Origin of the sequence: Pseudomonas sp. BAY1663, from assembly GCF_000582595.1 — a bacterium.
Classification (GTDB): Bacteria; Pseudomonadota; Gammaproteobacteria; order Pseudomonadales; family Pseudomonadaceae; genus Stutzerimonas; species Stutzerimonas stutzeri_AF.
Map to the genome: position 1 here is coordinate 1 of NZ_AZSV01000009.1, position 54,673 is coordinate 54,673.

Consider the following 54,673-nt stretch of genomic DNA (forward strand, 5'->3'; position numbering starts at 1 on the left):
ATCGTTTGCGTAGGGGGGTTGAGCGGCATGGACGCCGCGAGAGACGCGAAGGGACAGGGACATCCCTTCGCGGCGTGCCCCTGGAGCGGCGATGGAGAGAACGAACCCCGGCGCAGCCGGGGCCGGATGCAGGGGCAAGACTTGTTCCTTTTGGGGCGACTGCCAAAAGGAACTCGCCCAGCAGGGCGAAACCAAGCTTCCAAGCAACTCGCCAAACGCCATGAAAGCAAAACTTTCATTCAGCACACCCAAACTTGCCAATCCGATCTCAAGCTTTGCTTCCCCGAGAAAGCGCGATGCACGTGAAAAAAGGCCGATCGGCCTCGCTTCGATCCTAATCCCTGACCACCGGCTCGGCACCCGCCTTGCCCAGCAGCGCTTCGACATCCTCGATCACCTGCAGCGCCGCCTGCGGCCCGCCGAGCGAGGTCCACAGCGAGCCGTCCACCGCGCCGAAACGCTTGGCCCGGATCGCCGACAACTGACGGAACGCCGGGGTCTGCTCGGCCTGCTGCATGGCCTCGACCGCCTCGCCACTGGTGGCCAGGGTGCCGATCACCAGCCAGTCGGCATCGAGCAGTTCCAGCGACTCCAGGCTCAGGGCCATCGAGTGGGTATGACCGGGGTCCTGCTGATGCGCTGGACGGACCAGGCCGATGTCCTCGACCACCGAGCTGGAGAAGGCGTCGAGGAACATGTACGACGGGCCCTTGGGGTTCCAGCGCACGATGCTCAGCGTCTCGCCCTGATGGCCCGCGAGGCGCTTGCGTGCCTCTTCGATGCGCGCCCAGTAGCGTTCCAGCACGGCCTTGGCCTCGGCCTCGCGGTTCAGCGCCTGGGCGGTGCGCTGCATGCTTTCCTGCCAGGGCCGCGCCCAGCTGAAGGTGATCACCGTGGGCGCGATCTCGTTGAGGATCGCCAGCTGCTCGGGTTTCACCGGGCCGGTGAGGATCAGGTCGGGCTCCAGTTCCAGCAGGGTTTCCAGGTTGGGATTGTCGATGTCGCCGACCACCTCGATCCCGGCCGGCAGCTTGCCGTCCAGGTAACGTGGCGGCGCTGCCTGGCCACGGCCGTTGATGGTGCCGACCGGGGTGACGCCGAGCGCCAGCGCGGTATCCAGGTCGATCTCGCTGAGGGTGATGACGCGCTTGGGCGCGGCGGGGACGCTTACCGTATTGCCGAAGGCATCCTGCACCTGGCGGGTTTCGGCCATGGCAGGCAGGGCGAGCAGGCCGGCCAGTAAGGTGGCGGCGAGGCGCCGGTAGATCGTGGGCATCATGGCGTAGCTTCCTTTTCGGTATGTTCGAGCAGTGCCTCGGCATGCGCAGCCAGGGCCCGGCGGCGACGCGGCACGATGACCGGGGCGCCGTCGCCGGGGGCGTGGAGGATGTCGACGTCGGTGTCGTAGAGGCGGTCCACCAGCGCCTTGGTCATCACCTCGCGGGCGGGGCCCAGGGCCTGGATGCGGCCGTCGGCCAGGGCGATCAGCTCGTCGCAGTAGCGCGCGGCGATGCCTAGGTCGTGGATCACGATGAGCACCGTGCGCCCGGCGGCGGCGATGCCGTGCACGGCTTCCATCACCTCGGCCTGGTGGCCGATGTCCAGCGCGCTGGTGGGTTCGTCGAGCAGGATCAGGTCGGTGTCCTGCGCCAGGATCATGCCCAGCCAGGCCCGCTGCGCCTGGCCGCCGGAGAGCGAGGCGGCATTGCGTTGCCAGATGGCGTCGAGCTGCATCGCTTCGCGGGCGCGCGCCACCTGGCGGGCGTCTTCGGCGCTCCACTGGTTGAACCAGCCCTGGTGCGGATGGCGGCCGTACTGCACCAGTTGCTCGACGCGGATGCCCTCGGCGAGCACCGGGCGCTGCGGCAGGAAGGCCAGCTCGCGCGCCAGCGCCTTGAGCGAATAGTGGCCCAGCGGCTTGCCGTGGATCTCCACCGTGCCGCGCTGCAGCGGCAGCTGGCGGGCGAGCAGCTTGAGCAGGGTGGACTTGCCGCTGCCGTTGGGGCCGACGATGCCGATCAGCTTGCCGCGGGGCAGGCTGAAGGACAGGTCGTCGAGCACCACCTTGTCCTGGTAGGCGAAATGCAGGTTTTCTGCACGCAGGGCAGTCATCAGTCGGCTCCTCGTCTGTCCTTGATCAAGAGGCCGAGCAGCAGGATGCCGCCGAGCAGGCGCGTCATGATTCCGGTGGGGATTTCTTCGGGCTGGGCGAGTACGCGTACCAGTGTGTCGCTGCCGAGCAGCAGCACCGCGCCGCATAGCGCCGACAGCCAGATCGGCGCGAGGTTGTCACGTGCCAGCCAGGACGCCAGGATCGGCGCGGCCATGGCGATGAATACTACCGGCCCGCCGATCGCCGTGCCCAGCGCCGCCACCAGGATCGCCAGGGCGAGCACGCCGAGCTGGATCGCCGGTACGCGGATGCCGAGGTTCTGCGCGGTGGCGTCGCCGAAGCGCAGCAGCGCCAGCGGGCGGTTGAGCAGCGCCATCAGCGGGCAGAGTAGTACCAGCAGCAGCGCGATGGGGCTGACCGTCTGGTAGCTGACCCCGGCGAAGTGGCCCATGGTCCACAGGTAGATGCTGCCCAGGTGCACCAGCGGCTGGGTCGACATGGCGAAGTCGCCGATGGCGCCGAGCAGTTCGGACAGCGCGATACCGATGACGATGAACAGGTAGCCCTGCTCGCCGGGGCGCCGGCACAGGGCGAACAGCGCGGCGGCGGCCAGCACGGCGCCAAGCGGCGACGCCCACCAGGGCCAGTTGCCGAGGGTGAGGTAGAGGGCGAAGGCGACCACCGCCAGCGAGGCGCCCTCGTTGACGCCGATCATGTCCGGCGTGGCCAGGCGGTTGCGCACCAGGGTCTGGATCAGGCAGCCGGCCATGCCCATCGCCAGCCCGGCGACGATCGCGGCGGCGACGCGCGGCAGGCGGATCTTGAACACCATGATCTCCTGCAGCTTGCCGCCCTGGCCGGCCAGGGTCGCGAGCACGTCGCGCAGGCCCAGGTTGCCGCTGCCTAGGCTGATGGCCAGCACCGCCAGGGTGGCGAGCAACGCCAGCAGCGCCAGCGAGACCAGCCAGGTGCGGCGATGCAGCAGCAGGCTCAGGCCGCCGATGCGCAGCGCCCAGACGCCGGAGGGGGAGGGTAGGGTCGTCATCGGGCTACCTCACCGTCAGCAGGGCACGGAAGCCACCGCGCAATACGATGGCGATCAGCGTCGGCGCTCCGAGTGCCGCCAGCAGGGTGCCGACCGGCAATTCGAAGGGCTGGATCAGCCAGCGTGCGAGCACGTCGGCGGCGAGCAGGAAGAGCATGCCGAACAGCGTCGAGAACAACAGCTGGCGCAGCAGCGCCACCGGCTCGACGAGCCGCGCGCAGTAGGCGGCGAGGAAGCCGAGAAAGCCCACCGGGCCGGCCAGGGAAATGGCGCAGGCGGTCAGCAGGGTCGAGGCCGCCAGCACGCCGAGGCGCACCCAGGTGGTGTGGATGCCCAGTGCACGGGCCTGGCTGTCGCCCATCTGCATCAGGGTCAGCTGGCGGCAGAGGAACGCCGCCAGCAGCAGGCCGAGCACGGCGAGCGGGCTGACCGTGGCGACGGCATCCAGGCGCGAGGCCGACAGCGAACCCAGGTTCCAGAAACGGAACTGCTCCAGCGCCACGCGAGTGGACAGCAGCATGAAGTTGGCCAGCCCGCCGAAGATGGCGCCCAGCGCCACGCCGGCGAGGATCAGCTTGAGCGGCTGGCCTGGCCGAGCATCAGGCCGACGCCCAGCACGATCAGGTTGCCCAGCAGGGCGCCGAGGCCGGACCAGAGCAGATAGCCCTGGGTGGATTCGACGCCGAAATGGATCAGGCCGATCACCAGCCGAGCACCGCGCCGGCGTTCACTCCGAGCAGGCCGGGTTCGGCCAGGGGATTGCGCGTGGCGCTCTGCAGCAGCGAGGCGGCGATCGCCAGGCTGCCGCCGACCACCAGCGCCGCGAGGGTGCGCGGCAGGCGCAGGGTGTCGACGACCATGGCGAGCTTGTCGTCGGCCAGGCGCTCCGGCTGCCCGAGCAGGTAGCCGAATACCGCGTCGGCGCCATAGACGCCGGCGCCGGTGGCCAGCGACAGCGCCAGCAGCGACAGCAACAGGCCGCCCGCGCCGGCGAGGACGGCCTTCTGCAGGGCCGGCATGGCGTGTTCAGTGCGTGGCATGGTTCATGTGCAGCGCTCCGGTTGCGCCCGGCGGCTCGTGCCGCCGAGCATGGGCGGATCAGATGTCGTAGCTGAAGCCGACGAACAGCGTGCGACCCATGAGGATGTTGTCGATCGACTGGGCGACGTCGTCGCGTTTTTCGTTGGTCAGGTTGTTGAGGCCGCCGTTGAGCGTCAGCTCCCGGGTGGCCTTGTAACGGGCACCGAGGCTGACGGTGTGGAAGGCACCGGTCTCGACTTCCGGTTGGGCGGCCGAGACGTAGACGTACTGGCTGCCGGTGTACTGGTAGTCCAGGTTCAGGGCGAGATTGTCCAGGGCTTGCCAGTCGAGGCCGATGTTGGCCATGTGCTGCGGCGTGTTGCGCAGGGGCTCGTCGGTCTCGCGGTTCTCGGCGTCCGCATAGGTGTAGTTGGCGCGCAGGCCGACGGCATCGTTGAAGGCGTAGCGGCCCTGCAGCTCGTAGCCCCTGACCCGCGCCTTGTCGACGTTGGTGTAGGTCATCACGGCCGGCATGTGGCCCGCGCGCCAGCTGTCGGTGTAGATCATGTCTTCGATTTCGTTATCGAAGAACATGATGCCGGCCTCTATGCGCTCGTCCTGATAGAGCGTGCCGAGCTCGTAGCTGGTGGCGGTTTCCGGTTTCAGGTCGGGGTTGCCGACCAGGGTGCACATGCCGCGGCAGGCCAGCACGCCGTAGGTCTCGTCGAACTGGTAGATGCTCGGCGCCTTGAAGGATTTGCCGGCGCCGCCCTTGATGACCCAGTTGTCGGTCAGGTTGTAGACGCCGTAGGCGCGCGGGCTGAACTCGCCGCCGAAGCTGTCGTGGTCGTCCCAGCGGCCGCCCAGGGTCACGTCGAGCCGGCCGATGGAGAATTCGTCCTGCAGGTAGACGGCCTTCTGGTCGACTTCGGTATCCGAACCCAGGTTCTGGTTGTGCGACAGTTCGATGCGGCGGAACTCGCTGCCCAGGGTGAGCAGGTGGTTGCCGAGAAAGGCGCTGACCTGGCCGTCGACGGTGTGGTTCTTCTGCTGCACGTCGCCCTTCACGCCCCGCAGGTTGGTCATGATCTCGGAGTCGTCCATCAGCTCGACGTCTTCGTAGTAGTAGCGCAGGCGGGTGTTGAAGCCGTCCCAGTTGCCGTTGTGCGCCAGGCCCAGGGTCCAGCGGTCCATTTCCTGGATGTTGGTGGGGAAGGACACGCCGGAGTTGTTCCAGATCGCTTTGCGGTCGTCGCTGCGGTAGCTCATGTCCAGGTCGATGCTCTGGCGCTCATCCAGCAGCCAGCTGAGGGTGCCGAAGGCGCTGCCGTTCTGGCGTTTCTCGACCGCATCGGTGTTGGCGAAGACGGTCTGCTCGGAGCCCCAGGCCGCCTGGTCGGTGGTTTCGACGATCAGGTTGCCGCGCAGCTTGTTGTCGATCAGCGCGCCGCTGAGGTAGCCGCTGGCCTTGTGGCTGTCGCCGGAGTCGCCTTCGGTCGGGTGTTCGTAGCCATAGGCGATGCCGGCTTCGGTCTTGTCCGTCGGCTGGCGCAGGATCACGTTGACCACACCGCCCAGGGCATCGGCGCCGTACAGCGAGGACATCGGCCCGCGGATCACCTCGATACGCTCGATGGCGGCCATGGGGATCGACGACAGGTCGAAGTCGTTGGCGTAGTTGGAGGTCAGCGCCTCGCGGGAATTCACCCGGCGGCCGTTGACCAGCAGCAGGGTGTAGTCCGAATCCATCCCGCGCAGCTTGATTTCCTTGCGACCGTAGGTGGAGGACGGGCTGATATGCACGCCGGGCAGGTATTTCACCGCGTCGGCGAGGTTGTAGACGGGGTACCTGTCCAGCTCGTCGCGGGTCACCACCGACACGCTGGCTGGTGCGCTGAGTTCGCTGTGGGCGGTCTGGGTGGCGGTGATGACCTGGGTTTCCAGGGTGGTAGCCGGGGTGTCGGCCAGCGCCGCGAACGGCAGCAGGCTGCCGAGCAGGGTCAGGGACAGGTGCCGCGGACGGCCGATTGTTCGTACAGGTTGCATTGCAGACTCCATTGCCGATTGGTTGCAGAACTGATCACGATTCCCCGGCAGGTTGCGTCCCGCCTTGTGTTTTTGCGTCGCGCTGCCCGAGGCCGCGCAGCAGGCACAACACGCCGATACCGGCGGCTGTTCCGGCGCCGGCATACAGCCAGGCCAGATCGTTGAAACCGATCAGGCGGCCACCGGCGCCCGCGCCCAGGTAGGCCGCCGAGAACAGGCTGCCGAGGCCGCAGGCGACGTTCGAAACGGTGCCCTGCAGGGCCATGAAGGCCGCACGCTGCTGGGGCTGCGGAATGCCGGCGGCGATGGTGAGGGTGCTGCTGGTGCGCACCGCCCCCAGCGCCATGAACAGCGTGAACACCAGGAACAGCGAAAGCCCCGGCACTAGCACGAAACCGAGCAGGGTGATGGCCGCCAGCAGGCCGCTGCTGAGCAGGACGACCGCCACCGCGTTGCCGCGGTCGATCAGCACGCCGCCCAGGTGCATCGCCGCCAGGCTGGCGAGGCCGCCACAGAGGTAGAGCAGGCCGATGTGCTCGCGCGCAAAGGCGAGGTTGAACTGGAAGTAGTTGGAGAAATGCGGCACCAGCAGGAAGTGGCCGAACATCTGCAGCGCGACGATGGCCAGGGCGCCCAGGCACAGTGGCGAGCGCAGCAGCGGCCGGATGCTGCCGGCCGCGCGTATATGTGGCGGCGGTGCGGGAAAGGACAGCTGGCAAAGCATGGCGAGCAGCACTCCGGCTGCGCCGAACAATACGAAGGGGACTTGCCAGCCGCCGCGCGCGGCCAGTTCCAGCGCCGCCGGCGTCACCACGATGGCCGCCAGCGAATAGCCCATGGCGACGTAGGCGAGCCGGCGCCCGCGCTCGGCCGGCGGGATCAGGTCGAGCATGGCCGCCATCAGCACCGCCCCCATCGGTCCCGCTACCAGGCCGGAGAGCACGAACAGGCCGATCAGCTGTGCGGGGTCGCTGGCCAGCGCGCAGCTCAGCAGCAGGGCGAAGCGCAGCGCCAATAGGGTGACCAGGGTCCGCTTGCGGTCCAGGCGGTCGAGCCAGGCGGCAGCCAGTGCCGCGCTGAGGGCCGATGCCAGGGTGGCGCCGCCGGCGATATAGCCGACGTGGCTGGCCTGCATGCCCAGCGTGCGAACGAAATCCGGACCGAGCGGCATCACCATCATCAGGCTGCCGATCGACAGCATGTTGATGAGCATGGCCAGGTGCACGGCGGCTTTCGATTGTCGAGCGGCATCCATATGCATCGCGCGCTTGGGTGGCTGAAGGCGGCTGCATCTTATGCAATGGCAAATGCTATTTCAAATACTAATCGTTCACATTAGTGTGTTGTGATTGAAGATTTGCAGCTCATCCGTCCGCCGGACGAGGCGCTCATGTCCGCCGCCGATGGCCGTTGTGACCCGGGTAGCGCCAGCCAGCGCTGCCGTGCCGGCGGATCGTTTGCTTCCCCGCGTGTGCAGCGAGCCGCGACGCTTTGCCGCAATCGCTCGCTTTGCCGCAACGGTCGGCCGGCGCTGCTAGAATGCCGCGCCCACGCCTGACCGAATATGCCCATGCACGCCGACGCGCTTGCCATCCTGCAACAGCACCTGCTCCGCGGCCTCGACCCGGCCCCCAGCGAAACCCGCCGGTTGTTCCATGGCCGTGGTCGCTGCTGGCAGGGGCTCGAACAGATCACCGTCGACTGGCTGCAGGGCGTGCTGCTGGTCGCGCTGTTTCGTGACCCCGGCGCGGCGGAACTGGAGGCGCTGAAGCGGATGCTGCGAGCGCTGGCCGAATCCCCGGCATGGCGGCAGCTCCAAGTTCAGCACCTTCTACTGCAGCATCGCTACCTGCCGGAGGCGACGACCGAGGCGTTGCTGGGCGATGTGCCCGCCGAGTGGCAGATCGACGAGAACGGCTTGCGCTACACGCTGGACCTGGGCCGCAAGCAGAACAACGGCCTGTTCCTCGACATGCGCCATGGGCGTGCCTGGGTGCAGGAAAACGCGCAAGGCAAACGCGTGCTCAACCTGTTCGCCTATACCTGCGGCTTTTCGGTCGCGGCGCTTGCCGGCGGCGCCGAGCATGTAGTGAATCTGGACATGGCCAGCGCGGCGCTGAGCCGCGGGCGCGAGAACCACCGCCTGAACGGCCATGAGCTCAGCCGGGTCAGCTTTCTCGCCCACGAGCTGTTCAAGTCCTGGGGCAAGGTGAGGAAGCTCGGTCCCTACGACCTGATCGTCATCGACCCACCATCGTTCCAGAAGGGCAGCTTCGCGCTGAGCCGCGATTACCGGAAGATCCTGCGCCGCTTGCCGGAACTGCTGAATCCGGGTGGCCAGGTGCTGGCCTGCGTCAACGATCCGGATGTCGCTCCAGCCTTCCTGGTCGAGGGCATGGCCGCCGAGGCCCCGCAGTTGCGCTTCGAGCGGCGCCTGGACAACCCCCCGGAATTCCCCGACGTGAACCCGGACAGCGGCCTGAAGGCGCTGGTGTTCGTCCGCTGAACTCCGGTGCGCGTGCGTTGGGCTTCGCTTCGCTCAACCCAACCTGCCCGGCTTGCACGTAGGTTGGGTTGAGCCGCGAAGCGGCGAAGCCCAACACCCGGCCGAAGCTACGGCTGATATTGCACTCGTTGGGCGCCGCGCCACTTACGTTCCCGTGGCTTCCTGCGCCTCACGCGCGGCGATTTCCTCACCCAGGCGCGGACGAAGGCGTCCACTGCCACTGGCAGGTAGCGCGAGCTGCGCACGTAGACGCCGAGATCGCTGAACACCGCGCCGCCGTCGTTCAGGGGTACGTGCACCAGCGTGCCGCTGGCCAGTTCCGCCTCGATGCCGATGCGCGTCTGGAAGGCGACGCCGGCGCCGCGCTTGGCCATCTGCAGTGCCAGTTCCACCGAGCCGGTTTCCAGCGCGGCCTTGTGCCGCAATCCGGTGCGCGCCAGTAGCGGGCCGAGCAGGTGGTGGATGGACAGTTCGCTCTTGGCCAGGATCAACGGGTGCTCGGCGCAGGTGGCGAAACTCACCTCGCGGCGCCCGGCCAGCGGATGTTCGGGGGCGACGATGGCGCCGAGGCGGAAGTGGCCGACGCTCAGTTGCTGCAGCTCGGCGGTGCGCGGCAGGGCGAAGGCCAGGCCGATGTCCGCCTGGCCACGGGTGACCGCCTCGGGAATCGCCTGCGAGCCCAGGCTGGTGACGCCCACGGTGATGCGCGGATAGCGCTCGCGCAGGCGCTGCAGCACGCAGGGCAGCAGGTCGGAGGTGACGCTCGAGATCGTGGCGATTTCCACGTGGCCGGTGCGCAGGCCCTGCAGCGCGTCCAGCTCGGAGCGCACCCGCTCGGTGTCCTGCAGCACGACGATGACGTGACGGGCGAAGATCTCGCCGGCGGCGGTCAGCCGCAGCCCGCCGGGCAGGCGCTCGAACAGCGGCGTGCCGACCTCGTCCTCGAGCTTGAGGATCTGCCGGTTCACCGCCGAGGAGGCGACGTTGAGCCGCCGCGAGGCCTCGCGGATGGACTGGCAGCGGCGCACCATGTCGAAGTAATGGATCGCCGGCGAATGGATGCGCAACCGGGACGGCACGGGTGCCTCAGCGGAGGCTGTCGGCCGGCAGGGCGAGCCCGCAGCCCTTGAGGATGATCTGGATCAGGTTGTCGCTGGCCCGGGCGTAGTCGGCCTTGGTCATGCGTCTGTTGGTGATCCGCCGGATCTGGTCGGAGAAGTCCGCGTAGTGCTGGGTCGCGCTCCAGATCAGGAAGATCAGGTGCATGGGGTCGACCGGGTCCATCTTGCCGGCTTCGATCCAGGCATCGAACACCGCCGCACGGCCGCGGAACCAGTTGCGGTAGTCCTGGTTGAAGTGCTCGGACAGGCATTCGCAGCCGCTGATGACCTCCATGGCGAAGATCTTCGAGGCCTGCGGATGGCGGCGGGAGAACTCCATCTTGAGGCGGATGTAGTCGGCCAGCGCGCTGGCCGGGTCGTCATCGACGGTAAGGTCGTCGAAGGCGGTGTCCCAGAGTTCGAGGATGTGCCGCATCACCTCGACGTACAGCCCCAGCTTGCTGTTGAAGTAGTAGTGCACGTTGGCCTTGGGCAGCCCGGCGCGGGTGGCGATGGCGTTCATGCTGGTGCCCTTGAAGCCGTAGCGGGCGAACTCCTCCGCCGCTGCGTTGAGGATGGTCTCCTCGTTCTTCTGGCGGATGCGGCCGGCGGGCTTGCCCGTGGCGGTGTAGAGCGGCTGGGGTGCTTCGTTCTTGTTCATAGTCCCTTATCCGAAGAGCGCGGTGACGTGCGCCACCACAGTGGGCTCAGGCCTGGTGCGCGTGGGCGGCGATGCTGGGCTCGGGCCGTGCGCGCGGCGGCAGGTCCGGCAGGATGGCCGTGCAGGCCGCCGCAGTGATGGCCGAGCCGGACAGATTCTGCACGAGTTTCGGCATTCGATGCAGCAGTTCCGCTTGCGCTGCAATACCCAGGCCCATCCTCCAGCGAATTGGCAACGGTCGGCAGGGCGCGCCGGTTCGCAGGGCCCGTGAAGGCGGCAGCCGACGGCGGGCCGTAGCTCGGGTCGGCGGAGGGATGGTCGTGCATGGTCGCTCCTCGGGCCCGGTGCCCGTCTCGAATGCCCGGAGCCAGTGCAAGAACCTGACCCGTTGATTAGCTTTGCGCGTGTTCTGGCGCCAGCGGCCAGGCGACGTGCGACTTCGGCCGGGCAGCGGCGTGGCGCGCGGGAGATGCTTGCACCAAAGGCGAACAGGTTTGAGCACGGCGTTTGCCGCTGGTGCGTGGGGGGAGGACCGCCCGGCGAGGCCGGGCGGCAGGTGCGTCAGAAATGCGCCTTGACGATGAAGTTGGTGACGTTGTTGTCGGTGTTGAAGGCGCTGCTGTCCTCAATGCCGTACTTGTTGGTCCAGTAGTCGTATTCGATACCGACGTAGAGCTTGCCCGGCGTGTAGTCCAGCGCCTTGCCGAGGTCGTACTTGACCTGCGGGTTGAAGTGGAAGTTCTTGGCGAGGTAGTTGCCCTTGGACTTGGAGCCGGCGTCGTTGACGACCCAGTCGATGTAGCCGTCGAAGAGGATGTCGGACTTGCCTACCGGATGGTGATCGCCCAGGTGGGGGTGAGCTGCCACTGGCCGCCCGGCTTGCCGGTGATGCCGTCGGGCTCGCGGTAGTAGGTGTTGAGGGCGAAGCGATCGAAACCGGGAATGGCCAGGTCGACGGCCGGGCCAAGCAGGTAGTTGCGGTTGCGCCCCTCGCCGCGTTCGTAGGTCGCGGAGATCAGCACGTCCTTGACCGGCCCGAAGGACAGGTCGGCGCCGCTGATCTTGCCCAGCGACAGGCGCGGGCTGAACTCGCCGTAGTAGGTGTGGCCATCGCTGCCGGAGATGCCGTTGTACCACTTGTTGTCGACGAACAGGAACATGTCCCCCCAGGTCCAGCCGCTGGCATGTTCGAAGGTGATGGTCTGCTGGATCTCGCCGGCGTCGACGGCGAAGTTCTTGCCGTAGAGGTAGGTGAGGCTGTTGTTCTGCCAGAGCATCGGGCTGGCCATGGCTTCGCCACTGAGGATCAACCCGGCCGCGAGGGCTGCGGAGGTGAGGCTGCGTTTCATGTGTGTACTCCTTGCTGCAGATGAGAGTGCTTGTATTAGTTGTCCAAGCGGTCAGGCTTCGCTCTCATAGCAAGGCGCGCGCCAACCCCGTAGGTTGACTGTGGTTATTATTCAAGTAATTGATTTTAAAGAGTATGTTTTTTGATGATCGGCATGTTGCGGGCGCTTTTGGCGCGCCGCCGCACGAATTGCGTATCGGTGCTAGCTGACCGATTCGTCAGGTTGCTCCGGTTTGGGGCGTGGCCGATGGCTATCTGCTCCATGTTGCAACGGAAATGCCGCGGGCGGGGTCGTAGCCAGGGAGCGTTCAAATCGACGAGGCAGGCCATGAACCTGAGTGAAAAACAGAAGATGCTCACCGGGCAGCTTTACCTGGCAAGCGATGCCGAACTCATGGCCGAGCGGGAGAGGGCCGGGGCATGGTTGGCGCGCTACAGCGGCGCGACAGGCGCGGAGCGGGATGTCCTGCTGGCCGAAGGGCTGGGGACGGTGGGGCGTGGCGTGGAGGTCCGGGCGCCGTTTCACTGCGACTACGGCTACAACATCCACCTGGAAGATGGCGTGTTCCTCAATTTCGGCTGCGTGATCCTGGATGTCTGTAGCGTGCATATCGGCGCGGGCTGCCAGATCGGCCCCGCCGTGCAGATCTATACCGCGGACCATCCACGCGATCCGCGGCAGCGCAGGGCGGGCCTGGAATACGGCAAGCCGGTGGTGATCGGCAAGAATGTCTGGATCGGCGGCGGCGCGATCATCCTGCCGGGCGTGGTGGTGGGCGATGACGCCATCATCGGGGCCGGCAGTGTGCTGACCGCGATGTGCCGGTGGGGGCCACGGTGCTGGGCAACCCCGCGCGTCCCCGCTGAGGGGCGCGCCGTGCCGCCTGGGTTCAGGTTCCGGTGCGTTTCACGGCGTCGCCTCGCCGATGTGGGCGAGTACCAGGGAGGCCCCCTGGGCCCGGTTGCTGGCGCCCAGCTTGCGCAGGGCGTTGTGCACATGGCTCTTGATGGTGTGGGTGCTCAGGTGCAGTTTTTGCGCGATGGCCGAGTTCGAGAGGCCATGTCCGGCCAGGGCGAGGATCTGCTTCTCACGCAGGGTCAGCTCGTCGATGACCTGACTGGAGTGGGTCAGTTGCCGGTAGCGGCACAGGAGCTTTTCCATCAGCGCTCGCGGCAGCCAGTCGCCGCCGGCGAGCATGGCCTGCACGCCGCGGATGAAATTGCTGCGCGGGGTCGAACGGTAGAACACGCCGCGAATCCAGGGGTGCATCTCGATCAGCAGGCGCGCCTGATCGGGCTGGGCGTTGATCAATGCGACCGGCATGTCGCCGAACTGGCGCAGCAACTGCAGGCACTGGTCGTGGGAATAGCTGCCGAGGTCCAGGAGCGCCAGGGCGAACCGTGCATGTTCCGGGCGCAGCGTCCCGGCGCGATGCAGGACGCAAGCGGGGCAACCTTCGAGGTATTGGTGCAGCGCGCTGTCGAGGAATTCGCTATGGGAAAGCAATAGCAGGCGCGACGGGGCCGGCGTAATAGCCGATACGGCATCATCTTTCATTCGCATGTCCTTTGCTGAATGGCGGATCTGGGAGAGGGATGGGCCCGTCTCCGATCCATGGAAGTCCGGCGTTCTGTACGCCGAACCGAAACGGTAGCCCAGCTTTGCGACAAAAAAAAGTCGATGCAATAGAAATATGTCAGTTTGTCGACGACGTGTCTTCCGGGCGTTTCCCTGGCGAAGACCAGGTTGCCCATCTACAGTGTCGTCCTCGGCTCTATCTTCAATCCCATGAGTGGCTCTGGCGGAAAAGGCGATGGGTGATCCTCTGTTCTGGTTGGTGTTCTTCTCGGCGGCGCTGGCGCTGAATCTTTCGCCCGGCCCGGACCTGCTCTACGTGTTGTCGCGAACCTTCTCCGGTGGGCGGCGCATCGGGGTGATTGCCGCTTGCGGCGTGTGCAGCGGGGCGCTGGTGCACGTGCTATTCGCCGCGCTGGGGATTTCGGCGATTCTCGCCACCTCGGCGCTGGCTTTCACGCTGGTCAAGTACGTCGGTGCGGCCTATCTGCTCTACCTGGGCATCCAGGCGCTGCGTTCGGCCGGCAGCGGCGCCGCGCTGGAGTTCAAGGCCGGGCCGCGTACCACGGCGTGGCGGGCGTATCGCCAGGGCGTGCTGGTGGATTTACTCAACCCCAAGGCGGCGATCTTCTTCATGGCCTTCCTGCCGCAGTTCGTGCGGCCCGAGCATGGCGCGGTGCCGCTGCAACTGCTGCTGCTCGGCGTTCTGGTGGTGCTGGTGGCGATCATCGTCGAGTGTGGCCTGGTGCTGCTGGCGGCGCGTGCCCGTACGGCGCTGCGCAACAATCGGACCCTGAGCCAGTGGCTCGACCGGGTACTGGGTTCGATCCTCATCGGCCTGGGGATTCGCCTGGGGCTCAGCGAACGTGTCTGACGGGGAATTGATCGGCTCGGCGCCGCTCTCAATACCGAGGGCCTGCCACCCGGCGGCCCGCTGATCGGAGCTGTCCATGCCTCAGCAAAGCAAGAACACCACCGCCACCCTGATCCCCTGCCTGCACTATCGCGACGTGGCGGCGGCCATCGACTGGCTGTGCCGCGCCTTCGGCTTCGAGCGGCAGCGCGTCTACCGGGACGAGCTGGTCGGCATCATCCACGCGCAGCTCGGTTTCGGCAGCGGCATGCTGATGGTCGGGCCGGTGGTCGATTCGGCGTACGGCCGCCAGTTGCGCCAGCCGGACGAACTCGGCGGCGTTTCGACCCAGGGCATCTATGTCATCGTCAATAGCGCCGATGCGCTGTATACCCAGGCCAAGGCCGCCGGTGCGCAGATCGTCGTCGAATTGAAGGACGAGGACTACGGCGGCCGCGGCTTCAGTTGTCGCGACCTGGAAGGCCACCTGTGGAGCTTCGGCACCTACGACCCCTGGGCGGACGCAGCCGCCGGCTCCGTGGAGCAGGCCTGATGCGCGCTTTCAGCATGATCGATGGCGGTTGCGTCCCACCGATCGGCCAGGGCACCTGGCACATGGGCGAAGACCCGGCCGCGCGCCCGCGCGAGGTGGCGGCGCTGCGCCTGGGCATCGAACTGGGCATGACGCTGATCGACACCGCCGAGATGTACGGCGAGGGTGGCGCCGAGGCGGTGGTGGGCGAAGCGATCCGCAGCCGCCGCGAGCGGGTCTTCCTGGTCAGCAAGGTCTATCCGCACAACGCCAGCCGCAAGGGTATTCCCGCGGCCTGCGAGCGCAGCCTGCGACGGCTGGGGACCGACTTCATCGACCTCTACCTGTTGCACTGGCGCGGGCAGTATCCGCTGGCGGAAACCGTCGAGGCCTTCGAGCGGCTGCAGGCGGCCGGCAAGATCCGCCACTGGGGCGTTTCCAACCTCGATCTCGACGATATGCGGGAACTGCCGCAGGTGCAGGATTGTGCCACCAACCAGGTGCTGTACAACCCGGCCGAGCGCGGCATCGAATTCGATCTGCTGCCCCGGTGCCAGGCCCAAGGCATGCCGGTCATGGCCTATTGCCCGCTGGGGCAGGGCGGCGGGCTGTTGCGCAGTCCCGCCCTGCTCGAAGTGGCGCGCCGCCACGGTGCGCAGCCGGCGCAGGTCGCGCTGGCCTAGGCGCTGCGCCAGCCGGGCGTATGGGCGATTCCCAAGGCCAGCGACCCCATGCACCTGCGTGCCAATGCCGCGGCCGTCGACGTGCAGCTGGGCGCCGAGGACCTGGCGATCATCGACCAGGCTTTTCCGCCCCCTTCGCGCCGACAGCCACTGCAGATGGTGTGAACCCCGACTGCCGGCGGGAATGAATGCCGTGCCATCGCTGTCAGCTGAGCAATGACGGTGAATCCGGAGGATCGGGCATGGGCAAGGCGACTCTCGATGGCGCGGTGGTGGTGATCACCGGCGCATCCAGCGGCATCGGCCGCGCGGCGGCACAGGCTTTCGCCCGTCGCGGCGCACGCCTGGTGCTGGCGGCACGGGACGCCGAGGCCCTGCGCGAAGCCGCCGACGAATGCCGCAGTTTCGGCAGCGAGGCCATTGCCGTGCCGACCGATGTGACCCAGGGCGACGAGGTGGAAAACCTCGCCAGCGCTGCGGCGGCGCTCGGCCAGGGACGCATCGACGTGTGGATCAACAATGCCGGGATCGGTGCGGTCGGCGCCTTCGACGAAACCCCGCTGGATGCCCATGAGCAGGTGGTGCAGACCGACCTGCTTGGCTACCTGCGCGGCGCCCATGCGGTGTTGCCGTATTTCAAGCAACAGCGGAGCGGGGTGCTGATCAATACGCTGTCGATGGGCAGTTGGCTGGCGCAGCCTTATGCGGTGGCCTATTCGGCGAGCAAGTTCGGCCTGCGCGGCTTCTCCCAGGCGCTGCGTGGCGAGCTGGGAGCGTGGCCGGGGATTCATGTCTGCGACGTCTACCCCTCGGTGGTGGATACGCCGGGCTTTCGCGACGGCGGCAACTATGCCGGGCGTTCGCTGCAGCCACCGCCGCCGCTGTACGACCCGCGCCGGGTGGCCGATGCCATGGTCAGCCTGGCGCTGCATCCGCGCCATACCACCTCGGTCGGCGCGGTGGCGACGCTGCTGCGCCTGGCGCATTTCCTCACACCCGGCTTCGACCGCCTGAACGGCCTGCTCACCGGCACGGCGTTGCAGCGTGCGCGACGGGTACCGACCTCCTCGGGCAACCTGTTCCATCCGTCACTGGGACAGCGGCGCATCGATGGTGGCTGGCGCGGCGAGGCGCACGACACGGGCAGATGGCTGCTGGTTGGCGGCCTGGCGGTGGGGCTGATCGGGCTGTGCCTGTGCCGCCATCGCCGTTAGGCCGGCGGTGTGGGTTGGGTTGAGCGAAGCCCAGCCAGCGGAACGCCAGCCGGCGCGGGTCACGACTTCGGCGAACCGTTGGGTGGGCCAGCTCGCTGGGTGTCAGCGCGGCTTGGCCGCGGCGCTGACGCCTTCCAGTGTGGCGAAGGAGGTGTCCTTGGCGGTGAGCAGGAAGTCGCGCATGAACGGCGAATCCAGCATATCGGCGCGGATGCCGGCGAACAGCGTGGCGAACAGGCCTTTCTCGCCGAGCCGCTTGGCGGTCACGTAGCCGCGCGCGCTGTATTCGTGCAGCGCCCAGTTCGGCAGGCAGCAGACGCCACGCCCCGACGCCACCAGCTGCATCATCATCACCGTCAGCTCCGAGGTGCGCACCTGCGCCGGCTCGACGTCGGCGGGCTCGAGAAAGCGGGTGAACACATCGAGACGGTCGCGCTCCACCGGGTAGGTGATCAGGGTCTCGCTGGCCAGGTCCTCGGGGCGGATGTACGGCCGTGCCGCCAGCGGGTGCTGGTTGGCCACCGCCAGCAGCGCCTCGTAGGTGAACAGCGGCACATAGGTGATGCCCGGCAGTTCCAGCGGGTCGGAGGTGACCACCAGGTCGAGATCGCCGCGCGCCAAGGCCGGCAGCGGGGCGAAGGAAAAGCCCGAGGCGAGGTCCAGCTCGACTTCCGGCCAGGCATCGCGGAACTGATCGATGGTGGGCATCAGCACTGGAAGCAGCTGTGGCATTCGATGGCCATGTGCAGGCGCCCCGCGGTGCCGCCGGCCAGGCGGGCCAGGTCGCGTTCGGCGCTGCGCAGCTGCGGCAGCACCGCGTCGGCCAGCTGCAGCAGGCGCAAACCGGCGCTGGTGAAACGCACCGGCCGGGTCTTGCGCACGAACAGCTGCAGGCCGAGGCGCTCTTCCAGCTCCTTGAACTGATGGGATAGCGCCGACTGGGTGAGGTGCAGGCGCTCGGCGGCTTCGACCAGACTGTCCGTCTCGCGCAGTGCATGAAGTGTCTTCAGGTGTCGAATTTCCAGCATGCCGGGCTCCCAGCAATCGTGAGCGGTCGAGCCTGCATGAAAGAGGCAGTCGATCGGAAGAAAAGCATGCTACATGAGCTTTGCTCATCGAATGAACGAAGTGTGTCGCACCGGGACGAAGCTGTCGAGGGGCTGGAAAGGGGCGGCGCTGCCGGCTCTCACAACCAGAGGCGGGCGGTCATGTAGGCCAGGCCGAAGAAGAACAGCAGCGCCACCACGACCATCGCGCCGTCACGCGCCATCATGCCCAGCCCGAGCACGCTCAGCCCCGCCCCGGCGATGGAATTGGCGAAGGGGATCAGCTCCAGCGGCGGCATGGTGGCGGCGATCAACAGGCAGAGCAGGGCATTGAGGCGGATCGCCAGGCCACGGGTGAGAAAGGTCAGCCGCCGGCGCAGCAGGTGGTCGATGAACCCGGAAAGGCGCTGCAGGAAGGCGATCGCCTTGTCGTACTTGCTGCGCGAAGTGCTGCGCCTGAGCAGCCACTGCGGCAGCCAGAACCGCGTGCGCCCGATCAGCAGCTGTATCGCGATCAGCGCCACCATCACCGCCACCACGCTGGGCAATCCGGGAATGCCGGACAGCGGCGACAGCACCAGCAGCCCCGGTATCAGCAGCAGGGCGCCGAAGCTGCGCTCGTCGGTTACTTGCAGCATGGATTCGATGGTCACCGGCTGGTCGGCCTCGCCCACCTGCTCCAGGCGCTGCAACAGGTCCTCGAGGTTCTGCGGCGGTTCGTCGGGGGTCATGGCTACGCCTTTGCATGGGGGCTCAGCTTAGAGCGCCGGTCCTGGCAAAAGCTCCAACATGAATATTTCTGCATATCAAATGAAATTACATGAGTTTGTTTCATTGTATACCGGCACGCAGAATCGTCGCATTCATGCAGAACGACATTCGGAGTGAAAAATGGCTGTAGCGCATAACCTCGGGTTCCCCCGTATCGGTGCCGACCGCGAATTGAAAAAAGCGCTGGAGGCGTTCTGGAGGGGCGAGCTGGACGAAGCGGGATTGCGCCAGGTCGGGCGCGCGCTGCGTGCGGAACATTGGCGGGTGCAGGCCGAGGCCGGCATCGAGCTGCTGCCGGTGGGCGATTTCGCCTGGTACGACCAGGTGCTGACCCACTCGCTGATGTTCGGCGTGATCCCGCCGCGCTTCCGGCCTGCCGACGGCCAGCCGACCCTGGACACCCTGTTCGCCATGGCGCGGGGCGTGGCGAAAAGCTGCTGCGGCGGCGCACAGGCGCAGGAAATGACCAAGTGGTTCGATACCAACTATCACTACCTGGTCCCGGAATTCACTGCCGACCAGCAGTTCCGGCTGTCCTGGACCCAGCTGTTCGAGGAAGTCGAGGAAGCGCAGGCGCTGGGATACGCCATCAAGCCGGTGCTGATCGGCCCGCTGACCTATCTCTGGCTGGGCAAGCTCAAGGGCGAGGTCGATTTCGACAAGCTGGAGCTGCTCGAGCGCCTGCTGCCGGTGTACGGCGAAATCCTCGAGCGGCTCGCGACGCAGGGCGTCGAGTGGGTGCAGCTCGACGAGCCGATCCTCGCGCTGGACCTGCCGCAGGACTGGAAGAACGCCTTCGAACGGGCCTACAACCTGCTGCAGCGCGCGCCACTGAAGAAACTGGTCGCCACCTATTTCGGCAGCCTGGAGGACAACCTCGGCCTGGCCGCGACGCTGCCGGTGGACGGTCTGCATATCGACCTGGTGCGCGCACCGGAGCAGTACCCGGTGATTCTCGACCGGTTGCCGGCCTACAAGGTGCTGTCGCTGGGGCTGGTCAATGGTCGCAACGTCTGGCGCTGCGACCTGGACAAGGCGCTGGAGGTGGTGCGGCATGCCGCCGAGCGCCTCGGCGAGCGCCTGTGGCTGGCGCCGTCCTGCTCGCTGCTGCACAGCCCGGTGGACCTGCAGCGCGAGGATCGGCTCGACGACGAGCTGAAGAGCTGGCTGGCCTTCGCCGTGCAGAAGTGCGCCGAGGTCGCCACACTCGCCCGCGCCGTCGATGCGCCGCAGGATGCCGGCGTCCAGGCGGCGCTGGCGCAAAGCTGCGCGGTGCAGGCGGCGCGGGCGCAGTCGCCGCGTATCCACAAGCCCGCGGTGCAGGCACGCCTGGCCGCCATCGAGCCGCGAGACAGCCAGCGGGCTTCCGCCTTCGCGGTGCGGATCGAACAGCAGCGGGCGCGCCTCGACCTGCCGCCATTCCCCACCACCACCATCGGTTCGTTCCCACAGACGCCGGCGATCCGCCTGGCGCGCCAGGCCTACAAGCAGGGCAAGCTGTCGCTGGGCGACTACAGCGAGGCGATGCAGGCGGAAATCCGACATGCCGTGGCGGTGCAGGAGCAGATCGGCCTGGACGTGCTGGTGCATGGCGAGGCGGAGCGCAACGACATGGTCGAGTATTTCGCCGAGCAGCTCGACGGCTATGCCTTCACCCGCTTCGGCTGGGTGCAGAGCTACGGCTCGCGCTGCGTCAAGCCGGCGGTGATCTACGGCGACCTGAGCCGGCCGCAGCCGATGACGGTGGCGTGGATCCGCTACGCCCAGCAGCAGACCGACAAGGTGATGAAGGGCATGGTCACCGGCCCGGTGACCATGCTGATGTGGTCGTTCGCCCGCGAGGACGTGCCGCGCGAAGTGCAGGCCCGGCAGCTGGCGCTGGCGATCCGCGACGAGGTCTGCGACCTGGAGGCCGCCGGCATCCGCATCATCCAGATCGACGAGGCGGCGTTCCGCGAAGGCTTGCCGCTGCGCAAGGCCGACTGGCAGCACTATCTGGACTGGGCCGTGGAGACGTTCCGCCTGTGCGCCAGCGGGGTGCGCGACGAAACCCAGATCCATACCCACATGTGCTACAGCGAGTTCAACGACGTGATCGAGTCGATCGCCGCGATGGATGCCGACGTCATCACCATCGAGACCTCGCGCTCGCAGATGGAGCTGCTGGAAGCCTTCCGCGCCTTCGACTATCCCAATGACATCGGCCCGGGCGTCTACGACATCCACTCGCCGCGGGTGCCGGATACCGCGGAGATGGTGCAGTTGCTGGAGAAGGCCGCCGAGCGCATCCCGGCCGAGCGCCTGTGGGTCAACCCCGATTGCGGGCTGAAGACCCGCGGCTGGGCGGAGACCGAAGCGGCGCTGGTGAACATGGTGGCGGCGGCGCGGCGGTTGCGGGGCTAGGCCGAGAGCGCATTAGCGTAGTGGTGCGCTGCACCTGTAGGCGCGAGCTTGCTCGCGATCAGCGGGCAGGATCGCCAGCAAGCCGGCTCCTACGGGTAATGCCTTTCAGCCCTGGGCGACCCGTTCGAATGTCGTCAGGCGGTCAGCGGAACGCCCGTCCAGGTAGCGCTGCAGGCGTTCGCACTCGTCGGGCTGCATGAACAGCCCGAGCTTGCTGCGGCGCCAGAGGATGTCGTCCAGGCTCAAGGCCCACTCCTCGACGATCAGGTAGTCCACTTCGCGGGCGTACAGGCCGGCGCCGAAGCACTCGCCGAGGTCTTCCAGCCTTGCGTGCCCTTGAGCAACAGCCAGCTGCGGCTGCCGTAGCTGCGCGCCCAGCGCCGGGCGATCGGCCCCGGCAGCCAGGGATAGCTGGTGCACAGGGCATCGGCGAGGCTGGCGGGATCGCTGAGGTTTTCCCCGCCGGGCAATGGCGCATCCCGCGTCCAGGCCGGCTGCATTTCCGGGAACAGCGGTGCCAGCTCCGCCAGCGCGGCTTCGGCGAGCTTGCGGTAGGTGGTCAGCTTGCCGCCGAACACCGAAAGCAGCGGCGCTTCGCCCGGCTGCATGCTCAGCGCCAGGGTGTAGTCGCGGGTGATGGCCGAAGGCTGGTCGGACTCGTCGTCGCACAACGGCCTGACGCCGGCATAGCTGTGGCGGATGTCGGCGCGTGTCAACGGATGCCGGAAGTGGGCGTTGACGATGGCCAGCAGGTAGTCGATCTCGTCGTCGGTGATCTTCACCCGGGCCGGGTCACCGCGGTACTCGTGATCGGTGGTGCCGATCAGGCTGAACTGGCCGAGATAGGGGATCACGAAGACGATGCGCCGGTCCTCGTTCTGCAGGATATAGGCGTGTTCTCCCTCGTAGAGCTTCGGGACCACCAGGTGGCTGCCCTGGATCAGGCGGATGCCGTGAGGTGGGGCCTGCCTGAGTTCGTCCCGGATGAATTGTGCGACCCAGGGGCCGGCGGCGTTCACCAGCGCGCGGGCACGGATGGAGAGGCGGCTGCCGTCCATCCGCTCCAGATGCAGATGCCAGAGGCCCTTGCTGCTGCGCGCGCTGACACAACGGGTGCGGGTGTGGATGTGCGCACCGTGCTCGCGGGCGGCCATGGCATTGAGTACCACCAGCCGGGCGTCGTCGACCCAGCAATCGGAATACTCGAAGCCTTGGCTGATCTCGGCCTTGAGCGGGCTGTCGGCGGCGAAACGCAGGCTGCGCGAGCCGTCCAGCCTTTCCCGCTTGCCGAGGTTGTCGTAGAGAAACAGGCCGGTGCGGATCATCCACGACGGGCGCAGGTGCGGGCGGTAGGGCAGCACGAAGCGCAGCGGAGTGACGATGTGCGGAGCCTTGGCCAGCAGCACTTCGCGCTCGGCCAACGCTTCGCGCACCAGCCGCAGGTGGTAGTGCTCCAGGTAGCGCAGGCCGCCATGCAGCAGCTTGCTGCTGGCCGAGGAGGTATGCCCGGCCAGGTCGCCCTGCTCGCAGAGAAACACCGAGAGGCCACGGCCGGCGGCATCCGCGGCGATTCCGGCGCCATTGATGCCGCCGCCGACCACGGCCAGGTCGTAGACTTCCGCGAGCGGAGCGAGAGGAGGATGATTCATGAGTGCTGCTAACCACCGATTCGTTGGCCTGCCAGGGTCCGTTCCCGTCTCGTTCGCGGCTTGCGACGAAACGGGAACAGCCCCTAAGGTACAGGCATTCATCACCACTCGTACTACAAAGCAATGACACCCGCCATCGACCTGCTGAAGAAAGCCCGTGCCGAACACCGCGTGCACGCTTACGAACATGATCCCAAGTCCGCCTCCTACGGTCTGGAGGCGGCGGAAAAGCTCGGCCTGGAGCCGGCCCGGGTCTTCAAGACGCTGCTGGCCTGCAGCGAGAAGAACGAGTTGCTGGTGGCCGTGGTGCCCGTGGCCGGAACGCTCGATCTCAAGGCCTGGCGCAGGCGGCGGGAGTGAAGAAGGCGGAGATGGCCGATCCGCTGGTGGCCCAGCGTGCCACCGGCTACCTGGTCGGCGGCATCAGCCGCTGGGGCAGAAGAAACGCCTGCGAACCTTCATCGACAGTTCCGCACAGGCGCAACCGACCATCCATGTGAGCGCCGGCCGCCGGGGGCTCGAGGTGGAACTGGCGCCGGCGCTGCTGGCCGAGCATACCCGGGCGGTTTTTGCCGATATCGGGCGTGGTTGACGCCGGGGCGGCGAGCCAACCTGTCGGTATCGCCCACAATGATGGCGCCGAGCTATATTGAAGGCCATTCCGGTCCTGAAGAGCGGGTGCGCTCGTGAACCCTTCTGCCGTACTCCCCAAGCCTGGGGCGTCCTTCGCCCGGCGTGCGTTCTATCCGCGTGCCATCGGCCTGGCGGTGGGATTCTTCTGCGTCGCCGCGGTGTTCTGGTCGCGCGAAACGCCCCTGTGGCTGTGGGGGCTGCTGATCGCCTTCTGCTACCTGTGGCCGTCGGTGGCGCTCTATCTTTCCCGGCGATCGCCTTCGACGTCGCATCTCGAAAAGCGTTTCGTGCTGTTCGACTCGCTGATGGGCGGCTTCTGGATCGCCACCATGCAATTCAATGTGCTGCCCTCGGCGGTTCTGCTGTCGATGCTGGCGATGAACAATACCGCGACCGGCGGTGCGCGCTTCGTCCTGCAGGGGCTGGTGGTGCAATTGCTGGGCATGCTGGTCTCGGTGCTGCTGCTGGGCTTCGGTTTCTCCCCGCAAACCAGCCAGGCGCAGCTGTATGCCTGCCTGCCGATGCTCATCGTCCATCCGCTGACCATCGGCATGGTGCTCTATCGCCTGGCCTATCAGTTGGGCGAGAACAAGCGGGCGCTGCGTAGCCTGAGCCGCACCGACAGCCTGACCGGGCTGTTCAATCGTGGCTACTGGAACGAACTGCTGCAGCTGGAGTTCTCCCACTGCAAGGGGGCCGGAGGCGTCGCCAGCCTGGCGCTGATCGACCTGGACAATTTCAAGCACGTCAACGACCGCTATGGCCATGTCCTCGGCGATGAGTTGCTGCGTCAGGTCGGCCAGTGTATCCGCCGCAACCTGCGTGCCGAGGATATGCCCGGCCGTTACGGTGGCGACGAGTTCTGTGCCGTACTGCCGGGGGCGCGCGCCGGGATGCCTGGGAGGTGCTGGAGCGCCTGCGCGATGAGATCGCCGAACTGGACTTGCCCCTGGCACCCAAGCTGAGCGCCAGCCTGAGCATCGGTATCGCGGAGTTCGATCCAGGCATGGACGATACGCTCGGCTGGCTCAAGGCGGCCGACCAGGCGCTTTACGAGGCCAAGCGCCAGGGGCGCAACCGGATCGCCATCGCCGAGTGGCAACGGCCGCCCGAATTGACGCTGGTCGCCGACTGATCGCCCGTGCCCGGCACCGGAAACTGCGCTAGCCGACGATGCGCCGCAGCTGCGCCTGGGTATCCAGTGCGCCCATCATGGTTGCCGCGGCCAGTGGCGTGGCGCCGCCGGCGTCCGTGGCGCGCGGATCGGCGCCCCGGGCGATGAGGTATGCGACGATTTCCGTGCGGTTGAACATGGCGGCCATCATCAATGCGGTCTTGCCGTCTTCGCAGCGGCCCTCGACGTCGGCGCCGTGCTCCAGCAGCAGCTCGATCATCGCCAGGTCGCCCTTGAAGGCCGCGCCGGCCAGTGGCGTGTGGCCGCGGTGGTTGCGCAACTGCGGGTCGGCGCCGTACCCCAGCAAGGTGCGGGCGGCCTCCCGATGACCGTGGTAGCTGGCGAGCATCAGCAGGCTGTCGCCGGCATGATTGCGCAGGTTGGCCGGCATGCCTTGTGCCAGCAGCTCGCCGAGGCGGGCGCTGTCACCGCTGCGCGCGCTGTCGAAGACCTGCTCGGCGAAGGCCAGTGTGGCGTCATCCAGTTCCGGGGTGTGCTTGGGGGCTTGCGACATCGCGGCTTCTCCGTTGGCAAGGTGGCGAATGCTTTCGCCGTGTCGGTCGCCATTGTCTTTCCGGCTACCGGGGCGTGCCAGCGAAGCCTTTCTATGCGCGGCATAGGCGGGCTTTATCCGGCGCCCTGAGCGGACGCCGGATATCGCGTTCAAAGGGTGCGCAGGAAGGCGACCAGGTCGGCCTTCTCCTGCTGGTTCAGGTTGCGGTGCAGGACCAGATTGAAGAATTCCACGGTGTCTTCCAGGGTCAGCAGGCGACCGTCATGCAGGTACGGCGGCGACTCCTTGATGCCGCGCAGGGGGAAGTTCTTGATCGGGCCGTCGCCAACCGCCATGGCGCCGTTGTATTCCTGCGGCTCGTAGAAACGCTCGGTCTTCAGGTTGTGCATCAGGTTGTCGGTGTAGTAGGGCGGTACATGGCAGCCGGCGCAGGCACCCTTGCCATGGAAGATTTTTTCGCCGCGCAGCTCCTGCTCGCTGGCCTTGGCCGGATCGAGGCGACCGTCGACGTTGAGCTTGGGCGCCGGCGGAAAGTCGAGCAGTGCCTGGAACTCGGCCATGAAGTGCACCTGGCTGCCGCGTTCGAGAATGTTCACCCCCTTCTTCGTCGCCAGCACCGGATCGCCATCGAAGTAGGCGGCGCGCTGCTCGAACTCGGTGAAGTCCTCGACCGATTTCAGCGCCCGCTGGGAGCCGAAGATCTGCTGGATGTTCACGCCGCGCAGGGTCGGGGTGTCGATGCGGTGGCGGAATTTCTGCGGACGCACGTCGCCGGCCAGGTGGGTGGCGGCATTGGTATGGCCGTTGGCGTGGCAATCCAGGCAGGCGACGCCGGTGTGCGGGTGTTCGCTGCGGCGGTCGTCGGTGGCATTGAACTGCTGCTGCGGGAACGGCGTCACCAGCAGGCGCAGGCCTTCGAGCTGCTTGGGATTGAGGATGCCGTTGAACAGCTCGAAGAAGTTGCGGATGTTCACCAGCTTGCCCTGGGAGACGTCGCCCAGGTCCGGTCGGGTGGTGAGGAAGATCGGCGCCGGGAATTCGGGAAGGAAATGGTCCGGCAGGTCGAAGTCCAGGTCGAAGCGGGTGAGGTCGCGCCCCTCGATCCGCTTCACCTCGTCGATGTGGAACTGCGGAAAGACCATGCCGCCCTCGGGATGATTGGGGTGGGGCAGCGGCATGAAACCGAGGGGGAAGCGCTTCTGCTGGCGGATATCCTCGGGGCTCAGCTTGGCCAGGTCATCCCAACTCGTACCGCTCGGCAGCTTGACCCGCACGCCGCCCTGGATCGGCTTGCCGCGGCTCATCTGCAGGCCCTCGACGGGCTTGTCCGCGAGGTCGTAGCGCTGCTCCAGCAGGTCCTGGTGCTTTTTCAGAATGCCGTCCTTGTCGGCCGACATGCGTTGCATGATCGTCTCGAACTTCTCGGTGATCACCACGGGGGAATAGCTGGTGGGGACCTCGTCGTCGGCGGCTTGGGCGCCGGAACACGTGAGGGCGATGCCGAGCGCGACGGCGAGGCAGGCCCCGGATTGAGGTGCAGTCATCTTGTTCTTCTCCTCGGTGGAAGGGCTTACGGACGGACGAGCCGTAAGACAGGCCTAGGACAGAACCGCCGAGGGAGAAAATAGAGACAAACTATCGGGTGGATTGATTTTTCAAGCGAACCGGGGCTGCCATCGGGAAGGGCCCTGGCATGGGCCTTCGCGGCTGTCGTGGCGCATTGCTTTATAACGATGCCTTTTCAAGGCGGGCCGTTTATCTACCAATCGGTAAAAGGCAATGCGCTATCTTCCCGGCCATCGGCTGCCACGGCTGTGGCACTATGCGCGGCTGGACCCTGCCACGCATTCGTTCATGAAACCCGAAGACCTCCAACGCCTGCTCATCCAGACGATGCCCTATGGCAAGTACAAGGGGCGCCTGATCGCCGATCTGCCCGGGCATTACCTCAACTGGTTCGCCCGGGTCGGTTTCCCGCCCGGCGACCTCGGCCGCCTGCTGGCGCTGATGCAGGAGATCGACCATAACGGCCTGTCGCCCCTGCTGGAGCCGCTGCGGCGAAATGCCGGCAGGGGGTAGGCTAGTCGATCTGCGCCTGGCGGTGTTCGGTATGGCACGCGTTGGGCTTCGCGGTGCTCAACCCAACCTACGTGTGCAATGGCCGGTAGGTTGCGGTTGAGGCGCGCAGCGCCGAAGCCCCGGGTCTGACTCCACGCTCGTCGGGCTTCGCGGGCTCCCCGATCTACGACTCGGCGCGTAGTGCTTCGAGCGACGGCGCGGCATAGATGCCCACCTCCACCGCCAGTTGCAGCACCCGTTCCAGGTCGCAGGTGTAGACCAGCACCGCCTGCAGTTCGTCGTCCAGTGGCTCGCTGAAGTCCACCAGCACGTAGCCGCCTTTCTCCGGATAGAGACTGCTGAGTTGGACCTGGATGCGGTTCAGCGCCTTCAGCGGCTCGGTCTTGGCAAGCTGCTTGGCCTTGAGCACGAAGCAACATCCTTGCCGAAGGAGGCGACGATCTGGCTGAACAGCTGCTCGTAGTCGTCGCCCTGGAACAGCACGGTGTCCGGCAGGCTGCCGACCACAACCCATTCGCCGAGCGGGATCGGGAAGTCGTCGTCGTAGTTGATATCGGGATTGGCCAGCAGGAAAGCCTGCGGGTCGGCATAGGCCTGGGCCGCCTCGTCGGCTATCCGGCTGATTTCCTCCTCCGTCATGCAGCCCGAGCTGATGAGCGTGAGCAGTTCGAGAAGTGGGGCTTTCATGGGGAGATCCTGCGGGAGAGGGCGCACAAGCATAACCAAGGACCGACTCGGCACGCACGCGCGGCACGGCATTGTCGCAGTGTTTTGCTGGGTTATATTCGAATGAGTTCTAAGCTTATTCTTTTTCTGGAGGTCGGGCGGAAGGCTGTGATAGCTTCCATCGGTGCGACAAGTCGCCGCGGTCGCTTCGCCGAGAGCATCGAGCGAAGCGATGCCAAGGCGGGCGACACGATAATAACGACAGCGCTGACGAGGCTTTCTTACATGACATTTCCCCGCTGGCCCCTGGCAGGCGTGGCTGCATTGTTGCTGGCGATGCAGGCACAGGCTGCCGATGGACAAAAGATCTACACACAAGGAGGTGCCAATCCCGCCGCCATGGCCTGTGGCACTTGCCATGGCGCCGATGGGATGGGTATGGCGGCCGGTGGTTTCCCGCGCCTCGCCGGTCTCGCGGCTGGCTACAGCGCCAAGCAGCTCGCGGATTTCCGTTCGGGGAGCCGGGCCAATCCGATCATGCAGCCGATCGCTGCGGCATTGAGCGACGAGGAGATTCAGGCCGTTACCGCGGCGCTGGCGGCGATGCCCGCGCCGTTCATGGCCGGTGCCGGGCGTGGCGAGAAAGCCGAAGGTGCCGGTGAGGTCCTGGCCCTGCGCGGCGCCTGGGAGCGCAACATCCCAGAATGCGTCGCCTGCCACGGCCCCGGGGGCGTCGGTGTCGGCGAGAGCTTCCCGCCGCTGGCCGGGCAGTCCGCGCAGTATCTCCGGGCTCAGCTCGATGCCTGGCGCCAGGGAACCCGCAAGAACGACCCGAATGATCTGATGGGCCATATCGCCCGCTCGATGACCGATGCCGAGGTTCAGGCCGCATCCGACTATTTCGCCGGCCTGGGGCACAAGGAGGCCAGCCAATGAAAGCCGTGATGTCCGCACTCCTGGCCATGACTGTTGGCGGCTCGCTGCACGCCGCCGAGATCAGCATGGACGACCAGTCGCAACTGACACAGAAAGCCTCCAGGACGGCAGGCGAGGCGTATTTCCAGCCGCCGCAGGAAAAAGACCTGCCGGCCAATGCCTATGGCGAGCTGGTGAAGCAGGGCCGGGCGATCTTCGTCGATACTCAGAAATACGCGGCGGAATATGTAGGCAACGGCATGAACTGCACCAACTGCCATATCGAGCAGGGGCGCAAGGCCAATTCCGCGCCGCTCTGGGGTGCCTATCCGATGTACCCGGCGTACCGGAAGAAGAACGACAAGGTGAACAGCTATGCCGAGCGCATGCAGGGCTGCTTCCAGTTCAGCATGAATGGCACGCCGCCGGCGGCCGACAGCCATGTGATCAACGCGCTGACCGCCTATTCCTACTGGCTGTCCAGCGGCGCGCCGACTGGCCAGGAACTGCCGGGGCGTGCCTATCCGGAAGTGCCGCAACCCCAGGGCGGCTTCGATATCGCCAAGGGCCGGCAGATCTATGCCGAGCAGTGCGCGGTCTGCCACGGTGACGATGGCCAGGGGCAGAAGGCCGGGGACACCTACGTGTTCCCGCCGCTGTGGGGCCGGGACTCGTTCAACTGGGGCGCCGGGATGCACCGCATCAACACGGCGGCGGCTTTCATCAAGGAAAGCATGCCGCTGGGCAAGGGCGGCACGCTCGGCGACGACGAGGCCTGGCACGTGGCGGCCTACATGAACAGCCATGAACGGCCGCAGGACCCGCGCCTGGTCGAGGGGTCGGTGGAGAAGACCCGGCTTCGCTACCACGCCAACGATGGCGTCAATCTGTACGGCCAGAAGGTCGATGGCGTCGTGCTGGGGCAGGGGATCGAGTGACCCGCCAGGCAGCCTGATGCAACGCGAGGGCGGCTGGGGCGCCCTCTTTGCATTTCAGACTGTACGGTCACTGAACAATGTGCCGGGCGATTCGACTCTTTGGCCCATCAAACTGCGCAATGTTACGGATTCTTTCGGCTTTTCGTGCACAATAGCCGCCATAAGAAGGCGCTGGAATGATCGGGATTGGCTCTGGGCCAACGCTCCATCCCAACGTCAGTACGATCAGCCAATATGCGAGAGGAACGACCGTGCATAACGTCGTCATCAGCGGTACCGGCCTTTACACCCCTGCCAGCAGTATCTCCAACGACGAGCTCGTGGAGTCCTTCAATACCTACGTCCATCGCTTCAACAGCGCCAACGCCGCCGCCATCGAGGCCGGCGAGATCCAGCCGCTGCCCGAATCCAGCTCGGCCTTCATCGAGAAGGCCTCGGGCATCAAGAGCCGCTACGTCACCGACAAGGCCGGTATCCTCGATCCCGAGCGCATGGTCCCGCGGATTCCCGAGCGCAGCAACGACGAGTGGTCGATCCTCTGCGAGATGTCGGTCAAGGCCGCCGAGCAGGCGCTGGCGCGCGCGGGCAAGACCGCGGCCGACCTGGATGGCGTGATCGTCGCCTGTTCCAACCTGCAGCGTCCCTATCCAGCCATCGCCATCGAGGTGCAGGCGGCGCTCGGCATCAAGGGCTTCGGCTTCGACATGAACGTGGCCTGTTCCTCGGCCACCTTCGGCATCCAGAATGCGGCCAACAGCGTCAAGCTCGGCCAGGCGAGGGCGATCCTGATGGTCAACCCGGAAATCTGCACCGGGCACATGAACTTCCGCGACCGCGACAGCCATTTCATCTTCGGCGACGCCTGCACCGCGGTGATCATCGAGCGCGCGGACCTGGCGACTTCCGCCCATCAGTGGGATGTGGTCAGCACCAAGCTGGCGACCGAATTCTCCAACAACATCCGCAACAACTTCGGCTTCCTCAACCGCGCCGCCGAAGAGCACATGAACGACCCGGACAAGCTGTTCATCCAGGAAGGTCGCAAGGTGTTCAAGGAAGTCTGCCCGATGGTGGCGGAGCTGATCGGCGAGCACCTGGGCGAGAACGGCATCGCGGTGGAGTCGGTGAAGCGCTTCTGGCTGCACCAGGCCAACCTCAACATGAACCACCTGATCGTGCGCCGGCTGCTGGGCCGCGACGCCACCGAGCAGGAGGCGCCGGTGATCCTCGACAGCTACGCCAACACCAGTTCGGCCGGCTCGGTGATCGCCTTCCACAAGCACCAGGACGACCTGCCCAGCGGCAGCCTCGGGGTACTCAGCTCGTTCGGCGCCGGCTATTCGATCGGTAGCGTGATCCTGCGCAAGCGCTGATTTCCGCGCCGGGTCAGCGTTGCCCGGTCAGTTCCTGCATGCGTTGCAGCACGGCGTTCATGCCGTTGCTGCGCGACGGCGAGAGCTGGCGCGACAGGCCGAGGCGGGCGAACCAGTCGGCCACGTCGACCGCCGCCAGCGTGTCGGCATCCAGGCCATCGACCCGCGCCAGCAGTACGGCCAGCAGGCCGCGCAACAACCGGGCGTCGCTGGCGGCGCGGAAATGCCAGCGACCGTCCTCCTGCTCGCCGAGCAGCCAGACGCGGCTCTCGCAGCCCGCGACCAGGTTGGCGTCGCTGCGTTCGTCGTCGGCGACCGGCTCCAGCCGCTCTCCCCACTGCATCAGCAGGCGCGCACGCTGTTCCCAGCCGGGCGCCTGGTCGAATGCCGCCAGGGCTTCGCGGGCGACTTTTGGCAATTCGTTCATCGCAGCAGCTCCAGGGCCTGGTCCAGCGCGGCGAAGAAGCGCTCTAGGTCCGCGCCGTCGCTGTACAGCCCGAGCGAAACGCGGGTCGCGCCCTCAAGGCCGAGGTGCTTCATCAAGGGCATGGCGCAATGGTTGCCGCTGCGCACGGCGATGCCCTGCTCGGTGAGCAGGTGGCCGAGGTCCGCATGATGCACGCCGTCGACCACGAAGCTGGCCAGCGCCGCCTGCGGTGCGCCAAGCAGGCGGATGCCGGCGCGTGCTTCGAGGCCGGCAAGCAGCCGAGCGTGCAGGGCCTGCTCGTGCGCACCGACGGTGGCGGCATCGAGGCTTGCCAGGTAGTCCAGCGTGGCGCCGAAAGCGATCACTCCGGAAATCGGCGGCGTGCCGGCCTCGAAGCCCAGTGGCGCGGCATGGAACTCGGCGTTCTGGTAGTCGGCGATCCGCACCATCTCGCCGCCGAACTGCCAGTGGCGCAGCTGCAGCAGTGATTCGCCGCGGCCATAGAGGGCGCCGACGCCGTCCGGGCCGTAGAGCTTGTGGCTGGACAGCACGTAGAAGTCACAGCCCAGCGTGGCCATGTCGTGGCGGCCATGGACCACGCCCTGGGCGCCGTCGACGACGGTCAGCGCACCCCGGGCCTTGGCCAGGGCCAGCAAGCGCACGAGCGGCTGCCAGCTGCCGAGCACGTTGGACAGCTGGCTGACGGCGAGCAAACGAGTACGCGGGCCGATCAGCTCGGCTGCCGCGTCGAGATCGATGCGCCCGGCGGCGTCGATCGGCAGTACCACGAGGTGCGCGCTGCGGCGCCTGGCCAGCTGCTGCCAGGGCAGCAGGTTGGCGTGGTGTTCGAGGGCGCTGATGACGATTTCGTCACCGGCTGCGATCAGGTGCTCCAGGCCATAGGCGAGCAGGTTCAGCGCCTCGGTCGCGCCGCGGGTGAAGACGATCTCGGTCGGGCTGGCGGCGTTGAGCCACTTGGCCAGCTTGATCCGTGCGTCCTCGTAGGCGCGGGTGGCGCGTTCGGCGGGCTGGTGCTGGGCGCGGTGCACGTTGGCGGCGCCGCAGGTGTAGTAGCCGGTCAGGGCGTTTATCAGCGCCTGCGGCTTCTGCGCGGTGGCGGCGCTGTCGAGATAGGTCTGGCCCTGCGCTTCGAGCACGGCCAGCGCGGGGAAATCGGCGCGCCAGGGGGAAACAAGCATAGCGGTAAGCCTGAAGCTGGAAGCTGGAAGTCAAGACAGCTCGCTGTTACTTCCAGCTTCTAGCTCATGGCTTCCAGCTTGCGATCAGTTATGCGCGTGCAGCGCCTCGTTCAGTTCGATGGCCGACTTGTGGGTCTTGCACTCCACGGCGCCGCTCTGCGAGTTGCGGCGGAACAGCAGGTCGCTCTGGCCGGCCAGTTCGCGGGCCTTGACCACCTTCACCAGCTGGTCGTTCTCGTCGAGCAGGCTGACCTTGGTGCCGGCGGTGATGTACAGGCCCGATTCCACGGTGTTGCGGTCGCCCAGCGGAATGCCGATGCCGGCATTGGCGCCGATCAGGCAGCCTTCGCCGACGGAAATGACGATGTTGCCGCCGCCGGAGAGGGTACCCATGGTCGAGCAGCCGCCGCCCAGGTCCGAACCCTTGCCGACGAACACGCCGGCCGAGACGCGGCCTTCGATCATGCCCGGGCCTGCGGTGCCGGCGTTGAAGTTGATGAAGCCCTCATGCATCACCGTGGTGCCTTCACCGACATAGGCGCCGAGGCGCACGCGGGCGGTATCGGCGATGCGCACGCCGGCCGGCACCACGTAGTCGGTCATCTTCGGGAACTTGTCCACCGAGAACACTTCCAGCAGATCGCCCTTCAGGCGGGCTTCCAGCTGACGCTCGGCCAGTTCGCCCAGGTCCACCGCACCCTGGGTGGTCCAGGCGACGTTGGGCAGCAGCGGGAAGATGCCGGCCAGATTCAGGCCGTGCGGCTTGACCAGGCGATGGGAGAGCAGGTGCAGCTTGAGGTAGGCCTCGGGCGTCGAGGTCAGCGCCGCGTCCTCGGCCAGCAGGGTGGCCACCAGCGGCCGCTGGCTTTCCGCCAGGCGGGTCAGCAATGCATGCTGGCTGGCATCCAGCGGTTTCAGCGCATCGGCCAGTTGCGCGGCCTGGGTAGTGCTGATGGCGATCGCCTGGTTGCCGCCGGCATAGCCCAGCAGCGGCGCGATGGCGGCGACCAGTTCGCCGGCCGGCTGCAGCAGCGGCTGCGCGTAGAACACTTCCAGCCAGTCGCCCTGGCGGTTCTGGGTGCCGACGCCGAAGGCGAGGCTGAAGAGAGTTGCAGACATGGGATTATCCTTTTTAGTGGCCGCGCCGACGCTGCGGGCGGCTGTCAGTTCGGGGTTGCCAGTGCGGCAGCGTAGAGATCGGGCTTGAAGCCGATCAGGGTTCTGTCGCCCAGGTCGAGTACCGGGCGTTTGATCATCGACGGCTGGGCCAACATCAGCTCGATGGCCCTGGCCTGGTCAAGATCGGCCTTCTGCGCGTCGTCCAGCTTGCGGAAGGTGGTGCCTGCACGGTTGAGTATGGTCTGCCAGCCGTGTTCCTCGCACCAGGCTTCGAGGTGGGCGCGGTCGATGCCGACGCTCTTGTAGTCGTGGAAGTGATAGCTCTGCCCGTGTTCGTCGAGCCAGTTACGCGCCTTCTTCATGGTGTCGCAGGCCTTGATGCCGTAAAGGCGCAATCCCTGGTTTTCTTCGGACATAGAACGACTCTCCAAGACTCCTGCAAAACTGGACGGCGGATTATGCCATGGGTGGCCGGCCAGTGCCGCCGCCTTCGCCCGCTCAATGTTTGCCTGCCTCGCCCAGGGCCTGCTCGACGGCGCGCTCACTCTCCGGGCGCACCACGCGCGCGAGTTCCTGGCCCTTTTCCAGCAGAATCAGGGTCGGCCACAGCTTGACCCGGAACGAACGCCCCAGCGGCCGGCCGGGGCCATCTTCGATCTTCAGGTGGTGGATGCCCGCGCGACCGGCCAGCGCGGCGGCCAATAGCGGTTGCGCGGCGCGGCAGTGGCCGCACCAGGGCGTGCCGAACTCCAACAGCACGGGGCCGTCCATGGCATCCACCTCGGCGCGGGTCGGTTCGATTGGTGCGTAGTGTTCGTTCATAACCATGTGAACTCTCCTGGTTGCCCATGAAACGTCAGAGCGTCCTTCGAGTGGGTCGGTTCAGACAAGGGCTTCGACCTTTTACACGGGTGTTGTTGTCCATTGATGACAATCGCAACGGTGAGGTGGCGGGTATGGCACGCAAGCATTTCGAGAACTTCGAGGCGATCTCCTCGGCGGTGCCGGCCGGGGATGCATTCGAGGCGGTGATCGCCCTCAAGCGACGCGACGGTGACGAGCACCTGCATATCTTCAAGGTCGCCAACGGCCGCACCTATGCACTGGCATCGGAGGCCGAGGCGATTGCCGAGGCGGCTTTGACTAAAGTGATAGAAGTCAGCGACGAGGGCCAGCTGATCTGGGAAGAACACGCCATCTGACCAAGGAGGCGCAGCATGAGCGAACATGACGAGCGTATCGACGAGCAACACGGCGACGACCAGCCAGCGCCTTGCGACCAGCACCAGGGCGCGGACGTGCCGGAGCACATGAAACCGGAAAACCTGGAAAAGCTACGCGATTACGGCAAGGACGGGATTCCGCCCGGCGTTGCCTGAGCCGGCGCAACCGGACGCCGGGCGTCCGGTTCATGCCAGGCTTGTCAGAGGCTGGCGACGAAGGCGCGGATACGCTGCGCGGCCTCGATGCATTCGGCCAATGGCGCGACCAGCGCCATGCGCACGCGCCCGGCGCCCGGGGAGAAACCATCCACTTCGCGCGACAGGTACGAGCCGGGCACCACGGTCACATGCTCGCGGGCGAACAGCTCGCGGGCGAACTGCTGGTCGTCCATGGGCGTTTTCGGCCACAGGTAGAAGCCGCCGTCCGGGCGTTGCACGTCCATGACCGGCGCGAGAATCTCCAGCACGGCATCGAACTTGGCGCGATAGAGCTCGCGGTTGGCGCGCACGTGGATCTCGTCGTTCCAGGCGGCGATGCTGGCCAGCTGCGTCTGTACCGGCATGGCGCAACCATGGTAGGTGCGATAGAGCAGGAAGGCCTTGAGGATGTCGGCATCGCCGGCGACGAAGCCCGAGCGCAGCCCCGGCAGGTTCGAGCGCTTGGACAGGCTGTGGAAGACCACGCAGCGCTTGAAATCGTTGCGGCCCAGTGCGGCGCAGGCGCTCAGCAGGCCCGCCGGGGGATTGGCTTCGTCGAAATACAGCTCGCTGTAGCACTCGTCCGCAGCGATGACGAAGTCATGCTCGTCGGCCAGCGCGATGAGCGTCTGCAGGGTCTCCAGCGGCACCAGCGCGCCGGTCGGGTTGCCGGGCGAGCAGAGGAAGAGTATCTGGCAGCGCTGCCAGACGTCGGCCGGCACCGCGTCGAAGTCCGGGTTGAAGCCGTTCTGCGCCAGGCACGGCAGGTAATGCGGCGTGGCGCCGGCGAGCAGCGCCGCGCTTCGTAGATCTGGTAGAAAGGGTTGGGGCTGATCACCAGGCCGTCGCGTTCGCGCTCGACCACGGCCTGGGTGAAGGCGAACAGCGCTTCGCGCGTGCCGTTGACCGGCAGTACCTGGCGCGCCGGGTCCAGCGCGCCTTCGGCCAGGCGGAAACGCCGCTCGCACCAGCCGGCGATGGCCTCGCGCAGCGCCGGCAGGCCGAGCGTGGTCGGATAAACGGCCAACTGGTCGAGATTGTCCGCCAGTGCCTGGGCGACGAAATCCGGCGAGCGGTGCTTGGGCTCGCCGATCGACAGGGCGATCGGGCGCTTGCCGGCCGGTGGCTGGATGCCGGCGAGCAGGCCGCGCAGTTTCTCGAAAGGGTAGGGGTGCAGCAGGTTCAGGGCGTTGTTCATGGATACTGTTCTTTCAGGACAGGTGACGCGCGGCGAACGCCCCGCATTGGTGAATTCAGTCGTCGCGCGCGCCACCGTAGTACGCGCAGCCGCGCAAGGTCTGGCCACCCAGGCGCAGTTCCGCCGTCAGATGGCTGATGGTGCCGCTGGCGCTGTCGACGCAGCGTTGCGGCGCGACCCAGAGATCCAGTTGCAGGCCGTTGGCTTCGCTGCTGAGGTTGAGCTGGCCGCCGGGCAGTTGTTCTTCCAGGTAGGGCAAGGCTACCGGCGCCTGGCCCTGGCGCGCGAGCAGCAGGCCACGCGTGGTCGCGTTCAGCGTCCAGCCCGGCTCGTTGCCGCTGGCCCGTAGCAGCAGGTGCTTGAAGTCTTCATCGTTGCAGCCATGGCCTTCGCGCTGCAGGCGATACACGCGGCTCAGCGCCAGTTGACCGGTGACGCCCGGGCCCGGCTGGCGGAGCGTGCCGCGCAGATCGGCGAACAGGCGATCGTCGCTGCCGACCATCAACGCCAGTGCGTCATCCGGCAGGCCGGTGGCGGCCGGGTCCAGCAGTTTCAGCGTGCGCTGCCCCTGGCAACTGCGAAACTGCAGCTGACCGTCGACCAGTCGTACCTCGCCCTGCAGCCGTTCGGTGGGCGGCGAGGCCGGAGGGCGCTCGGCGAAGAACGACTGGCAGCCCGCCAGTGGCAGAAGCAGGACGAGCAGCAGGTTGCGGGAAAGGGCCATCGAAGCACTCGGCGATTACGAACGGAACGGCAGCCGTGGAAGGCTGCCGGGAGGATCAGTTGCCTTTGACGGCCTTGCCGCCGACGCTGCCCTCTTCGAGCATGATCTGGTATTCCTTGCCGTCCTTTTCCACCTGGTGCAGGCGGACCAGCAGGTAGTCCCAGTCCTTGGCGAACCAGAGGATGGTTTCGCGCTTGCTCTGGGTCGGATCGCGTACACGCTCGACCTTGATGGCGTCGACCTGGCCGGCCCTGGTGCTGACCTTTTCTTCGCCGAGGACGCGGAAATCGTAGGTCTCGATCTCGTCGCCATCGACCACCTGGTAGCTCATGCTCTGCTTGCCGGCCGCCACTTCATGCTGCAGTGCCAGCTGATAGGTGGATTTGTCCAGCAGGCCGCGGTGCAGCGGCAGGTTGACCGGATCGCCCCGATCGTTGCCTTCGACCTGCTTGCTTTCCCAGTCGAAGCGCTGTTCGACGCGCTTGCCCTTGCCGAGGCCGCTGCGCTTGAGGCGGTAGGATTCCGGCAGGAAGGTGTCGCCTTCGGTGCGGAAGGTGCTGCGTTCGTTGAAGCTGGCGACCAGCATGGAAGCTCGAAATCCAGGCGCCACAGGCCGTTGTCCAGTTGCTCCAGGCTGCGCTCGGCGGTACCGCTGACCGGGACCTGCTTCCAGTCGGCGGTATAGCTGGCGGTAAAGGGCTTGAGCTCCAGGGCATGTGCCGGCAGGGTCAGCACGGCGAGGGCGAGCAGCAAGGCGCGACGCATGGTATCTCCTAGGTTCTGATCGGATAGCCTGAGGCCGGTAGGACGGCGCCATCCAGCATCGCGCCTTGTTCGGCGAGGCGCAAGCGCCCTTCGGCGAACCAGCGCATGGCGAGTGGGTAAATCTGGTGTTCTGCGGCATGTACCCGCTGGGTCAGGCCGTCGAGGGTCTCGCCGGGCTCGATCGCCAGCGTCGCCTGGATCGCCACCGGGCCGCCGTCCAGCTCCTCGGTAACGAAGTGCACGCTGCAGCCATGTTCGCGGTCGCCCGCTTCGAGGGCGCGCCGGTGGGTGTCCAGGCCCTTGTACCGGGGCAGCAGCGACGGATGGATGTTCAGCAGGCGGCCGTGGTAATGACGGACGAAGCCGGGGGTGAGGATGCGCATGAACCCGGCCAGCACCACCAGGTCGGGCTGGTGGGCATCGATGGCCTCCATCAGCGCGGCATCGAACGCCTCGCGATCGGTGAAATCCCGGTGCGACAGCACCTGGGTGGGAATGCCTGCCGCCTGGGCCCGCTGCAGGCCGTAGGCGTCGATGCGGTTGGAGATTACCGCGCGGATGCGGGCGGGATGGTCTTCATTATGGCTGTCGATCAGGGCCTGCAGGTTGCTGCCAGACCCCGAGATCAGGACGACGACGTTGCAGGCCATCAGTGGGCTTTCAGGTTGTTCAGTACGACGCGCTCGGCCTGTTCCGTCGCAGCGGCGATCCGGCCGATGACCCAGGGCGCTTCGCCGGATGCGCGCAGGTTGGCGAGGGCGGCGTCGACCTGCTCCTGGGCGACGCAGATGACCATGCCGACGCCGCAGTTGAGCACGCGGTGCATCTCGTGCTCGTCGACGTTGCCTTGTTCCTGCAGCCAGTCGAATACCGCCGGGCGCGTCCAGCTGGCGACGTCGATCACCGCCTGGGCGCCTTCGGGCAGCACGCGCGGGATGTTGTCGAGCAGGCCGCCGCCGGTGATGTGAGCCATGGCCTTGACCGCGCCGGTGTCCTCGATCAGCTTGAGCAGCGACTTGACGTAGATGCGCGTCGGCGCCATCAGCAGTTCGGTCAGCGGCTTGCCGTCGAGCTGGATGTTCTCGATGTCGGCGCCGGCGACCTCGATGATCTTGCGGATCAGCGAGTAGCCGTTGGAGTGCGGGCCGGAGGAGGGCAGGGCGATCAGCGCGTCGCCGGCCTGCACTCTGGAGCCGTCGATGATCTCGCTCTTCTCCACCACGCCGACGCAGAAGCCGGCCAAGTCGTAGTCTTCGCCCTCGTACATGCCCGGCATTTCGGCGGTTTCGCCGCCGACCAGCGAGCAGCCGGCCAGCTCGCAACCGGCGCCGATGCCGGTGACCACGGTGGCGGCCACGTCGACGTTGAGCTTGCCGGTGGCGTAGTAGTCGAGGAAGAACAGCGGCTCGGCGCCGCACACGACCAGGTCGTTGACGCACATGGCGACCAGGTCCTGGCCGATGCTGTCGTGCTTGTTCAGGTTCAGCGCCAGGCGCAGCTTGGTGCCGACGCCGTCGGTGCCGGACACCAGCACCGGCTGCTTGTAGCCCGCCGGGATTTCGCACAGGCGCCGAAGCCGCCCAGGCCACCCATCACTTCAGGGCGCGCGGTGCGTTTGGCCACGCCTTTGATGCGTTCGACCAGCGCTTCGCCTGCATCGATGTCGACGCCAGCGTCCTTGTAGCTGAGGGAGGGTTGCTTGCTCATAGAATCCGGACCTGTGAAAGGAATGCGGGTGTCGACCGGGCAGAGACTGCATCCAGCACCTGTGCGAAGGCGCTGATTCGCCGGGCTTGGACAAGCGCCGGGACCGGTCCGCGGAAAGCGCGCGATTTTATCAGGCTTGCGACATAGCGGCCATCCCGCCGGAGGAGCGACGGCCGAAGCGGGTGATCGCCTGTGAGGATAGGGGAACTGTGAGCCGGCTCCCTGCCTGGCGGTTGCCGTGCCCAGGCCGCCTGTTTAAGGTGTAGACCCTTATTTCGAATTCCATGGCCGGAAGCTCTGGCCTGCCTGCGAGAATCGACCATGCGCCTCATTTCCCGCTTCGTCATCCTGTGCTTCGCGTTGGCGGCTCTGCCCAGCCTGGCGGCGCCGCTCGGCGACCTGTACCAGGTGCGTGAGCCTGTCTCCGGCCAGCAGTCCGGAGGCCAGGCCGAGGCGCTGCAGCGTGCCTTCGATACCTTGCTGTTGCGTCTGACCGGCGATGCCGAGGCTGCCAAGCAGCCGGCCGTCGCCGCGTTGCGGGAAGATCCGCAGCAACTGATCAGCAAGTACGGCTACGAGGACGAGCACATCGTCGTCGAATTCGACCCCGGCACCACCGAGCGCAGCCTGCGCCGTGCGGGCGTCTCGCTGTGGGGGGCGAACCGCCCGACGCTGCTGGCCTGGTGGCTGATCGAGCGCCCGGACGGAGCGCAGCTGGTCGGGGATGGCCAGGACAATGCCGCCATTTTGCGCGCCGCTGCACAGCATCGCGGCCTGCCGCTGCGCCTGCCCCTGGCCGATCTGTCCGAGCAGTTGCTGGCAACGCCGCAGACCTTCGCCGGCGATGGCCGTGAAGCCCTGCGCGAGCCGTCCGAGCGCTACGATGCCGATGTCCTGTTGGCTGCCCATGCGCAGGAAACGGATGCCGGCTGGCAGGCCGAATGGAAGGTCTGGCTCGACGACGAGCAGCGCAGCGGCAAGGCCCAGGGCGAAAGCCCCGAGGCGCTGGCCGACGCGGTGATGCTGGCGGTCAGTCGGTACCTGGCGCCGCGCTACGTGGTCGCGCCCGGCGCGGCGTCGGACATCACCCTGGAAATCCTCGGCGCCGATGTGGCGCGTTTCGCCGAGCTGGAGCGCTTGCTCGAACCGTTCGGCGGCCGTTTGCTGCGGGTGGACAGCGATCGGCTGGTCTACCGCGTCAACGCCAGCCCCGAGCAGTTGCGTGCGCAGCTGTCGCTGGCGCGCCTGCAGGAAGTGACGGCCGACGAGCTGCCGCTGGATGCCGAACAGCCCCTGCCTGGCCCTGACGAAACGGGCAGCCCGGCCAGCGAGCCGCCGGCGCCTCGAGAGGAGCCCGGTACAGTGTTGCGCTACCGCTGGTGATCGCTGTTCCCGTATCGCTCCGTTCCGCAAGCAAGGGCTTGACCCATGACCATCACTGATTCGAATCGCTGGCTCTGGCTGGCCGGGCTGCTGCTGTGCGTCTGGCTGGTGTATCTGCTGACGCCGATCCTGACGCCCTTTCTGATCGGCACGCTGCTGGCCTACCTGGGCGATCCGCTGGTCGACCGCCTGGAGCGCTGGCGGCTTTCGCGTACCTGGGGGGTGATCGCGGTGTTCGGCCTGTTCAGCCTGTTGCTGCTGTTGATGCTGCTGGTGTTGCTGCCGATGCTCGGCAAGCAGTTGCTGCACCTGTACCAACTGGCGCCGCTGGCGCTGGACTGGCTGCAGCAGCAGGCGCTGCCCTGGGTGCAGGCGCAGTTCGGGCTGGAAGAGGACTTCTGGCGTTTCGACCAGCTCAAGGCCGCGTTTTCCGCGCATCTGGGCAGCACCACCGACGTGCTCGGAATGGTCCTCAGTCGGGCCACCGCCTCCAGCCTGGCGTTGCTGGCGTGGATCGGCAATCTGCTGCTGATACCCGTGGTGAGCTTCTATCTGCTGCGTGACTGGGACCTGATCATGGCCAAGCTGCGCAGCCTGCTGCCACGCCGGCGCGAAGGCATGGTGGTGCGCCTGATGAGCGAATGCCATGAGGTGATCGGCGCCTTCCTGCGCGGCCAGCTGCTGGTGATGCTGGCCCTGGCGGTCATCTATGCGAGCGGCCTGATGCTGGTAGGGCTGGAGCTCGGCCTGCTGATCGGCGTGCTGGCCGGGCTGGCCAGCATCGTGCCCTACATGGGCTTCGTCGTCGGCATCGGCGCGGCGGTGGTGGCGGTGCTGTTCCAGTTCGGCCTGGACCCCTATCCGCTGCTGGGGGTGGCAGCGGTGTTCACGGTCGGGCAGATGCTCGAGGGCATGCTGCTGACGCCGCTGCTGGTGGGCGACCGCATCGGCCTGCATCCGGTGGCGGTGATCTTCGCAGTGCTCGCCGGCGGCCAACTGTTCGGTTTCACCGGTGTGCTGCTGGCGTTGCCGGTGGCGGCGGTGATCATGGTTCTGCTGCGCCACGTGCACGATCTGTATAAACTCTCGGACCTTTATGCCGAGCCTGCCGGCGCGCCGGCCGAACCATCCAGCCAGCCATGAAACCCATCCAGCTCCCCCTGGGCGTCCGCCTGCGCGACGACGCCACCTTCGCCAACTTCTATCCCGGCGCCAACGCCGCGGCGCTCGGCTATGTCGAGCGCTTGTGCTCGCCTGCCGCGGGCTGGTCCGATGAGTTGATCTATCTCTGGGGGCAGGCCGGGGTTGGCCGTAGCCACCTGCTCCAGGCAGCTTGCCTCAGGGTGGAGGAGCGCGGCGAACTGGCGGTCTATCTGCCGTTGGCCGAGGTGGCCGAGTACGGCCCGGCGCTGCTGGACAATCTCGAGCAGAGCGAGCTGGTGTGCCTGGACGATCTCGACGCGGTGGCGGGCGACCCGGTGTGGGAAGAGGCGCTGTTCCATCTGTTCAACCGCCTGCGCGATGCCGGCCGGCGCCTGCTGCTGGCTGCGGACGCATCGCCGCGGGAGCTGGCGATCCAGTTGCCCGACCTCCAGTCGCGGCTGAGCCTGGCGCTGGTCTTCCAGCTGCAGCAGCTGTCCGACGAGGACAAGCTGCGTGCCCTGCAACTGCGCGCCTCGCGCCGCGGTCTGACCCTGCCGGACGATGTCGGCCGCTTCATCCTCACCCGTGGCGCGCGCAGCATGAACGCGCTGTTCGAATTGCTCGACCAGCTGGACCAGGCTTCGCTGCAGGCGCAGCGCAAGCTGACCATTCCCTTCCTCAAGGAAACCCTCGGCTGGTAGGGGCGGATCTCGCAGCGCCTTGTGCGGTTTTCGTAGCAGGCGCCGAGTCATGCCCGCGAGAGGCTTTCGCATCGGCGGCATTCGCGAGCATGGCCCGCGCCTACGGTGTGCGGGATCTGGCGTGTTTCAGCTTTCCCCCGCGGCCTTGCGTTCGTACTGATAACCCCAGCGGGTGTAGAGCAGGGCGGCGATGAACAGCGTCAGGCTGATCGCGGCTTGCAGCCAGCCATAGAGCATGCGCGCCGGGTCGATGGCGGCCAGTACGCCCTGGATGAAGTACAGGTTGACGATGAAGCAGGTCCAGGCATGCGCGCGCGGGCTGCCGGCGATGATGCCGGGGGCGACCAGCAGCAGCGGGACCAGCTGGATGCTGAGTACCACCCAGGTACGGGCGCCGTGCAGGTCGGCGAACATCAGGTTCCAGACGACCAGCAATGTGGCCAGGCCGAGAAAGCTGGCAAGGCCGATCACGCGACTGAGTTTGAGCCGGGGCTTGAGCCAGTCCAGGGAGGGCAGCGGTTTCGGCTTCTTAGCCACGGGGAGCCTCCAGGCGCAGGGCGGTTTGCGCCAGCCGCTGGCCAAGGGCTCGGCAGAGGGCGATTTCATGTTGATCGAGCAGGCGCTTGCCGTCTGCCCCGGCGTGATGGCTGGCGCCGTAGGGCGTGCCGCCGCCCCGGGTTTCCAGCAGGGCGTTTTCGCTGTAGGGCAGGCCAAGCACCAGCATGCCGTGATGCATCAGCGGCAGGAGCATCGACAGCAGGGTGCTTTCCTGGCCGCCGTGCAGGCTGGCGGTTGAGGTGAACACGCAGGCGGGTTTGCCCACCAGTTCGCCGGTGAGCCAGAGATTGCTGGTGCCGTCGAGAAAGTATTTCAGTGGGGCTGCCATGTTGCCGAAGCGCGTCGGGCTGCCGAGGGCCAGGCCGGCGCAGTTCTTCAGGTCGTCGAGGGTCGCATACGGCGCACCGGAGTCGGGAATCGCCGGGGCTACCGCCTCGCATTCCGTGGAAACCGCCGGGACCGTGCGCAGGCGTGCTTCCAGGCCGGTCAGCTCCACGCCCCGGGCAATCTGCCGGGCCATTTCCGCGGTGGCGCCGTTCCGGCTGTAGTACAGCACTAGAATGTAAGCGCCGCTCACGGCAGGATCTCCAGCACTTTTTCCGGCGGTCGGCCGACGATCGCCTTGTCGCCGGCGATCAGGATAGGGCGTTCGATCAGGCGCGGGTGCTCGGCCATGGCGTCGATGATCTGTTCGTCGCTGATGGCGGGATCGGCCAGGCCGAGGCTTTGGTACTCATCCTCGCCGGTGCGCAATAACTGCCTCGGTGCGAGGCCGAGCTTGTCCAGCAGGGCCTTGAGCTCGGCTGCGCTGGGCGGGGTTTCCAGATAGCGCACGATCTCGGGTTTCAGGCCGCGGGCCTCCAGGAGTTCCAGGGCGCCGCGCGATTTGGAACAGCGTGGGTTGTGATACAGGATGAGTTCGGTCATTGATAGTTGCGTCTCGCCGGTTGAGGTGGCCATTCTAACCACCTTCGGGGTGCCGACCGAAATGCGGCGTCCCGGTTGGCCGGAAGGAGCCATGCCCACCCGTTTGGGCCATATGACGGAGACCGCTTATCGGCCCCGTTCGTTTAAGGAGAACGGATGCAGCAGCGCATCGACAACATGCTGGAATTCGCCCGCTTCCTGGTCAGGCGCTTCCTGACCGATCAGGGGCCGCACAGCGCGGCGGCGCTGACCTATACCACGCTGTTCGCCGTGGTGCCGATGATGACCGTGACCTTCGCCATGCTGTCGGCAATTCCTGCATTCAAGGGCGTCGGCGAGCAGATCCAGTTCTACATCTTCAACAATTTCATCCCTTCCACCGGGGCGACCATCCAGGAATACCTGGTGGCCTTCACCAGCCAGGCGCGTCAGTTGACCTGGTTCGGCGTCGGTTTCCTGATGGCGACGGCACTGATGATGCTGCTGACCATCGAAAAGGCCTTCAACACCATCTGGCGGGTGCGCCAGCCGCGCAGAGGCGTGTCCAGCTTCCTGCTGTACTGGGCGATTCTCAGCCTGGGCCCGCTGTTGCTGGGAGCCGGGTTCGCCACCAGTACCTACATCGCTTCGCTGTCGCTGATTTCCGGCCCCAATGCGGTGATCGGTGTGGGCGCGGTCATCAAGATGATGCCGCTGCTGCTCAGCGTGGCGGCATTCACCCTGATCTACGCCGCAGTGCCGAACACCCGCGTACCGTTGCGCCATGCCTTGGTGGGCGGCGTGTTCACCGCGGTGCTGTTCGAGGCGGCGAAGCAGTTGTTCGGCCTGTACGTCAGCTTCTTTCCCAGCTACCAGCTGATCTATGGTGCCTTCGCCGCGGTGCCGTTGTTCCTGTTGTGGATCTATCTGTCGTGGATGATCGTGCTGTTCGGCGCCGAGCTGGTCTGCGGAATGTCGTCATCGCAGCAGTGGCGCCGCCGCCCCCTGCCGCGACTGCTGGTCATGCTGATGCTGCTGCGCAATCTGCATCAACGCCAGCAGGAGGGGCGCGAGCTTCGTCTGCATGATCTGCACAAGGCGGGACTGCGCCTGCCGGAGGACGAGTGGGATGAGATCCTCGAGTTCTTCGAGCGCGAGCAACTGGTCTGCCGTACGGGGGCGGGGGGCTGGGTGCTCTGTCGCGATCTCGCGCATTACAGCCTGGACCAGTTGCTGCGCAGCAATCCCTGGCCGCTCTCGGCGCGTGTGCAACTGCCCGATCAGCTCGACGAGCCGTGGTATCCGACGCTGCGTCGTTCGCTTGAGTTGCTGCAGAAGGAGCAAGCCAACCTGTTCGGTGGCAGCCTGGGCGACTGGCTGCAGGTGAACGGTGACAAAAATGGTCAGTAAGGGAGTGAATGTGTAGGCTTTTTGAGGCACTTTGCTATTACTGGCCGCGCGCCAAGCCGGTATGACGGGGTGCCGACCGGGTTTGCAGCGTATGGCACGCTTCTGGCTATGTCAGCCTTGCGACTGGAAAGGACAGCGTGATGAACGGTAAGCGCAGCACCATTGTTTATTTGCACCAGCGGGCGCCTGATGCCGCGCTCGCATCGTTGAACCGCCTCACTGGCCTGTGTTTCACGCAATGGCCCGAATCGCTTGTGCAACGGGCAGGAACGCCGGATACGCAGCAGCCCATCGAGGACGAGCCGCTGCCGAAGGCGAAAGGGATGAATAGCTGAGAGGTGTTCCGAGCGGATCGCCGCCTAGGCCTGGGCCGTTTTCCTGTCGGCTGCAACGGGCTCGACCGGATGCACGAACAGTTCATCCACGTTGATCGCCGTCACCGCAGCAGCGGGGCGCAGATGGACCTGCAGGTCTTCGATCTTGTGCCTGACCAGCAACCGGGCGACTCCCGAAAGCAGGATCTTGCCGGCAGCGTCGGTTCGTCCGTGATCTACCGCGGCTTCGCGCCGCTGCTGACCATCGCGGTACTTGACCACTAGCGATACCGATAGCCCCCCATGGCCTTGCACTTGCAGCCAGCTGGCGACGTTGAACTCCGCTACGCGGCCTTCGTACGAGGTCAGGGCGATGGTGGCTTGCTCGACAATGCGCGAGGGGACGGTACCGATCAGTTTGTCATGGAGTTTGGGCATGGCTTCGCTACTGGCTATCGGTGGTGGTGCCGAATTATAGGCAGTGCCGTTCCGGCAAAACTGTGCGCTTGAGCGCCGCGGTACGTGACCGGACTCGCAGATCGATGAAAATGCGCCGGTTCCTTGGCAGCTTTCCATGTCTGCGACGGAATGCGATGAAGCTCCGCGCCTGTGCCATGAACCTGGGGAAGCGGTATGCTGCCGCATCTGTGCCCGTGGGGACCCATGACTATGACCAAACCGTTCGCTGCGTTGCTCGCTCTGCTCGCCTGCCTGTTGCTGGCCGGCTGCGAGGAGGATTGGGGCGTCGACCAGCATGGGCGTGCCGTTACCGGCACTCAGCTCGAGGGGCGCTGGCTGCTGATCAATTATTGGGCCGAGTGGTGCGCCCCCTGTCGTAGCGAGATTCCGGAGCTCAACGCGTTGGCCGAGACGCAGCCGGATATCGAGGTGCTTGGCGTCAACTTCGACGAACTGCGCGGCGAGGAGCTGGCCCAGGCCGCCGAGGCGCTGGGGATTCGTTTCCGCGTGCTCAGCGACGATCCGGCCGAGCGCCTGCAGCTTCCGCGCAGCGCCGTATTGCCGGTGACCTATCTGGTGGACGGGGACGGTCAGGTGCGCGAGCGCCTGGTGGGCGAACAGACCGCCGAGGGTATTGCCGGGCACCTGGCGAGGCTGAAAGGAGGCTAGCCCTCGCTACTTCGTGCGCTGGGGCTGGCCCCAACCCAACTCCCAACCCAACTACGGTTGCGATGGTGCGTAGGTTGGGTTGAGGCACGTAGTGCCGAAGCCCAACGTTGCAGATGAGGTGTATGCCGACGTGGTGGCCGATACGCCGCTCGTTGGGCTTCGCTGCGCTCAACCCAACCTACGATTGTGCGATTGTGCGATGGTTCATAGGTTGCGGCTTCGGCGCACGCGCTTACGGCCTGACGTACCAGAAATCCTGCCAGAAGCCGATCACCTTCGCCGGGTAGCGATTCTTGCCCAGGCTGCCGTTGTAGCGCGCCAGCGCCCGGTTGATGTCGCCGTTTTCCTTTCTCAGGTAGTAGCTGAGGATGGTGCAGCCGTAGCGCAGGTTGGTGGCGTTGTCGGTGAGGTTGTCCTGCGGGCGGCCCAGTTCCGCTTTCCAGAAGGGCATCACCTGCATCATCCCCTGAGCCCCGACGCTGGAAATGGCGAAGCGGTCGAAATGGCTCTCGGCATGAATCAGCGCCAGTATCAGTTCGGGCTTCAGGCCGGCTCTGCTCGCCTCGCCATGAACCAGCCTGAGCAGTGTCAGGCGTTCCTCCGCACTGGATAGATAGGGTTCGAGCCGACCGGACATGTCGACCAGCCAGACTTCGGCATCGAAGCGATTCTGAAAGCTGTCCGCCTCGGCCACGGTACGTTGCAGCAGCTCGCGTAGCTCGGGTTCCGGGGCTTGGCGGATGCTGGCTGCCGTGGGAAGCGCGACGGCCAGCAGCACTGGCAGCAGGAAATCGCGCACCCTCATCGGGCTTCAGTTCCCGCGGTCGGCGCCCGGGGTGGCACCGTCGAGCAGGCTGCGCAGGAACTGCTGCTGCAGCTCCGGGTCGTTGCGAGTCAGCTCGATCAGGCTTTGCTCGAGTTCGCTGGCTTCTTCCTCCAGGCCCAGCTCGGACAGGCGCTTGACCCGATGCACCCATTGCGCCACGTCGTCGCCCTCGAGGTCGTCGAAGATCAGCTCATGTGCCTCCTGCAGCTTGCCGCGCAGCTTGTGGCTGACCAGCAGGGCCGCGTCGGCCCGGGTGCCATCCTGCTGATCCTCGACGCTCAGCAGCAGCTTGCCCACCTGGGTGATGTCCTGGTCGGCGAAGGTCCCATCGAGTAGGTTCAGGCGCAGCACGCCGTTGCGGTCAGTGGCGAGTTCGTGGGTATTCGGACCGGCGACGACGGTGACCGGGCGTTCGGCCCATGGCAGGCTGGAGTATTCGAGTCTCGCATCCCGGCGCTGCTCGTCGAGGCTGGCAAGGTTTTGCTGGGAGCGGCCGTTGGATTCGACATTCATGAACGGGTTGATGCCGGCGAAGCCGTAGCTGATCCAGTCGCGCGTGGCGCTCTCCGGTATGTTGCCGAGCATCACCACGTTGAGCACGTTGGCGCCGATGCCGGCGACCACCGCGACCACGCCCAGGGGGATTTCATACAGCTCGCGCCAGGGCTGGTAGGGGGTGTAGCGATCATAGCGACGGGTGACCTCGAAATCGGTGACTTCGAAGGTCTTCTGTTCCTGAACCCGAATGCGGCGCTGGGGCAGTTCCAGTACCTGCGGCTCACCGAGCTCGATGCGCAGGCTGTGGTCGAGCAACGTACGTTCGGTGCGCGCCTCGTATTCGCTGCGTTGCGGCAGGTGGTTGGCGCAGCCGCCAAGGAGAAGCGCCGCGCAAAGCGCGGCGCCGGTTGAAGCGACTACATGTCGGTTGAGCATGATTTCCGGTCAGCGATGAACACGCGAATTGATGAAGGGCAGAATGTCGGCAGCGGCGACGGCCTGTGGCTGGGCGTCTCGACGGTGCTTGTACTCCAGGGTGCCGTCGGCCAGCCCGCGATCGCTGATGACGATGCGGTGCGGAATGCCGATCAGCTCCATGTCGGCGAATTTGACGCCCGGACTGGTCTTCTTGTCACGGTCGTCGAGCAGGACTTCATAGCCGGCTGCGATGAGCTCGGCATACAGCTTGTCGGTCGCCTCGCGAACCGCTTCGGTCTCGTACTTCATCGGGACCAGCGCGATCTGGAAGGGCGCCAGGCGTCCGGCCAGAGAATGCCGCGTTCGTCGTAGTTCTGCTCGATGGCGGCGGCGACCACGCGGGACACGCCGATGCCGTAGCAGCCCATGATCAGCGTCACCGGCTTGCCGTTCTCGCCCATCACCTGGCAGTTCATGGCTTCGCTGTACTTGGTGCCGAGCTGGAAGATGTGCCCGACTTCGATGCCGCGCTTGATCACCAGGCTGCCCTGGCCGTCCGGGCTCGGGTCGCCGGCGACGACGTTGCGCAGATCGGCGACCTGCGGCAACGGCAGGTCGCGCTCCCAGTTCAGGCCGAAATAGTGCTTGTCGTCGATGTTGGCGCCGGCGCCGAAATCGCTCATCAGGGCGACCGAGCGATCGATGACGCAGGGAATCGGCAGGTTCAGCGGCCCCAGCGAGCCGGGACCCGCGCCGATCGCGGCGCGAATTTGCGCATCGGAGGCGAATGCCAGCGGGCTGGCGACCTGTTCCAGGTTGGCGGCCTTGATCTCGTTCAGCTCATGGTCGCCACGCACGATCAGGGCAACCAGTTGGCCTTCCTCGACGCCCTGTACCACCAGCGTCTTGATGGTCTTCTCGATCGGCAGGCCGAACTGCTCGACCAGCTCGATGATGGTCTTGGCGTTCGGCGTGTCGACCAGGCGCAGCTCTTCGCTGGCGGCCGCACGCTCGCGCTCGCGCGGGATGGCCTCGGCCTTCTCGATGTTGGCGGCGTAGTCGGAGCTGTCGCTGAAGGCGATATCGTCTTCACCGGACTCGGCCAGCACGTGGAATTCATGGGAGCCGGTGCCGCCGATGGAGCCGGTGTCGGCCTGCACCGGGCGGAAGCCCAGGCCCAGGCGGGTGAAGATATTGCAGTACGCCGTGTGCATGCGGTCGTAGGTTTCCTGCAGCGACGCCTGGGAAAGGTGGAAGGAGTAGGCGTCCTTCATCAGGAATTCGCGCCCACGCATCAGGCCGAAGCGCGGACGGATCTCGTCGCGGAACTTGGTCTGGATCTGGTAGAAGTTGATCGGCAGCTGCTTGTAGCTGTTCAGCTCGTTGCGCGCCAGGTCGGTAATGACCTCTTCGTGGGTCGGGCCGACACAGAATTCGCGATCATGGCGGTCCTTCAGGCGCAGCAGCTCGGGGCCGTACTGCTCCCAGCGGCCGGACTCCTGCCACAGTTCGGCCGGCTGAATGGCCGGCATCAATACTTCCAGGGCGCCGGCCTTGTTCATCTCCTCGCGGACGATGGCCTCGGCCTTGCGCAGGGCGCGCAGCCCCATCGGCATCCAGGTATACAGACCGGAAGCCAGCTTGCGAATCATCCCGGCACGCAGCATCAACTGGTGACTGATGACCACTGCATCGGATGGAGTTTCTTTGAGGGTCGAGAGCAGGAACTGACTGGTGCGCATGTGGCCGTTATGTCCTTGCAGAGGCTGGAATTTGGCTCGGCATTGTACGGCGCGCGGGGTGCGGCGTACAGGATGCGGGAAGGCGCTTGACAGGATGGTGAAACGAAAGAGCCCGGCTTGCGCCGGGCTCTGTCCTTGCATCGATACGTCTGGGCGCCTGGGTTACAGGATGCTCAGCGGGTATTCGACGAACAGGCGCCATTCGTCAATATCCGGCACGTATCCATTGATTTCTGTACTGGTGCGTAGGATGGAGTTGCGTGCGCGAAGCTTCAGATCCTTCGCGGGCCCACTTTGGACGGTGTAGGAAACCTGGTTAAAGATCTCACGCTCGGTACCCTCTCCGGTACCACCGTAGAACTCGGCGTCAATATTGTCCCCGCGTACATAGGCGGTTTTCCAAGCAAGTCCTGGTACGCCATAGTCGCTGAAGTCCAGCTCGTAGCTGGCCTGCCAGGAGCGCTCATCTTTCCCATTGAAGTCAGACAAGTAGGAGTTCGCTACCCAGATTGCGCTGCCGCCGTCACCAAAGTCGTACAGATAACCAGTGTCGCCGGAGACGCGCTGGTGGGCCAGGATAAAGGCATGCGCGCCAATGGTGTATTTGGCTGATAGGCTCCAGATGGTGTTGTCGTCGACAGCGGCGCCGTCAGCTCCTTGGAAGCGCTGGTCGATGTCGTCGGTTTTGTAGTAGTTGAAGTCGAAGGCTAGCGACTGGCTTTCGGACAGCGGCATCACATAATTGACGTTCGCGTATTTCTTGTCGTACGTGTCCTCCACGTCAGAGAAGTAAAGCGAAGCACTCAATCCTTCGGTGAATTGATAGGTGCCGCCGAATACGTCAATGCTTTTCAAAGCTGCATCGTCATGACTGGACGATGCCATAGAGCTTTCTGCGGTGAAGCGGCCAGCGTTCAGTTCCAAGCCGTCGATTTCTTTGCTGGTAATGAGAGTGCCGGTGAAGGATTGGGGCAGCAGGCGCGAATCGTCATAGGCGAGCACCGGCATCATCGGCATTTGGTCGCCGTACTTCACGATAGTGTTAGAAAACTGTGCCTTGATAGCGGCGCCGGCCTGGCCGACGTCACGCTCGGGATGGCCGTCGGACTCGAACTCGAACATCTGATCAAAGTTGTGGCCACGACCACCGTCCAGTCGAACACCCAGCAAACCGAATGCATCTACCCCGACGCCAATGACGCCTTGCGTGAATCCGGACTCAAAGGTTGCGATGAAGCCTTGGCCCCATGGCTTGGCGTCGTTAATTCCTCCTTCACGGAAGTCCCTGCTCCAATATGTGTTGCGCAGCAGCAGGTCAAGATTTGCATCCTCGACGAAGCCCTTGGCTTCCGATTGCTGGCTGGCGAATGCCATTTGGGAGGTGCCCGCCGCTACGGCCAGGGCGATTACGCTCCACTTCATCACTTTCATTGGTGATTGCTCCTTTGGTTTTAAACGGTGCTTACTCTTTCGGCTCGTGAGCGAAAAAGATGCAACTTCTTGGGTTCCGATCAGGCTTTTATCAGATAGAGAGCTGTGCTCAGCATAAAGCCACTCAGAGAATGTACTGTTTAGCTCTAGTCGTGCGCTAGAGCAAGCAGCGCTTTATCTGCTGTGGCGTTTTGAAGCCGTGTTCGCGAAGAACTCAGCAAGAAACGTACTCAAATTGAAAATAGCGGTTTTTGCGGGTTTCCCCAGGATTTTGATCGGGCGAGCGCACTTGAATGGGGCTTGTGATCGGCTCTGCTGCGCTGTATTGGTGCGGCTGCCGGGTGGGTTCTTGTCGCGCCGCAGGCATGGGGTATCCTTTCGTGATCGGGGCAGCGCAGCCTGCGCTGCTCGTATTTTCGTTGTCGAACGGGAGAGCCCTATGTTCGTTCTCGATTCACGCCTGGAGCAGGATACCTTGCCGCTGGGTGACTTTCCGCTCTGCCGGTTGCTGTTGATGAATGATGCGCAGTACCCCTGGTTCATCTTGGTGCCGCGGCGTGAGGAGGTCAGCGAGTTGTTTCAGCTCGATGCCGCGGATCAACAGGCCCTGTGGCGGGAAACCACCTCGCTTGCCGAGACGCTGAAGGACACCTTCGGTGCGGACAAGATGAACATCGCGACGCTCGGCAATGTAGTCGGGCAGTTGCATATGCATGTCATCGCCAGGCGTCGGAGCGATGCGGCATGGCCGGCGCCGGTCTGGGGCCGGCAGCCGGCAAAGCCTTATAGCGCCGAGCAAGTGGCGGCCATTCGGGAAAAGCTCAGGCTGGTACTGACCGATCACTTCCGTTTTGGAGAATGACTATGGATCTGGAGTCGCGTGTGGCCGATCTGGAGGCTCGTCTGGCGTTTCAGGACGATACGATCCAGACCTTGAACGACGTATTGGTTGACCAGCAGCGGGTCATCGAGCGCATGCAGTTGCAGATGGGCGCATTGGCCAGGCGCCAGGAGGAAATGCAGAGCACGCTGGATGCGGGCGAGGATGAGGCGCCGCCGCCGCATTATTGAGTGGCGGGGTCAAGAACTTGGACGGCGGGGTTGCGAACGCACAGGCCTTGCCGGAAGTGCCTGGCTAACAGCCACTGTTCGAGCGGTCGGCGCTCTCGGGTAGGTGGCGCTGAGCGCAGCGAAGCCCAACAGGCACGGGTTTGGCGTGTTGGGCTTCGTCGCTTCGCTCCTCAACCCAACCTACGCCCGACCCAACCTACGGCGCCGATGTAACAGGCAAATGCGGCTTGGCCTTTCGTAGGGTTCGCAATGCGCAGCGCCAGGCCTCGGCGCTGCGTGCTGTGCGTGGTGCGTCCTGCGGGCTGATCAGCGGCCAGGCTGCACGGGGATGACGTCCTCGGCCTGCAATCCCTTGTCGCGCATCATGATGGTGAATTCCACGCGCTGGCCTTCGACCAGTACGCGGTGCCCCTCGCCGCGAATGGCGCGAAAGTGTACGAACACATCGTCGCCGCTATCTCGCGAGATGAAACCGAATCCTTTCGAGGTGTTGAACCATTTCACCGTGCCGGTCTCGCGACCGACGCTGGGCGGTGTGCTTGCGCGGGTCCGCGCCGCGGGTTGCCCGCCGCTGACCTGGATCGTGGCCAGGTGCAGCAGTACCGCGACGAAGACGAGCAGCAGGCTGGCCAGGGTGGCTGGTTGGCCGGCGATTTCCGGCAGCGGGGCGAGCAGGACGGCAGCCTGGAGTACGACTGCGAGTACCAGTAGCAAAGACACCGCGACGATTACCGGGCGGGTGCGGGCGTCAGCCAGCTGGGCGGAAGGGATGAACTGGGCATTCAGCAAACCGAGCATCAGCAGGCACAGGGCTTCGGGTTGTAGCAGCAGCGGCAGGCCGCCGCGCAGACTGGGTACAAATGACAACAGCAGGGCGATGGCGCCCGCCAGGACATGGACAATCTTAAGCATTCTTATAGGGCTCACGGTTGATAACACGACAGGAAAAGCGGCAGTTGCCGGAGCCTCGTGGTGGAGGGCTCGCCAGGCAGGAGCGAACACTGTCTGGCGAATCGCTGGCCCGGGCTGCAGCGCGGCGTATTTAACAGCAAAGGGCAGGGCTGCTCAAATCAACGGCTGTGGCTGAAGGTGCCTTGGCGGCCGGGGCGGGAGCGGTTCGTCGCGGGGTGGTGTTGGTTGCAGGCAGGGCGGGGCGCTCGAGCGCGCCCCGTCCGTCTTGCTCGACTACTCAGGCGGCCAGCAGGCTGCGCAGCATCCAGGCGGTTTTTTCGTGGCTTTGCATGCGCTGGGTCAGCAGGTCTGCGGTCGGCTCGTCGCTGGTCTTGTCCAGCAGCGGGAAGATACCGCGGGCGGTGCGCACGACGGCTTCCTGGCCTTCGACCAGCAGCTTGATCATTTCTTCGGCGGCAGGAACGCCTTCCTCTTCCTTGATCGAGGACAGGCGGGCATAGGCGGAGTAGGTGCCCGGCGCCGGGAAGCCCAGGGCGCGGATGCGCTCGGCGATGTCGTCCACCGCCACCGCCAGTTCGGTGTACTGCGTCTCGAACATGGTGTGCAGGGTGTTGAACATCGGGCCGGTGACGTTCCAATGGAAGTTGTGGGTCTTCAGGTACAGGGTGTAGGTATCGGCGAGCAGGCGGGACAGGCCTTCGGCGATGGCTGCACGGTCCTGTTCGGCGATACCGATGTTGATTTCCATGATTCTCTCTCCTGATGGCTGGTGCGTAGGTCTGTTTCGCCGTGGGCGAAACGTCAACAGACCCGTT

At 65.8% G+C, this 54,673-nt stretch carries 49 protein-coding genes and 13 pseudogenes; 23 read left to right on the forward strand and 39 right to left on the reverse strand.

Features of this window, described 5'->3' with window-relative positions:
- Window positions 1-334 precede the first annotated feature (334 nt).
- From BAY1663_RS04435 to BAY1663_RS04460, 8 genes are read right to left on the reverse strand one after another with little or no spacing between them, the layout of a single operon-like run.
- Window positions 335-1,279 (reverse strand): iron-siderophore ABC transporter substrate-binding protein, encoded by a 945-nt coding sequence (locus BAY1663_RS04435; RefSeq protein WP_051497072.1) that lies wholly within the window; start codon window positions 1,277-1,279, stop codon window positions 335-337.
- The gene (locus tag BAY1663_RS04440; protein ID WP_037038232.1) at window positions 1,276-2,112 is read right to left on the reverse strand and encodes an ABC transporter ATP-binding protein; all 837 of its coding nucleotides are present in this window, start codon (window positions 2,110-2,112) and stop codon (window positions 1,276-1,278) included. The genes BAY1663_RS04435 and BAY1663_RS04440 overlap by 4 nt, the downstream gene beginning before the upstream one ends.
- Window positions 2,112-3,158 (reverse strand): iron chelate uptake ABC transporter family permease subunit, encoded by a 1,047-nt coding sequence (locus tag BAY1663_RS04445; RefSeq protein WP_037038234.1) that lies wholly within the window; start codon window positions 3,156-3,158, stop codon window positions 2,112-2,114. The genes BAY1663_RS04440 and BAY1663_RS04445 overlap by 1 nt, the downstream gene beginning before the upstream one ends.
- A gap of 4 nt (window positions 3,159-3,162) precedes the next feature.
- A complete protein-coding gene (locus BAY1663_RS25690; protein ID WP_305809513.1) occupies window positions 3,163-3,717 on the reverse strand; it encodes an iron ABC transporter permease in 555 nt (184 codons plus the stop codon).
- 11 nt (window positions 3,718-3,728) lie between these two features.
- Window positions 3,729-3,863 carry a hypothetical protein gene (locus tag BAY1663_RS25695; RefSeq protein WP_305809514.1) on the reverse strand — a complete coding sequence of 45 codons (135 nt, stop codon included), beginning with the start codon at window positions 3,861-3,863 and terminating at the stop codon, window positions 3,729-3,731.
- Window positions 3,860-4,198, reverse strand: a complete 339-nt coding sequence (locus BAY1663_RS25700; RefSeq protein WP_305809515.1) for an iron chelate uptake ABC transporter family permease subunit — start codon at window positions 4,196-4,198, stop codon at window positions 3,860-3,862. The genes BAY1663_RS25695 and BAY1663_RS25700 overlap by 4 nt, the downstream gene beginning before the upstream one ends.
- Window positions 4,199-4,256: 58 nt before the next feature.
- Window positions 4,257-6,224 (reverse strand): TonB-dependent receptor domain-containing protein, encoded by a 1,968-nt coding sequence (locus BAY1663_RS04455; RefSeq protein ID WP_037038236.1) that lies wholly within the window; start codon window positions 6,222-6,224, stop codon window positions 4,257-4,259.
- Between the two features lie 34 nt (window positions 6,225-6,258).
- The gene (locus tag BAY1663_RS04460) at window positions 6,259-7,485 is read right to left on the reverse strand and encodes an MFS transporter (RefSeq protein ID WP_037038238.1); all 1,227 of its coding nucleotides are present in this window, start codon (window positions 7,483-7,485) and stop codon (window positions 6,259-6,261) included.
- Window positions 7,486-7,794: 309 nt separating this feature from the next.
- Between BAY1663_RS04460 and BAY1663_RS04465 the strand changes: the two genes are divergently transcribed.
- Window positions 7,795-8,730: a class I SAM-dependent methyltransferase gene (locus tag BAY1663_RS04465; RefSeq protein ID WP_037038239.1), complete on the forward strand. Its 936-nt coding sequence runs from the start codon at window positions 7,795-7,797 to the stop codon at window positions 8,728-8,730.
- 144 nt (window positions 8,731-8,874) lie between these two features.
- On the opposite strand, the pseudogene BAY1663_RS04470 reads toward BAY1663_RS04465, so the two are convergent.
- The 4 genes and pseudogenes from BAY1663_RS04470 to BAY1663_RS04480 form a co-directional block, all read right to left on the reverse strand.
- Window positions 8,875-9,809 (reverse strand): annotated as a pseudogene (locus BAY1663_RS04470) (LysR family transcriptional regulator).
- Between the two features lie 7 nt (window positions 9,810-9,816).
- Window positions 9,817-10,491 (reverse strand): TetR/AcrR family transcriptional regulator, encoded by a 675-nt coding sequence (locus BAY1663_RS04475; RefSeq protein WP_037038241.1) that lies wholly within the window; start codon window positions 10,489-10,491, stop codon window positions 9,817-9,819.
- Between the two features lie 46 nt (window positions 10,492-10,537).
- Window positions 10,538-10,666, reverse strand: coding sequence for a hypothetical protein (locus BAY1663_RS24965; protein ID WP_256206536.1), 129 nt, complete (start codon window positions 10,664-10,666; stop codon window positions 10,538-10,540).
- Window positions 10,667-11,052: 386 nt separating this feature from the next.
- Window positions 11,053-11,840 (reverse strand): annotated as a pseudogene (locus tag BAY1663_RS04480) (outer membrane protein OmpK).
- Between the two features lie 327 nt (window positions 11,841-12,167).
- Here BAY1663_RS04480 and BAY1663_RS23315 point away from each other — a divergent pair.
- Window positions 12,168-12,706, forward strand: a pseudogene (locus BAY1663_RS23315) (sugar O-acetyltransferase).
- A 40-nt stretch (window positions 12,707-12,746) separates the two neighbouring features.
- On the opposite strand, the gene BAY1663_RS04485 reads toward BAY1663_RS23315, so the two are convergent.
- On the reverse strand, window positions 12,747-13,397 hold the full coding sequence (locus BAY1663_RS04485; RefSeq protein ID WP_037038242.1) for a response regulator transcription factor: 651 nt from the start codon (window positions 13,395-13,397) through the stop codon (window positions 12,747-12,749).
- Window positions 13,398-13,653: 256 nt separating this feature from the next.
- Between BAY1663_RS04485 and BAY1663_RS04490 the strand changes: the two genes are divergently transcribed.
- From BAY1663_RS04490 to BAY1663_RS04505, 4 genes and pseudogenes are all read left to right on the forward strand, one after another.
- Window positions 13,654-14,289, forward strand: a complete 636-nt coding sequence (locus BAY1663_RS04490; protein WP_037038243.1) for a LysE family translocator — start codon at window positions 13,654-13,656, stop codon at window positions 14,287-14,289.
- 76 nt (window positions 14,290-14,365) lie between these two features.
- Entirely contained in the window at window positions 14,366-14,821 is a 456-nt protein-coding gene (locus BAY1663_RS04495) for a VOC family protein (protein WP_037038244.1), read from the forward strand.
- A pseudogene (locus tag BAY1663_RS04500) lies at window positions 14,821-15,648 on the forward strand (aldo/keto reductase). The gene BAY1663_RS04495 and the pseudogene BAY1663_RS04500 overlap by 1 nt, the downstream one beginning before the upstream one ends.
- A 77-nt stretch (window positions 15,649-15,725) precedes the next feature.
- The gene (locus BAY1663_RS04505; protein WP_037038246.1) at window positions 15,726-16,697 is read left to right on the forward strand and encodes an SDR family oxidoreductase; all 972 of its coding nucleotides are present in this window, start codon (window positions 15,726-15,728) and stop codon (window positions 16,695-16,697) included.
- Window positions 16,698-16,799: 102 nt separating this feature from the next.
- Here the strand turns inward: BAY1663_RS04505 and metR are convergent.
- Window positions 16,800-17,725: pseudogene (gene metR / locus BAY1663_RS04510) on the reverse strand (transcriptional regulator MetR).
- Window positions 17,726-17,883: 158 nt separating this feature from the next.
- Window positions 17,884-18,474 carry an exopolysaccharide biosynthesis protein gene (locus tag BAY1663_RS04515; protein WP_037038247.1) on the reverse strand — a complete coding sequence of 197 codons (591 nt, stop codon included), beginning with the start codon at window positions 18,472-18,474 and terminating at the stop codon, window positions 17,884-17,886.
- Between the two features lie 160 nt (window positions 18,475-18,634).
- Between BAY1663_RS04515 and metE the strand changes: the two genes are divergently transcribed.
- Window positions 18,635-20,917 carry a 5-methyltetrahydropteroyltriglutamate--homocysteine S-methyltransferase gene (gene metE / locus BAY1663_RS04520; RefSeq protein ID WP_037038249.1) on the forward strand — a complete coding sequence of 761 codons (2,283 nt, stop codon included), beginning with the start codon at window positions 18,635-18,637 and terminating at the stop codon, window positions 20,915-20,917.
- Window positions 20,918-21,022: 105 nt separating this feature from the next.
- On the opposite strand, the pseudogene glpD reads toward metE, so the two are convergent.
- Window positions 21,023-22,566, reverse strand: a pseudogene (gene glpD / locus BAY1663_RS04525) (glycerol-3-phosphate dehydrogenase).
- Window positions 22,567-22,689: 123 nt separating this feature from the next.
- Between glpD and ybaK the strand changes: the two are divergent.
- Together ybaK and BAY1663_RS04535 are read left to right on the forward strand one after the other, a co-directional pair.
- Window positions 22,690-23,158: pseudogene (gene ybaK, locus BAY1663_RS04530) on the forward strand (Cys-tRNA(Pro) deacylase).
- Between the two features lie 199 nt (window positions 23,159-23,357).
- Window positions 23,358-24,334, forward strand: a pseudogene (locus tag BAY1663_RS04535) (diguanylate cyclase).
- Between the two features lie 28 nt (window positions 24,335-24,362).
- Here the strand turns inward: BAY1663_RS04535 and BAY1663_RS04540 are convergent.
- Together BAY1663_RS04540 and BAY1663_RS04545 are read right to left on the reverse strand one after the other, a co-directional pair.
- Window positions 24,363-24,887, reverse strand: a complete 525-nt coding sequence (locus tag BAY1663_RS04540; protein ID WP_037038251.1) for an ankyrin repeat domain-containing protein — start codon at window positions 24,885-24,887, stop codon at window positions 24,363-24,365.
- Between the two features lie 149 nt (window positions 24,888-25,036).
- Window positions 25,037-26,431: a cytochrome b6 gene (locus tag BAY1663_RS04545; RefSeq protein WP_037038253.1), complete on the reverse strand. Its 1,395-nt coding sequence runs from the start codon at window positions 26,429-26,431 to the stop codon at window positions 25,037-25,039.
- Window positions 26,432-26,741: 310 nt separating this feature from the next.
- On the opposite strand from BAY1663_RS04545, the gene BAY1663_RS04550 reads away from it, so the two are divergent.
- Window positions 26,742-26,966 carry a DUF3820 family protein gene (locus BAY1663_RS04550; RefSeq protein WP_037038323.1) on the forward strand — a complete coding sequence of 75 codons (225 nt, stop codon included), beginning with the start codon at window positions 26,742-26,744 and terminating at the stop codon, window positions 26,964-26,966.
- 163 nt (window positions 26,967-27,129) lie between these two features.
- Here BAY1663_RS04550 and BAY1663_RS04555 read toward each other — a convergent pair.
- Window positions 27,130-27,653: pseudogene (locus BAY1663_RS04555) on the reverse strand (hypothetical protein).
- A gap of 264 nt (window positions 27,654-27,917) precedes the next feature.
- On the opposite strand from BAY1663_RS04555, the gene BAY1663_RS04560 reads away from it, so the two are divergent.
- From BAY1663_RS04560 to BAY1663_RS04570, 3 genes are all read left to right on the forward strand, one after another.
- The gene (locus BAY1663_RS04560) at window positions 27,918-28,568 is read left to right on the forward strand and encodes a c-type cytochrome (protein ID WP_037038255.1); all 651 of its coding nucleotides are present in this window, start codon (window positions 27,918-27,920) and stop codon (window positions 28,566-28,568) included.
- Window positions 28,565-29,485: a c-type cytochrome gene (locus tag BAY1663_RS04565; RefSeq protein WP_037038257.1), complete on the forward strand. Its 921-nt coding sequence runs from the start codon at window positions 28,565-28,567 to the stop codon at window positions 29,483-29,485. Before BAY1663_RS04560 ends, BAY1663_RS04565 begins: the two co-directional genes overlap by 4 nt.
- A 251-nt stretch (window positions 29,486-29,736) precedes the next feature.
- Window positions 29,737-30,858, forward strand: a complete 1,122-nt coding sequence (locus BAY1663_RS04570) for a beta-ketoacyl-ACP synthase III (protein ID WP_037038259.1) — start codon at window positions 29,737-29,739, stop codon at window positions 30,856-30,858.
- 13 nt (window positions 30,859-30,871) lie between these two features.
- Here BAY1663_RS04570 and BAY1663_RS04575 read toward each other — a convergent pair whose 3' ends face one another.
- From BAY1663_RS04575 to BAY1663_RS04595, 5 genes are all read right to left on the reverse strand, one after another.
- The gene (locus BAY1663_RS04575; RefSeq protein WP_037038261.1) at window positions 30,872-31,285 is read right to left on the reverse strand and encodes a SufE family protein; all 414 of its coding nucleotides are present in this window, start codon (window positions 31,283-31,285) and stop codon (window positions 30,872-30,874) included.
- A complete protein-coding gene (locus BAY1663_RS04580; RefSeq protein WP_037038263.1) occupies window positions 31,282-32,484 on the reverse strand; it encodes an aminotransferase class V-fold PLP-dependent enzyme in 1,203 nt (400 codons plus the stop codon). The genes BAY1663_RS04575 and BAY1663_RS04580 overlap by 4 nt, the downstream gene beginning before the upstream one ends.
- A gap of 84 nt (window positions 32,485-32,568) precedes the next feature.
- Entirely contained in the window at window positions 32,569-33,603 is a 1,035-nt protein-coding gene (gene dapD, locus BAY1663_RS04585; RefSeq protein WP_037038265.1) for a 2,3,4,5-tetrahydropyridine-2,6-dicarboxylate N-succinyltransferase, read from the reverse strand.
- Window positions 33,604-33,647: 44 nt separating this feature from the next.
- On the reverse strand, window positions 33,648-34,019 hold the full coding sequence (locus BAY1663_RS04590; protein ID WP_037038267.1) for an ArsC family reductase: 372 nt from the start codon (window positions 34,017-34,019) through the stop codon (window positions 33,648-33,650).
- An 82-nt stretch (window positions 34,020-34,101) separates the two neighbouring features.
- Window positions 34,102-34,431, reverse strand: coding sequence for a thioredoxin family protein (locus BAY1663_RS04595; protein ID WP_037038269.1), 330 nt, complete (start codon window positions 34,429-34,431; stop codon window positions 34,102-34,104).
- A gap of 128 nt (window positions 34,432-34,559) precedes the next feature.
- Between BAY1663_RS04595 and BAY1663_RS04600 the strand changes: the two genes are divergently transcribed.
- Both BAY1663_RS04600 and BAY1663_RS24405 read left to right on the forward strand, forming a co-directional pair.
- Window positions 34,560-34,805 carry a hypothetical protein gene (locus tag BAY1663_RS04600; RefSeq protein ID WP_037038272.1) on the forward strand — a complete coding sequence of 82 codons (246 nt, stop codon included), beginning with the start codon at window positions 34,560-34,562 and terminating at the stop codon, window positions 34,803-34,805.
- Window positions 34,806-34,820: 15 nt separating this feature from the next.
- On the forward strand, window positions 34,821-34,982 hold the full coding sequence (locus tag BAY1663_RS24405; RefSeq protein WP_164838426.1) for a hypothetical protein: 162 nt from the start codon (window positions 34,821-34,823) through the stop codon (window positions 34,980-34,982).
- 44 nt (window positions 34,983-35,026) lie between these two features.
- Here BAY1663_RS24405 and dapC read toward each other — a convergent pair.
- The 5 genes and pseudogenes from dapC to purM form a co-directional block, all read right to left on the reverse strand.
- Window positions 35,027-36,222, reverse strand: a pseudogene (gene dapC / locus BAY1663_RS04605) (succinyldiaminopimelate transaminase).
- A 55-nt stretch (window positions 36,223-36,277) separates the two neighbouring features.
- Complete coding sequence (locus BAY1663_RS04610) at window positions 36,278-36,946, reverse strand: COG3650 family protein (protein ID WP_037038274.1); 669 nt, start codon at window positions 36,944-36,946, stop codon at window positions 36,278-36,280.
- Window positions 36,947-37,001: 55 nt separating this feature from the next.
- A pseudogene (locus BAY1663_RS04615) lies at window positions 37,002-37,711 on the reverse strand (DUF3108 domain-containing protein).
- A gap of 8 nt (window positions 37,712-37,719) precedes the next feature.
- The gene (purN, locus tag BAY1663_RS04620; RefSeq protein ID WP_037038276.1) at window positions 37,720-38,361 is read right to left on the reverse strand and encodes a phosphoribosylglycinamide formyltransferase; all 642 of its coding nucleotides are present in this window, start codon (window positions 38,359-38,361) and stop codon (window positions 37,720-37,722) included.
- Window positions 38,361-39,418, reverse strand: a pseudogene (gene purM / locus BAY1663_RS04625) (phosphoribosylformylglycinamidine cyclo-ligase). Before purM ends, purN begins: the two are co-directional and overlap by 1 nt.
- Before the next feature lie 321 nt (window positions 39,419-39,739).
- Here purM and BAY1663_RS04630 point away from each other — a divergent pair.
- From BAY1663_RS04630 to hda, 3 genes are read left to right on the forward strand one after another with little or no spacing between them, the layout of a single operon-like run.
- Entirely contained in the window at window positions 39,740-40,801 is a 1,062-nt protein-coding gene (locus BAY1663_RS04630; RefSeq protein ID WP_037038279.1) for a DUF2066 domain-containing protein, read from the forward strand.
- A 45-nt stretch (window positions 40,802-40,846) separates the two neighbouring features.
- Window positions 40,847-41,944, forward strand: a complete 1,098-nt coding sequence (locus BAY1663_RS04635) for an AI-2E family transporter (RefSeq protein WP_128576089.1) — start codon at window positions 40,847-40,849, stop codon at window positions 41,942-41,944.
- Window positions 41,941-42,645 (forward strand): DnaA regulatory inactivator Hda, encoded by a 705-nt coding sequence (hda, locus tag BAY1663_RS04640; RefSeq protein ID WP_037038280.1) that lies wholly within the window; start codon window positions 41,941-41,943, stop codon window positions 42,643-42,645. Before BAY1663_RS04635 ends, hda begins: the two co-directional genes overlap by 4 nt.
- Before the next feature lie 126 nt (window positions 42,646-42,771).
- On the opposite strand, the gene BAY1663_RS04645 is transcribed toward hda, so the two are convergent.
- The 3 genes from BAY1663_RS04645 to arsC are packed head-to-tail and all read right to left on the reverse strand — an operon-like array spanning window position 42,772 to window position 44,130.
- Entirely contained in the window at window positions 42,772-43,182 is a 411-nt protein-coding gene (locus BAY1663_RS04645) for a DUF2069 domain-containing protein (protein ID WP_037038281.1), read from the reverse strand.
- Entirely contained in the window at window positions 43,175-43,780 is a 606-nt protein-coding gene (gene wrbA, locus BAY1663_RS04650; protein WP_037038282.1) for an NAD(P)H:quinone oxidoreductase, read from the reverse strand. Before wrbA ends, BAY1663_RS04645 begins: the two co-directional genes overlap by 8 nt.
- Window positions 43,777-44,130 (reverse strand): arsenate reductase (glutaredoxin), encoded by a 354-nt coding sequence (gene arsC, locus BAY1663_RS04655; RefSeq protein WP_037038283.1) that lies wholly within the window; start codon window positions 44,128-44,130, stop codon window positions 43,777-43,779. Before arsC ends, wrbA begins: the two co-directional genes overlap by 4 nt.
- Window positions 44,131-44,286: 156 nt before the next feature.
- Here arsC and BAY1663_RS04660 point away from each other — a divergent pair, with 156 nt between their 5' ends.
- Complete coding sequence (locus BAY1663_RS04660) at window positions 44,287-45,519, forward strand: virulence factor BrkB family protein (protein ID WP_037038284.1); 1,233 nt, start codon at window positions 44,287-44,289, stop codon at window positions 45,517-45,519.
- 140 nt (window positions 45,520-45,659) lie between these two features.
- Window positions 45,660-45,854, forward strand: a complete 195-nt coding sequence (locus BAY1663_RS04665) for a hypothetical protein (protein ID WP_037038285.1) — start codon at window positions 45,660-45,662, stop codon at window positions 45,852-45,854.
- Window positions 45,855-45,878: 24 nt separating this feature from the next.
- Here BAY1663_RS04665 and BAY1663_RS04670 read toward each other — a convergent pair whose 3' ends face one another.
- Window positions 45,879-46,271, reverse strand: coding sequence for a hypothetical protein (locus tag BAY1663_RS04670; RefSeq protein WP_037038286.1), 393 nt, complete (start codon window positions 46,269-46,271; stop codon window positions 45,879-45,881).
- 231 nt (window positions 46,272-46,502) lie between these two features.
- Here BAY1663_RS04670 and BAY1663_RS04675 point away from each other — a divergent pair, with 231 nt between their 5' ends.
- Window positions 46,503-46,961: a TlpA disulfide reductase family protein gene (locus tag BAY1663_RS04675; protein ID WP_037038287.1), complete on the forward strand. Its 459-nt coding sequence runs from the start codon at window positions 46,503-46,505 to the stop codon at window positions 46,959-46,961.
- 232 nt (window positions 46,962-47,193) lie between these two features.
- On the opposite strand, the gene BAY1663_RS04680 is transcribed toward BAY1663_RS04675, so the two are convergent.
- From BAY1663_RS04680 to BAY1663_RS04695, 4 genes and pseudogenes are all read right to left on the reverse strand, one after another.
- Window positions 47,194-47,766 (reverse strand): lytic transglycosylase domain-containing protein, encoded by a 573-nt coding sequence (locus BAY1663_RS04680; protein ID WP_037038289.1) that lies wholly within the window; start codon window positions 47,764-47,766, stop codon window positions 47,194-47,196.
- Window positions 47,767-47,772: 6 nt separating this feature from the next.
- Window positions 47,773-48,720 (reverse strand): hypothetical protein, encoded by a 948-nt coding sequence (locus BAY1663_RS04685; RefSeq protein WP_037038290.1) that lies wholly within the window; start codon window positions 48,718-48,720, stop codon window positions 47,773-47,775.
- A gap of 9 nt (window positions 48,721-48,729) precedes the next feature.
- Window positions 48,730-50,444, reverse strand: a pseudogene (locus BAY1663_RS04690) (proline--tRNA ligase).
- A gap of 162 nt (window positions 50,445-50,606) precedes the next feature.
- Window positions 50,607-51,875 carry an OprD family porin gene (locus BAY1663_RS04695; RefSeq protein ID WP_037038292.1) on the reverse strand — a complete coding sequence of 423 codons (1,269 nt, stop codon included), beginning with the start codon at window positions 51,873-51,875 and terminating at the stop codon, window positions 50,607-50,609.
- Between the two features lie 439 nt (window positions 51,876-52,314).
- On the opposite strand from BAY1663_RS04695, the gene BAY1663_RS04700 reads away from it, so the two are divergent.
- Window positions 52,315-52,737 carry an HIT domain-containing protein gene (locus tag BAY1663_RS04700; protein ID WP_037038293.1) on the forward strand — a complete coding sequence of 141 codons (423 nt, stop codon included), beginning with the start codon at window positions 52,315-52,317 and terminating at the stop codon, window positions 52,735-52,737.
- 2 nt (window positions 52,738-52,739) lie between these two features.
- A complete protein-coding gene (locus tag BAY1663_RS04705) occupies window positions 52,740-52,946 on the forward strand; it encodes a SlyX family protein (protein ID WP_037038294.1) in 207 nt (68 codons plus the stop codon).
- A 306-nt stretch (window positions 52,947-53,252) separates the two neighbouring features.
- On the opposite strand, the gene BAY1663_RS25705 is transcribed toward BAY1663_RS04705, so the two are convergent.
- Window positions 53,253-53,858: a cold shock domain-containing protein gene (locus BAY1663_RS25705; protein ID WP_037038295.1), complete on the reverse strand. Its 606-nt coding sequence runs from the start codon at window positions 53,856-53,858 to the stop codon at window positions 53,253-53,255.
- 277 nt (window positions 53,859-54,135) lie between these two features.
- A complete protein-coding gene (locus tag BAY1663_RS04715) occupies window positions 54,136-54,606 on the reverse strand; it encodes a Dps family protein (RefSeq protein ID WP_037038296.1) in 471 nt (156 codons plus the stop codon).
- Window positions 54,607-54,673 lie beyond the last annotated feature (67 nt).

Coding starts and splice junctions, on each gene's coding strand:
- arsC (WP_037038283.1), bottom strand. CDS start 44,130: ATGACCGAACTCATCCTGTATCACAACCCACGCTGTTCCAAATCGCGC.
- BAY1663_RS04545 (WP_037038253.1), bottom strand. CDS start 26,431: ATGACTGCACCTCAATCCGGGGCCTGCCTCGCCGTCGCGCTCGGCATC.
- BAY1663_RS24965 (WP_256206536.1), bottom strand. CDS start 10,666: ATGCCGAAACTCGTGCAGAATCTGTCCGGCTCGGCCATCACTGCGGCG.
- BAY1663_RS04685 (WP_037038290.1), bottom strand. CDS start 48,720: ATGCTCAACCGACATGTAGTCGCTTCAACCGGCGCCGCGCTTTGCGCG.
- BAY1663_RS24405 (WP_164838426.1), top strand. CDS start 34,821: ATGAGCGAACATGACGAGCGTATCGACGAGCAACACGGCGACGACCAG.
- BAY1663_RS04575 (WP_037038261.1), bottom strand. CDS start 31,285: ATGAACGAATTGCCAAAAGTCGCCCGCGAAGCCCTGGCGGCATTCGAC.
- BAY1663_RS04705 (WP_037038294.1), top strand. CDS start 52,740: ATGGATCTGGAGTCGCGTGTGGCCGATCTGGAGGCTCGTCTGGCGTTT.
- hda (WP_037038280.1), top strand. CDS start 41,941: ATGAAACCCATCCAGCTCCCCCTGGGCGTCCGCCTGCGCGACGACGCC.
- BAY1663_RS25705 (WP_037038295.1), bottom strand. CDS start 53,858: ATGCTTAAGATTGTCCATGTCCTGGCGGGCGCCATCGCCCTGCTGTTG.
- BAY1663_RS04565 (WP_037038257.1), top strand. CDS start 28,565: ATGAAAGCCGTGATGTCCGCACTCCTGGCCATGACTGTTGGCGGCTCG.
- BAY1663_RS04445 (WP_037038234.1), bottom strand. CDS start 3,158: ATGACGACCCTACCCTCCCCCTCCGGCGTCTGGGCGCTGCGCATCGGC.
- BAY1663_RS04635 (WP_128576089.1), top strand. CDS start 40,847: ATGACCATCACTGATTCGAATCGCTGGCTCTGGCTGGCCGGGCTGCTG.
- BAY1663_RS04540 (WP_037038251.1), bottom strand. CDS start 24,887: ATGTCGCAAGCCCCCAAGCACACCCCGGAACTGGATGACGCCACACTG.
- BAY1663_RS25700 (WP_305809515.1), bottom strand. CDS start 4,198: ATGCCACGCACTGAACACGCCATGCCGGCCCTGCAGAAGGCCGTCCTC.
- BAY1663_RS04630 (WP_037038279.1), top strand. CDS start 39,740: ATGCGCCTCATTTCCCGCTTCGTCATCCTGTGCTTCGCGTTGGCGGCT.
- BAY1663_RS04455 (WP_037038236.1), bottom strand. CDS start 6,224: ATGCAACCTGTACGAACAATCGGCCGTCCGCGGCACCTGTCCCTGACC.
- BAY1663_RS04580 (WP_037038263.1), bottom strand. CDS start 32,484: ATGCTTGTTTCCCCCTGGCGCGCCGATTTCCCCGCGCTGGCCGTGCTC.
- BAY1663_RS04505 (WP_037038246.1), top strand. CDS start 15,726: ATGGGCAAGGCGACTCTCGATGGCGCGGTGGTGGTGATCACCGGCGCA.
- BAY1663_RS04490 (WP_037038243.1), top strand. CDS start 13,654: ATGGGTGATCCTCTGTTCTGGTTGGTGTTCTTCTCGGCGGCGCTGGCG.
- BAY1663_RS04675 (WP_037038287.1), top strand. CDS start 46,503: ATGACCAAACCGTTCGCTGCGTTGCTCGCTCTGCTCGCCTGCCTGTTG.
- BAY1663_RS04595 (WP_037038269.1), bottom strand. CDS start 34,431: ATGGTTATGAACGAACACTACGCACCAATCGAACCGACCCGCGCCGAG.
- purN (WP_037038276.1), bottom strand. CDS start 38,361: ATGGCCTGCAACGTCGTCGTCCTGATCTCGGGGTCTGGCAGCAACCTG.
- metE (WP_037038249.1), top strand. CDS start 18,635: ATGGCTGTAGCGCATAACCTCGGGTTCCCCCGTATCGGTGCCGACCGC.
- BAY1663_RS04495 (WP_037038244.1), top strand. CDS start 14,366: ATGCCTCAGCAAAGCAAGAACACCACCGCCACCCTGATCCCCTGCCTG.
- BAY1663_RS04680 (WP_037038289.1), bottom strand. CDS start 47,766: ATGAGGGTGCGCGATTTCCTGCTGCCAGTGCTGCTGGCCGTCGCGCTT.
- BAY1663_RS04660 (WP_037038284.1), top strand. CDS start 44,287: ATGCAGCAGCGCATCGACAACATGCTGGAATTCGCCCGCTTCCTGGTC.
- BAY1663_RS04560 (WP_037038255.1), top strand. CDS start 27,918: ATGACATTTCCCCGCTGGCCCCTGGCAGGCGTGGCTGCATTGTTGCTG.
- BAY1663_RS04435 (WP_051497072.1), bottom strand. CDS start 1,279: ATGATGCCCACGATCTACCGGCGCCTCGCCGCCACCTTACTGGCCGGC.
- BAY1663_RS04550 (WP_037038323.1), top strand. CDS start 26,742: ATGAAACCCGAAGACCTCCAACGCCTGCTCATCCAGACGATGCCCTAT.
- BAY1663_RS04485 (WP_037038242.1), bottom strand. CDS start 13,397: ATGAAAGATGATGCCGTATCGGCTATTACGCCGGCCCCGTCGCGCCTG.
- dapD (WP_037038265.1), bottom strand. CDS start 33,603: ATGTCTGCAACTCTCTTCAGCCTCGCCTTCGGCGTCGGCACCCAGAAC.
- BAY1663_RS04515 (WP_037038247.1), bottom strand. CDS start 18,474: ATGACCCCCGACGAACCGCCGCAGAACCTCGAGGACCTGTTGCAGCGC.
- BAY1663_RS04670 (WP_037038286.1), bottom strand. CDS start 46,271: ATGCCCAAACTCCATGACAAACTGATCGGTACCGTCCCCTCGCGCATT.
- BAY1663_RS04475 (WP_037038241.1), bottom strand. CDS start 10,491: ATGAACAAGAACGAAGCACCCCAGCCGCTCTACACCGCCACGGGCAAG.
- BAY1663_RS04590 (WP_037038267.1), bottom strand. CDS start 34,019: ATGTCCGAAGAAAACCAGGGATTGCGCCTTTACGGCATCAAGGCCTGC.
- BAY1663_RS04600 (WP_037038272.1), top strand. CDS start 34,560: ATGGCACGCAAGCATTTCGAGAACTTCGAGGCGATCTCCTCGGCGGTG.
- BAY1663_RS04665 (WP_037038285.1), top strand. CDS start 45,660: ATGAACGGTAAGCGCAGCACCATTGTTTATTTGCACCAGCGGGCGCCT.
- BAY1663_RS04440 (WP_037038232.1), bottom strand. CDS start 2,112: ATGACTGCCCTGCGTGCAGAAAACCTGCATTTCGCCTACCAGGACAAG.
- BAY1663_RS04695 (WP_037038292.1), bottom strand. CDS start 51,875: ATGAAAGTGATGAAGTGGAGCGTAATCGCCCTGGCCGTAGCGGCGGGC.
- BAY1663_RS04465 (WP_037038239.1), top strand. CDS start 7,795: ATGCACGCCGACGCGCTTGCCATCCTGCAACAGCACCTGCTCCGCGGC.
- BAY1663_RS04610 (WP_037038274.1), bottom strand. CDS start 36,946: ATGGCCCTTTCCCGCAACCTGCTGCTCGTCCTGCTTCTGCCACTGGCG.
- BAY1663_RS04715 (WP_037038296.1), bottom strand. CDS start 54,606: ATGGAAATCAACATCGGTATCGCCGAACAGGACCGTGCAGCCATCGCC.
- BAY1663_RS04460 (WP_037038238.1), bottom strand. CDS start 7,485: ATGCATATGGATGCCGCTCGACAATCGAAAGCCGCCGTGCACCTGGCC.
- BAY1663_RS04700 (WP_037038293.1), top strand. CDS start 52,315: ATGTTCGTTCTCGATTCACGCCTGGAGCAGGATACCTTGCCGCTGGGT.